This is a genomic window from Bradyrhizobium sp. CCBAU 11386 (assembly GCF_028128955.1).
Lineage (GTDB): Bacteria > Pseudomonadota > Alphaproteobacteria > Rhizobiales > Xanthobacteraceae > Bradyrhizobium.
Map to the genome: position 1 here is coordinate 1 of NZ_LBKA01000218.1, position 55578 is coordinate 55578.

Consider the following 55578-nt stretch of genomic DNA (forward strand, 5'->3'; position numbering starts at 1 on the left):
GACAAGCTCGCAAGAAACTTCCTCGCTGGCGCCTTCATCGCCGCAGCCGTAATCTGGTGGCTCAATTGAGTCCGGACCCTAGCCCTCGCTGACAGGCGCTCTTTCTCGCACGAGCTCTGAAAGTAGGAGCTTGGCGACCATTTCCGGCGGCAACTTTCCGAGCTGTGTTGCCTTACTTCCGAACGTCGATTGAACATACACGATCGAGTTCTGGACAAAGTATGTCCCGTGGTACACGACACCGTAGATTGTCACGGTCAAGGTTTTAACGACCGCAGGCCTGTCCATGTAGGGCCTCCGCTTGCATTGAATGAGTCATTGAAAAATCAGAACAATTGAACATGATTCTCGTAGGTCTGAATACCCCGGCTCATTCTATTCGTCGGTTTTCCGAGCCCTAATCCGCTGGATGAGGATACCTAGAGCCTATGACCAGTGAGCAGCCCGCGATGATCAGCCAGTGTGGAGGCTGCATCATCTGAAGCTGCGACTGAATCATGTCGAGCATGCTACTTGCCTCTTCGCCTCCACCTGATCCCCCGGCCGATGGCCACCTAGACCGCGCCCATCTTCACACAGATCGCCCAAGCAATCACAAATGCTGGAGAAGGAGGAAAAACCATACGACACCGTTCGGCTCGCGATCCGGCGCAAACTCGCGGTTCGCATCTGTCTCGGTGCCATGAGCCACGATGACCGAATAGGCCCGCCGACGGCTTTTGGCCGCTTGGCTCTGCTCGGTTGGGAGGCCATGAGGTTGACCCATGCCGATCACTGCTTCTCTGTGGGCGGCATGCTAGCGGGAGGTGAGGGTGCTGGCTGTGAGGTTTCTGCTGCGGGCTCTGCAGGCTCACCTTGAGCTCTTCGCCTAGTTAGCCGGACAACTAGCTGCGCGCGGAAATTCGCTACATCTCTTAGGCATCGGCCACCGGGGTTTGGACGACTGGTGGCGGGCCGACCAACGGCTTCGCTGAGCAAAGACCCGCCGGTTCACGCTGACGGGCCTTTGTGGTAGCGCGTTGTGGCGCCGCGGCGATCGTGCGGAACGTCGCGGCATAGGCCGGGGAGGTGCTCTAGGGCGGCTCGGTCGGTAAGATTTAACCGACTGCGCGTTGACTGCGAAAGTACAGCTTGCGCGGCCTCAAGGAGCAGGCTTAGCTCGCATACGGCTTTTGGCGCTCGAGGCTGTACTGATTTAGGCGGCCGAGTAGAGGATATGATTTGCCGTCGCGGCCGATGCGCTCAGGTGGAAAGTTGTTTCGTCGACATCGCGCCGAGCGGACCGCCCACAGTAGGATGAGTTATACCGAGATCGGCGGCGATCGCACCATTTGACTTTTGAGAATTTGCTTGTTGGTCTCCCCGGTGCGCACTTCTTCGGCACGTAGCTGAGGCCGCAGTTGCAGGAAGCATTCGCTTCCACACCGCAGCGGGTGCAGACCATGCGTTGCACGCTGAATTGGACGACCGTATTTTGCGAAGGGTGGGACAGGGGCCTGGCTCCTTTGATGGAGCAGCCGATATGAAAACTTTTTTTGTCATCATCAGCATTTGGCTGCTGATCAACGTTTTGTTTGTGGTTGTGATGACCCCGCCTCGGAAACCGCGGAAGCCAGACGGGTCCAGCTCTGCAGGTCTCACTCCTGTACAAGTTGATCAGAATAGCCATCATTTTTCCGAAGAAGAACGAGTTTCGATCCGTCACACCATCATAGCCGTTGGACTAGGTGCATTCTTCTCATTGACGCCGCCCATAATCCAGGCCGTTGATCAGATCAAGCGACTGATTGAGAAGCGTCGGAAGACGGCTGATTCAATGGACGACGACGGCGAAGACCACACCTAATATCGAGAGCGCGCTCGAGCTACTGCGCGTCGCGCGTCTGGAAAAGCAAGAGCCACGGCCACGTGTCGATCCGCGCTCATTCTGCCGCTCGCCGACCCTGCTCGGTCGGCTCATACAGCTAAGCGCGCATGTGAGCATGCCCGGAACGAATAGACCAGCGACCGTCGACATGCGTGTGGCGTCGGGCAGCCGCTAAGTAAGTAATCTCCCCGATGACAGAGCAAACGGTTTTAGTGTGCTCGGGTCCCATCAGAGCAGCAGTCGTGACCAGTTACTTTCAGATTACTTCCGATAACACCTTAGAGATTACTGTTCGGAGACGACAAGCTGCTCACCAAGCTCGCTCGCACGTACGACCAGGGCTGCCGCATCGCCGTGCACGAGGCGGGCCACATCGTCGCCGCGCGTCTGCTGGGATATCCGCTTGGCGGAGCGACTGTCGATCCTGATCCGAACGGCAAGTATGGCGGTCTGGTTTTGGGAGCCACGCCACAGCGTCGCCTATGGGGGAGATGACGACCTCGACGAGGTGCCAGAGACTTGTGACAATCTCCGGGAGATGATGCCTACAGATGGTGAGCCCCGCGCCGACGCCGCCGACATTGCACGCCCTGAACCGCTGCATCGAACTCGTCGCCGCGTCGGTCGCCGAACGTATGCTTCTTGAAGGCGACCCCGTCCCTTCCGTCAGCGATGTTGAACATGCGATCAAGTATGCGTCGCTGGTTTGTAAATCGCCCAAAGCTGCTGAGAGGTTTCTGCGTCTCTGCGAGGCTATGGCGGATGACTTGCTGCGGCCTTACGGCGATCTCCTGATGGTGCTGTCCACCATCTTGCGCATTAGCGCACGTTGGACGGCGCCGAGATCGACAAGGTCATTTGGGAATTTGAGACGCACAAGGCGCTGGCGATTGAGCACCGGCGGCGCGCAGACTGGCGCAAGGCCCAGGTGGAGGCCGAGCGGTTTCGGGCGCAATGTGTTCCTATCGCTGCCGTGGCCTTGTCACGGTCTGCATCAGATCAGTGCGGTAATCAGTGCCACAACAGATCAGATGGCACGGCGGACGTGCCGTTCGCCTCACAGCGCCGTAGTGGATGGCACTCAGTCTGGCTTTAGCTCTGAGAGCTACTACGACGGAAGATGAACTAAGGCCGCCCCAGCAGTCGGCCTATTTCAGTGCGGCGCCTTTCGCCTTGGGCCTTGCATGGCGCCGCTGAGGAGGTTTCCTTGCTCGGTCCCAGCTAACTGTGCGATGAGCTTGCTTGGACGCTTCGGTAGCATTCGAAACCGACACGAAACACGATACGAACGAAGCTCGCGGTCTACCGAACGCGCCACGGCGGGTCGCTGAGGAGTCGCGCGTCGATGCCGCCGCTCCGGTCAAACAGTCATACTTTTTCGTGCCGCGCGAACCTGATCTCAGCAGAAATTAGTTCTGCCTTGTAATCATGATGACTCTGACTCAAAAACTGAAAATAAGGTGGGGAAAACCATTAGGGAGGAAGGGAATGGAGACTCTCCGCCGCTTGCGCGCGATGGCTTCGTTGTGCCGACAGACTGCTGCCTATCATCCTGATCGAAGCTGGAAGCTACTCGCGGAGGCGGAGTACTGGGAGCACCTCGCCAACGAGCATCTTGTCGAGCACTTCAAAGAATGCATGGGCAGCTCGGTTAGTCCGCAACCGTTAACGGGTGCCAACGCGAACGACGTCCACTCAAACACAGTTGCCGCTGCGTGAAGCCTCGCAAGCAGGCATCCCTAGCGTCTTGAGAACCTTCAGCGGCTCCAGCATCTGATCGCCAAGTCCCCCAAGGGGATGCTGGAGCCGTTTTTCTAGGTCGGTCACAGCTCCCGCTCCATCGCTGGATGACTACGGTTTTTTACCTTCACCCAATGCTTGCTCCGTCCGGCCCGATATGGCCGGTCTCGGCGCTTCGACACTGATCCCTCAAGTCCCATGTTGCAGGCGGCTCGGAAGAGATCAGGCCCAAGTTCGCCCCGCTCAAACGGATTGACGAACACGCCTTCAGGACGCCGTGCCAGCAGCCGCTCCAAGTTCGTCTTCCGCATCGGCAGCGGGAGCATGCGCAGGTCATCACCGCCTTCGGCAAGAATGTCGAAGGCGCAGAACTGAATCTCATCATCATGCTTGCGCGAGTGCAGTGCGTTGAAATCTGAGACGCCATCGACGCCGAGCACGACCGCCTCGCCATCCAACACGAATTACTTCTGGCGGACCTTGCGCGCCGCCTCGACGATCCACGGATAGCGGCTGGCCCAATTGAAGCCGCCGCGCGTGATCAGGCGCACGCGCTCATCGTCGCGCTCCAAACGAAGGCGGTAACCGTCGTATTTCACTTCGTGAAGCCAGTCCGGTCCGCTGGGGACCGTGGTGCCCTTAGTGGGCAGGCAAAAGTCGAATAAAGGCATGCGGGAAAAGTAGGCATTCGCGGCCTGATTAGCGAGATGGAACTTAAGCGGCAGACCGCGGGAGCCGAGGGATTATTTTGAGCATTTCGTTGTGAAAGCACGCCTGCTGCCCCATGCCCGGGAACGGCACGCCAAACAACGTGGCATTGCTTCCGGCAGCCTTTGCAGCCGTTTCAACAATACTCCTGATGCTGACGAGCATAGAAACAATTGCGAGGGGGCGATAGGCGGCAATCCGCTCGCTCAGGCTCTCCTTGGCGGCAAGACATCTCGCTCTTCGTTCAGAGGCGGCTAAATTGTCCACGGGTGTTAGTACGAGATCGTCAAGAAACCAGCCGTATTCCTTGAAGCGATCTAGAAAATCGCCAGCGCTCTGGCCGAGCACGGCCTCCGTGGCGCGTTGCATGTGCCGCAGCATGGCGTTGTTGCCAAAGTAGAAGAAATCGCCGCTGGCAGGTGCGCTCTCGCCGACGAAGAGTGTGGCAATGCGGTCCGGACGATAGCTCGCACGAGTAGTCTCAACATCCATCATGTCAGCGCTTCTCAAAATCGTAATTCTTTCTCGCGATTGGCAGGGAGGGCGCGCTCGGCTGCAGATCCGGTAAGTTCGGACGAGACTGGGATTTGGCAGCCTGCTCATTTTGAGCCTTCAAGCGTTTGCTCGACGTGTCGCGACAGCTTTATGCGCCGCCTCGCTCCGCAACTTCGCTACGGCATTTGCCGCACGTGTAGCCGCCGCCTTCTTTCCAGCGTCTTTCATGAAGGCGTTTGTGCGCTTTCCCTTCAGTTCCTGCCAGTGAGCGCGTTGGAGCTTCAACGCCGTGAGGGAAAAAAGACCAACGTCGTACATCCAGTGATGGTGATTGCACAGCCAAGCCAGATTGTCGGGATCGTTGTTCGAGGCTTCATGATCGAGATGGGCAAGTTCCTCGCCGACCGTTTGGCCGCACAGGCAGCAACCGGGATATGGATATGCGAGCTTAGCAACTCGTCGCGCTTCAGATTGATTGCGTTTCTTCTCGGTCATTCCTCCTGCCCATAGATTTGCGGCGCGCCCTGTGTTCACAACGACAGAAATCGCGGGTCGCCTTCGGCCCATCCAAGATGCAGAGTGCGTCCGTCGGGTAGCACAATTGCAGCGGCCCCCTAGATTGGGAAGGCCGCGAAGGGGGTAATCCAAATTCACCCTAGCCGCGAAAGTGGCAGCTACTTCTTCAACAGTATCCCTATAGTTCGCGCCATTCGCCTCACTGACCCGGCGTGACGGCCCAGCTCGGCTGCTATCTTCGATACGCCAGCGCGTGCACGGGCCAGCCTGACCAAGCGTCGGACTTCCTGCTCGTCCCATTGTTTTGGCTTCGGTGTTTTCATGGCGCGGCGCTCAAGACCTGCCGACCACTTAACCGGTGCGCCTAGTTGCCGACACTTGGGAAATTTACGGGTGGGTGCCTGCCACCACGACGGTCGGCGGTCCGGTATCAAGGGTAGATCGGACCTGCCGTATGCGAGCGCCGGACCGGGGCTTTTGACCCTAAGCCGCCCACCCAAATGTGGAATGAGGCTGACTGCACTATCTTGCCGCGCGGCACTGCTCTGACTAATCTGACTGCTGTTCGACGAGCAGAAGTCTATTCGATTTATCTTTTACCATTCGGAGGAAAATCCAGTGAAGCTAGCTCATATTTTGGCGCCGCTTACGCTAGTCGCGCTAACCGCATTTTGTGCCACGGGGACGATTTCTGGCGCTCAAGAGACCCCAAAGCTGAAAGTCACACCATTGCAGAAGGAGCCTCTGACAGGGCAGCCCGATAAGGAAGTTATCTCGCTGATCGTCGAGTGGCCGCCGGGCGCTGGCACTGGCCTTCACACCCATCCGGGCGACGAGTACACAACCGTGCTCGAAGGAGAGGTCATCGGTCGAAAAGAAGGAAGCGAAGCCAAAACTTATGCGGCGGGACAATCCTACCACAACGAACCTGGCGTAGTTCACGAAGCCAACAACAAGGCAAGCGCTCCAGCAAAAACTTTCAACGTCTTCGTCGTCGAAAAAGGAAAGCCGGTCACGGAGCCAGCGAAGCGGTAGTTACCTCGAAATCCGTTCGTGGCAAATGTCCGCGTCTGGCCCATCGCGTCCGATACTTGCATGTCTCCCCCTTGCGCCGCTCTTCGGGGCTAAGCAGACATTGTGGCGCAAGGTCTAGTAAACGCACTGTCGGACCCAGTAGCCACCGCTCACCCGTATCCACTGGCACGGGCTCGGTGGGGGCTCTTTGATGATCGGCCATCCATGAATGTCGATGTTCGTTGGCGCGGTGATGCCGCGCCAATAGACGGCATTCGCTTCGGAGGAGTGAAAAACCAAGGCTCCGGCGAAGCAGGTAACGGCGATGCAGCACAGCAGGAAACGGCTCATTTGTCTGATCCCGGTGAGACGCCTTTGCCCATGCTAGGCGAGGTCGGCGGTAAAGCCAAGGCACCGAAATTTCGGATGGATGTGTACCTTCGCGCTCGGCGTCATTTCCCAACCGGGTTTTATCCGCACCCACGACGCACAGTATGCCGCTCTCTACAGCATCACCACTAGCCAAGCCGCCATCTTCGCGCTCTTCCGCGTGGTCAATCGCTACGTCGGTAACTCGCAGCCGGTGACCGGCGTCTTTCCCCGACTACCCAGCGCCCGTGATCCGTAACACGGGAAGCCGGGCCCGAAATGACACTCGGTTAAGGGACTGGTTACCAGTCACTGTCACCATCTACATATAGGTCGTCGCCACAAGCGGCAGCGCATTCTAGAACGGTTTGATACTTCGACACGCCCGGTTGGCGGTCTCTTTCAGGAGACGCCCCAAATGTTTAAGGGCTTCACGGTCTTCGTTGTTGCGCTGATCAGTACAGCGCAGGTGGATCAATATCTGACCCACGGTCGGTACACCGACGCGGCCATGGCTATGCTGCGGCAAATTAAGCATGCGTTCGGTTTTTAAGGATTTCCCCATCGGGGACAAATTTGAGGCGCGTGATGGAAGACATTACATGGGCTGATCTCGATGCACATGAGCAACGTGCCATTGCAGTATTGGGAGCCGGACTTTCTACAAAGCTGTGTGACCGCGTCGCTCTCCCGACGTTGAGGCGGCTCGGTCTGGTAGCAGGCTTTCATTTGACAGCTTCCGCACAAAAATTGCGGAGAGACTTTATTAGAGACGAGCTTGGTGGTACGCCTACGAGGAAGGCCGCCTTGTTTGACGGAGGCGAACGCTGCAGGTCCTAGGGGTAATCCTAGGAGAAGCGCTATGACGATTTCGAGGGCGGAGGTGATCACATCGGTCGAGCGGCGGCGCCGGTGGTCGCAGGATGAGAAGGAACGGCTTGTTGCAGCGTCGCTCGAGCCCGGCGCCAATGTTTCCGAGGTGGCTCGCGTGGCCGGGCTTCATGTGAGCCAGCTGTTCAGGTGGCGCAAGGAGCTTTGCAGGCACGGCGAAGCGAGCATAGCGCCGTTTGTTCCGGTCGAGATTGGGCCGTCTGCGCCACCGCGGGAGGTGGCCGAAGCGCCGTTGACGACGACGGCGCGTCGACGGAAGAGCCAGGGCATCATCGAGATTGATCTTGGTAGCGGGCACCGCATCCGGGTCGATGGCGACGTTGATGGAGACGCGCTGCGTCGCGTTCTCGATGCTTTGGTCCGCCGATGATCCCGGTTCCGACGGGCGCGCGAGTGTGGCTCGCGACAGGCTACACGGACATGCGCCGAGGCTTTCCGTCGTTGGCGCTCCAAGTGCAGGAGGTGCTGCACAAAGACCCGCTCAGCGGTCATTTGTTTGTCTTCCGCGGTCGCCGCAGCGATCTTGTGAAGCTAATCTGGCGCGATGGCCAGGGAGCATGCCTTTTTACCAAAAGACTCGAGCGAGGAAGGTTCATCTGGCCATCGGTTGGCGGTGAAACGGTGACGATCTCGCCGGCGCAGTTGAGCTATCTGTTGTCCGGAATCGATTGGCGCACCCCGCAAGAAACCCAGCGTCCGACGCGAGTCGGATAACGGTTTTGGGTTTGAATCTGCTGCTCGATCTGATTCAATGGCTTCATGACCTCGAAGCCGGACGATCTTCCTGCGGATCTTGCGAGCGCCTACATGGCGCTGCTGGCCGAGCGCAAGGCGTTGGAGGTTGAGCGCGATATCGCAGTCGCGGATGCCGCCAGCGCGCGGGCGGAGCTGTCGGACAACGAAGCGCTGATCGCACATCTCGAGCTGCGGATCGAGAAGCTCAAACGCGAACTGTACGGGCCGCGGTCCGAGCGTACGGCGCGGCTGATCGAGCAATTGGAATTGGAGCTCGAAAAACTCATCACCACGGCGAGCGAGGATGAGCTTGCCCTCGTGCCGCGGCTGCAAAGGTACAGAACGTTCGGGCCTTCACGCGCAAGCGGCCGGTGCGCAAGCCTTGGCCCGACGATATCGAACGCGTGCGGGTCGTCATTGAGGCGCCAACGACCTGCGCCTGCTGCGGTGGGGCGCGCCTGGCTAAGCTGGGCGAGGATGTGACCGAGACGTTGGAGGAGATCCCGCGCCGGTTCAAGCTGATAGAGACGGTTCGAGAAAAGTTCACCTGCCGCGATTGCGAGATTCGAACCCATGTTCGACCCGCAGAGGAAGGTGCTACCGATCACGCCGGCATTCTGCTTCGCCCATGCGCGACGGGGCTTCTTCGAGTTGGCTGACATCGAGAAAACCGCCCGGGAAGGCCGCAAGAGCAAACCGGTCTCTCCGATCGCGCTGGAGGCGGTCATCCGCCATTCCGCCATGCGCCGATTGCCCATGGTCGAATTAGAACATATCAGGAACAAAAAGTGGAGCCGCTAGGGCTTGCGCCTTCAAGCATTGACCACACAAAATATTTAGTTCATTTTATTCATGAACAAGATGTAGGAGATGTAGATGTTGAAGATGATTTCCTCGCCCAATGAAGCCATCGCCAATATTTTCAAATTCGAAGCAGAAGTTGAGCGCAGCGTAGATTTGCAAGCACGCCTCGCCTACGCGCGCTCTTGGTATGCCGTCAAATTCGAAGACGGGAAATGGCGGTTCGGTCCGTCGAAATTCGTCGGCTATCAAGACATGGATGCCGAGACCTATTTGGAGGCAGCGGAGAACAATGAGAGCGATGGTCGGAGAACCGAAGCTCAGCTCCAAGCCTATTTCATGGATTGGGGGAGGAGTGACGAACTCAATGCTGCCCTCGTATCGTTCTTAGCCAAGTTCGGTAAGAAGCCGAGTACCAAAGCTCGGATTTTCATTTTGCGAGACAGAAGGCTTCTTACAAAGCAGCCCACAATCGATGACGACGTCGTTACGGCGATGGCAGTAATAGCAAGAGCAAAACTATCTCGCGAGCAGATTAGCGCCTTGGTCGAACAGCTCGAGGATCACTTGGCTTAGATGCTGCGCCAGCGCTTTACAGTGCACAAAACCCCACACGTCAGCTATCGGAAGGCGAGCCGTTGATGGTCGAGGAGACTGATAAAGCCGCGCGGCCGGCGCGAGTTGACCGTCTCCCATTACGGTGACAGTGCACAAAACTCTCGGCGCGGAAAGTGCCCCATCCGCAACGCTGCTCAAAGCCAGTTTTGTCCGCGGTCACCGTAGCTCCTCGGTTCGCAATGCGCTATCGGTAGCGAGCCAAGGACGTTCATGGACAAGCAAGCCGGGCGAAAAAGATCGTGAGTTTCTTCGAGCGTCTCAAGACAGAAGCATCCGTTGAGTGGCGGGCCTACACCGAGCATCCCTTCACGAACGGATTGGCAGACGGCTCGCTCCCCGAAGCGGCGTTTCGTCACTACCTCGTTCAAGACTACCTGTTCCTCATCGAGTTTGCTCGCGCCTACGCGCTCGCGGTCTACAAGTCGCCCAGACTTGCCGACATGCGTGAAGCAGCGGCCGGCCTTTCGGCCATCCTTGATGTCGAGATGAACCTGCATGTGAAGCTCTGCGCCGATTGGGGTCTGTCCCCGACAGACCTTGAACAGACCCCTCCGGCGGCCGAGATGCTGGCCTATACACGCTACGTGCTCGACGCGGGAATGCGCGGCGATCTGCTGGCACTTAAGGTGGCGCTTGCCCCCTGCGTGATCGGGTACGCGGAGATCGCCACACGGCTCGCCTCGCGACCCGATGCGGACGCCGCGACGAACGCCTATCGCGTCTGGATCGCCGAGTACGCCGGCGCGCCGTACCAGGAGGTCGCTGCCAAGGCGCGGGCGCACATGGAGCATCTCGCCGATCTCTACGCCACGCCGGCCCGCGAGGCAGAGCTGATTGCGATCTTCAAGGAAGCCACCCGACTCGAGGCAGACTTCTGGGAGATGGCCTGGCGCGCGGGCCAGCTTGTTCAATAGCCCTTTCGGCAGTGAGGCTCATAACCTGAAGGTTATACAATTACGATGACGATGCTCCTCGATCTGTCGGGTCGAGCTTCCGTCACGATTCCTGAAAGCCTTACAGAAACCACGTCTGTCGGCCGTCCCCGCTAGACCGCATTCATCATTTCGCGTAGTCTTTTCGCACAGCAACATGTCAGCGGAGGTCCTCCGTGGAACATCGCGGCGTCAGCTTCTCGATTGTTGAAATGCGCTATTTGCCCGGCTGGCAGTGGACGGTCGGAAAGGGCCGAACCGTGTCGGTCGGTGTCTGTGCGACGAGGGCGGACGCGATCCGCCAGGCTCAGACTTTCATTGACGCGATTATGGACTGGGCTGCCTAAGCGGCGCTCCTACCTCACCCCCGCCACCACCATCACCACCACCGGCAACGTCACCGCCGCCAGCAGCGTGCCCAGCGCCACGGCGCCCGACACCGGGTTCACCTGCCGAATTACGGTGACAGTGCACGAAACTCCACGAGATCAGGCGACTTCGGTTTAGTGCTGCCGGCGGCCACCGGTCAGTGAGCTTGGCGCCGAGCTCCTTCCTGAGTGAGGTTGACTACGCCTCGATTCTCAGGACGGGGCTCTCCACTGCTACCAATATCCTCTCAACTGGCTACCGACCTCTCGCCTCTGGCTCCCGCGCAGCGGGCTGGAGCGCAGCGACTTAATTGGAAAATCTGCTTTTGCCATTTCATCGAACGGGACAGCAGTGCTGGCTTGAAGAGCATCGCCGCCAGTCACATGTGATAAGGATCGGGGATCGTTGGCCCGACACAGTGGCAACGCACCCACCGGCCTCGTTGAAGGTCGTGTGCGTCCAAATAAGAGCAAGCACGGGCTGCGTTCGAGCACCGCTCGACGCAGTACCTCTACTCAAATGCAACGGCACGAGCCGTCGAGGGAGACCTTGGCGGTTTTTTGCGTGTGGCCAGATATGCGCAAAGAAAAACGGCCCCTTAGGGAAGGTCGGCCAGCCGAGGTTCTTGCACCTGGGTATGGAGATCGGCCGCGCCTTTCATGGGCAGTATGCTGGAAGCGAAATAAAGAGGATCATTTGACCGCGCCCGACGGATTCAGCCGGGCTGACGTGAGAGGGTTTAGCGCGCTTGAGGTGGCGGGCGCCACCGTAGCAGACGATGACGTCGCAATCGGCAGCGCACCTGACCGATGTCTGCTTTCGGGGGTATACAGACATCCCATTTCAAGGGCGTCACGACCGTTTTTGACCCCGGTCGGGGCGGCATAGTTGACGGGGCGGGTCGGTGGTTTTGTCGGGCCGATAGACCCGCCCCTGTACTCGCGCCATCACTTCATTACTTGCAAGTCTTGTCAGCCTTCAAAGCTGTTTCCGCTGATGCCTGCGTCGGATGAGCGGCACCAATAACCTTCATGTTGCCACCAGCGGCAGGCTGGACATTGACAACTTCACATTTCATCGTCGCGGTATCTTGAGCCAGGTAGAACGAGGAAGCACCTGATGGCGGTGCTTGACCGATAGTTTTGTCAGTTTTGTCCTGCGCGAATGCAGGTGCCGCGAATGCGAGGATAGCGGCCGTCGCTAAGAGAACTTTCTTCATAGTGTTTACCTCCAGTATTGAACAGCATGCAAATAAAGACAGCCGATAAAGGTTCCTGGGCGTGACTCCTAATGCGTTTAAATTTTTGAAAGTGAGCAATATTGAACAGCGACTCCGAATTTGCGGGAGCACGCAACTTCTTCGGTTGCGCCGCCAACCTCCGCGCGCAACTTTGCGTTCCAGTCCGCATAGCTACCTGATAGTGTCGGAGAATTCTTTCGCGACGGAATCGGGATTGAAAGGAGGCTTGCTATTGGCGGCACGGTCGGCTGACCACGTTGGGGCTGGATCGCCGATCACGCGACGTGACGCCGTTGTTGCGAGACTATAAATCGCCAATCACCCAGGCACCACGCAAGACCCGGCCGATGAAGATGCCAGTGGCTTGCGAGCACATCACTCTCACGGCGCTACCTCATCCCCGCCGCCACCCACACCACCACCGGCAACGTCACGGCCGCCAGCAGCGTGCCCAGCGCCACCGCGCCCGACACCGGGTTCACCTGCCGCTGATACTGAACCGCGAAGATGTACGCGTTCGCGCCGGTCGGCATCGCCGCGAACAGCACGACCACGCCGGCCGCGGTCGGCGGCAAGCCGAGCAGCTTGGCCAGCACGAACGCCGCCGCCGGCATCGCCATCAGCTTCAGCGCGCACATGACGGCGATACCGAGCTTCTCGCCCTTGACCTCGAAGCGGAACAGGTTGATGCCGAGCGCGATCAGCGCGGCCGGTGATCCCGCCTGCGCGAGCAGTTCGATGGTCTTGTCGACGACGGGATTGAGGCCGAGGCCCGTAAAACGCCAGACCACGCCGAAGCCGATTCCCAGCATCAGCGGGTTGCGCGCGAGATCCGCGAGCACCGGCCAGATGACCGTCAGCGCCGAGCCGGTCTGCTTGCGGCCGACAAGCTCCATTTGCAGCGTGCCGCAGAGCCAGAGCAGCGGCGTGTTCACGGACAGGATCAGCGCCATCGGCCCGGCGGCCTCGTTGCCGAGCGCGGAGAGCGTCAGGGGAATGCCGAGCATCACGATGTTGCCGTAGACCGAGCCGATCGCGAACACGACGCCGTCCTCGCCGGTGTCGCGCCCCTCGCGCAGCAGCGCCGAGAGCGCCAGCGCCGCGATCCAGGTGATGGCGAGGGCGCCGTAATAGGCGCCCCACATCCTGAAGGGGCTGACGTCGGGGAATTCCGACACGACGATGGTGCGGAACAGAAGGGCAGGGATCGCGATGCTGAAGGCGAATTCGGAGATGCCCTTGTGCGCGGTCTCCGAGACGAAGCGAAACAGCACCGCGGCATAGCCTGATGCGATCAGGGCAAACACCGGCGCGACGATCAACACGGTGGCCATGCGCCCCCTCTCCTCACGGGGATATCAGCCGACCACCCCACGCACTCTCGATGATGCCATCATGCCCCTGTTTTGCCCGACGTGTCAAAAGCGCTTCGTAAAATCCGTAGAGGTTATCAAGGGTTGGCTACTGTGCATGGGGTTGTTTTCGCGGTTTTTGTTTTGAGGGTCCCGGGGCCAGCGGTGGAAACCGATCTCGCCAGTCTCGCCAGAGGGTTAGCCGGAGTCCTTCCCCGCTCACAGCTGTCATCCTCCGCGAAAGCGGGGGATCCAGTACGCCGCGGCTCCTCGGGGAACGTCAGGCATCTCTGGAATACTGGGTCACCCGGTCAAGCCGGGTGACGACAGCGGAGGAGAAGCCCCGCCCTGTTGCCGAGAGCGCACACGTTCCGACCTTTCGCCTTCGCCCTCGTTGCCAACGAACGGCGGTTCACCCACACTCCGCCCGACCAGACATTTGGGGGGATCGATGCCGGCGTTTCACTTCAGGAAGTCCGTTCTTGCCGCCGTGTCGGGGCTTGCCCTGGCCGTCCTGGTCCACCCCGGCGCCGGCTTTGCCTACACGCAGGAAGAGCAGCAGGCCTGCACGCCGGATGCGATGCGGCTGTGCGGCGAGTTCGTGCCGAACGTCGATGCCATCACCGCCTGCATGATCCAGAAGAAGGCGCAGCTCTCGCCGCAATGCAAGGTGTTCTTCCGCCAGGGGCCCGAGCCGGGCGAAGCCCGCGCCGGCAAGCCGACCAACATCGCGCCCAAGAGCACGCCCAAGACGGCGAAGAAGAGCACCAAGCCGGCGCCGAAAGTGGCCAGGAAGAAGAAATCCGAAGAAGGCTGAGCGCGGCAGGCGCGTTCCTTCCCTGAAACCCAGGCCCGGGCAAAAGCGCGAAGCGCGGCTTCGCGCTTGACGGCATCGGCTTCACGACAGCTACCGGACTCGTTTTGTTCGCGCGCCTTGCGCGCCTGCTTGCGGCAATTACCGCCACAGGCGATCGAAAAGAGTCGCGGGACGATTTGCGCGGCAAGGTTGCATTCCGGCTTTCCCCTTCTCGCTGCTCAAAAAAACAACGATTGCGCGCAGCGGAGGCGCTTCATTGCTGTTCGTGTCTTGTCGCGCGCAGCAGTGTGACTCAAAAGCCAACACGTCTTGTTATTTCGTGGCGGCGACGCAACTGTCAGTAAATTTTTCTTTCACGAATCAGCGCGCTGATTCATTTTCGTGGCCTGGGGTCAATCTGGAGGCCGAAGGTATGAACGTTATTGTTTTTGCATCGCGTAAAGGCGGCTCGGGCAAGAGTACCCTGGCCGCACATCTCGCCGCGCAGATCAAGGCGAACAAGCAGGTCATGCTCGTGGACGCGGATCCGCAAGGGTCGCTCACGCTGTGGCACAAGCTGCGGGGCACCAACGAACCGCCGATCAAGTCCGCCGTGAACTCCGTCAGCGGCATCGTCTCCGCTGCCAAGCGCGACGGATATGAATGGGTGTTGATCGACACGCCGCCGAACCTGTCGGCCGTCGTCGACGACGCGATCCGCAACGCGACGATGGTGATCATTCCGGCGCGTCCCGGCGTGTTCGACGTCAACGCGGTGCAGGAAACCATCCAGATGTGCCGTGCGGCGCGCAAGCCCTACGCGGTCGTGCTCAACGGTGCGCCGGCGCGCCGTGACGACGCCGAAAGCCCGATCGTCACCATCGCCCGCGAGGCGCTGGCGAAATTCCGTGCTCCGGTGTGGGGCGGTCAGATCACCAATCGTTCGGATTTGTTGATGGCACTCAGCCACGGCGAAGGCGCGCGGGAGTATCAGGCCGAGAGCCGTGCGGCTCAGGAGATTGCAAGGCTGTGGGCGGCGATCGAGCGTTCGGTCAAGGCCATTCGCGGCACGGCGTCGGCGTCCGGCGCAATGCACAAGCAGGCGGCGTAATTTTCATAAATCATTCCCCGGACGAAAAACGCGCGGATGTCCGCGCGTTTTGCGTTTTGGGCCTCACCTTGTCATTCCGGGATGGCGCGCAAGCGCCAGACCCGGAATCTCGAGATTCCGGGTTCGCCCTTCGGGCGCTCCGGAATGACGAGATCAACGTTACGCCACCATCAGCATGTAGAACACGATGACCGGTGACAGCGTCAGGATCACCGACCAGATGCCGACGGCCCAGAGAATGTCCCCGGTGGAAAAGCTCTGCTCGGTGGTAAAGCTCTGCTGTCCGGCGTCGTAATGCGACGCCATTTCATTCTGACTATTCACAAACGCCCCCGCGATTTCTTCGCTTATGGGCGTCACGCTACGCGCGATGTTTTAAAATTCCGGCTTGCAGCGCCGCTCGCATTTTGAGCGCATTTGTGACCTCGGTTTAACCATCCGCGCGGGCTCTCGTCAGCCGACGAGCCAGACCCGAAACAGCAGCACCGGCATCAGGCCGAGCATCACCGCCCAGAACCCGAACGACGAAACCACCAGGATTCCCCGCAAAAGATCGGCGGGAGCGAACTGCTGTGCGGCCGTAGGCCGGGTGCGATGTCCCATGGTCATTCCCCCTTTGGAAGGCTTTGGAGAAAAACGATAGGCGCGAGAGCGTAAACGAGACGTGGATGCGCCATGCGGCGCTTGCGAAGGCGGTTGGGCCGCGGTTAACCATGAGGTGCGCTCTCTCACTCCCTCTCCCCGTTCTTACGGGGCAATCGCATTCCAAAATCCACGAGAGGTCGTCATGCCCGGGCTTGTCCCGCCTGCGCGGCCAAAGCCGCTTCGGCGAGGCGAAGGCCCGGGCATCCACGTTCTTCGTGCCGTGAGGCGAGACGTGGATGGCCGGGACAAGCCCGGCCATGACGCCGTGGAGGTTTATGCGCCCCGCTAAACCCACCCGCTATATTTGCGCCTGATCTCGTCGACCCAATTCCACTCCCGCGTCACGACGTCCTCGCGCACGCCGATGTCGCGGCGCAGCCAGGGCGACGCCGGATATTTGTCGGCCCATTCGTAACCCTCCGCAGATGGCAGGCGTTGCCACAGGGCCTTGAGGGCGTGCAGCCATCGGTGAATTCGCATCGGTTGATGTCCAGAGGAGGCCTTCGTCGGGCAGCACGCGGCCGTTCGAACCGGAGCCAACCGGTTCGTTCGAAAGGCCACATGCGGGTGAGGTGAAGAGGGGGGTGCTACGCCGCGACTTTCATCCGTCGCTCGATCTCGCGATCGATCGTGGCGGCGAGTTCGCTGCTCACTTCCACCATCGGCAGGCGCACTTCGGGGCTGTCGATCAGGCCGCTGCGCCACAGCCAGTGCTTGGCCGGCGCGGGGCTCGGCTCGGTGAACAACAGGCGCGTCAGCTCGGCGACCTCCTGCCAGCGCGCCTGCGCCGCATCGTGGTTGCCGCGCTTCAGCTCGGCATACACGGCGGCGAACGTCGCGGTCTCGACATGCGCCGAGAGGACGATGCCGCCATCGGCGCCGTCGACGAGCGCCTCGAGGTAGTTCGCGTCCTCGCCGGTGAGCACGCGAAAACCGTCCGGCCGGTCGCGCAGCAGCGCGATCGATTGCTCGCGGCTGGCGCCGCAATCCTTCAGGCCGACGATGTTGGGATGCTCGGCGAGCCGCAGCATGGTCTGGTTGGTGATGTTGACCGCGCAGCGATAGGGAATGTTGTAGAGCGCGAGCGGCCAGGCGGCGTGGTCGGCGAGCGCTTCGAAATGAGCCAGGAGCCCGCGTTGCGACGGCCGCACGTAATAGGGGCTCGCGATCAAATAACCGTCGATCGGCCAGTCGGCGGTTTCATCAAGGCGCTCCTTCAGCCGCGAGGTGTCCGCGCCTGACAGTCCGAGGCAGATCGGCAACGTGCGGCGGCCGGCCGCCATCTCGTCGCGGACGATGGCGACGAGGCGTTCGAGCTCGGCGTCCCGCAGCGTCATGCCTTCACCCGAGGTCGCCCCCAGGATGAAGCCGTCGACGGCCTGCTCGCTGTAATGTCGCGTCAGCCGCCGCAGCGACGTCTCGTCGAGCTTGCCGTCGCGAAACGGCGTCACCAGCGGCAGCCAGAGTCCGTGCAGATGCGTTCGCAGATCGGTCATGTCTACTTCTCCTTCTCGGGAAAAAACCTGAGACGGAGGGCACATGAAAAAACCCCGTCCAGGTGGCGGGGTTTTCGGGATTTGCTGCGATGACGAAGCGTTATTTAGCGCGCGCAAAAATCCGAGGTCCCCGAATGGGGCCCTTTTTTCGAGACGATTGCGCACGACTTCGTGATCATTGGCAAATGATGCGGGGTATGCCCAAAACTGTCAATACACGCGGAAAGCGAAGTGGCATTTCGACGAAAAAAAGCCGGGCTCGAACGAGCCCGGCTTAAGGTATTGGCCACGTGAGGCCGACACAATCACCTTCCAAGAGGGATTACTGAACTCCCGCGCCACTGGAGGAGGGGGACAAATGCGCAACGCGAAGGCTCAGCGTGCAAACATTATGAGCTTGCTGAACGCCATGCAGCAACAGCCGAGGCCGCATGTCAGACATGCGGAAATCAGGAAGGCCAGCGCTGCGCCTTGCTCACCACGAAGTCGCGGAACACCTGCACGCGCGCGACCGTCTTCAACTCCTCGGGATAGACGAAATACGTATCAAGCTGGATCGAATCCGATTCGCCGAACAGTTGCACGAGGCGGCTCTGCTCTTCGATCAGATAGTCCGGCAGCGCGGCGATGCCGAGGCCCTGCTGACAGGCGCGCACCAGGCCGAGGATGTTGTTCACCCTGAAATAGGCCTCGCGCGGACCCGAGCCGTTGCGGCCGGCTTCGACCAGCCAGTTGCGGTTCTGAAGATGCGGCGCGAAGTTGCCGTCGGCGAGCGTGATGATGCGGTGGGAGTCGAGCTCCTCCAGCGTGCGCGGCGTGCCGAAGCGCTTGATGTAATCAGGCGAGCAATAGGCGTGGAAGCCCATCGCGAACAGCTTGCGCTGGATGAGATCCGGCTGCGTCGGCTTGCGGGTGCGGATCGCAACGTCCGCCTCGCGCATCGACAGGTCGAGCTCCTCGTCGGTGACGATCAGCGAGATCCGGATCTCCGGATAGAGCGCGGTGAATTCGCCGAGCCGCGGGATCAGCCAGTTGATGCCGACGCCGGGCGTGGTGGTGATCTTGAGATCGCCGCTCGGCCGCTCGCGGCTGTCGGTCAGTTTGGCGCGCGCCGCCTGGAGCTGCATGAACACGTCATGCGCGGTGCGGAACAAGAGGTCGCCCTGCTCGGTGAGGATCAGGCCGCGGGCGTGGCGGTGGAACAGCGAGACCGAAAGCTCCTGCTCCAGCGCCGAGACCTGGCGCGAGACCGCCGATTGCGACAGGCCGAGCTGCTCGCCCGCATGCGTGAAGCTGCCCGCTTCAGCCGCCGCGTGAAACACCTTTAGCTTGTCCCAGTCCATATCCGTAAATCCGTCGCGTGTTCGAGGCATGATCTTTATTCCGCTGCTGCACGCTCGCTGGCGCGCAAGGCCAAGAAACGTTCGGCTTCGAGTGCTGCCATGCAGCCGAGGCCTGCGGCCGTCACGGCCTGGCGATAAGTCTCGTCGGCGACGTCGCCGGCGGCGAACAGGCCGGGCACCGAGGTGGCGGTCGAGTTCGGGGCGACCTCGACATAGCCCGACCGTTTGAGCTTGACCTGGTCCTTCACCAGCTCGGTCGCCGGGGCGTGGCCGATGGCGATGAAGACGCCGTCGGCCTTCAGCTCGGTGAGCGTGCCGGTCCTGACGTTCTTGAGGCGGACATGGGTGACCTTGTTCGGGTTCTCGGTGCCGCAGATCTCGTCGACGGCTGAGTCCCAGACCACCTTGATCTTCGGGTGCTTGAACAGACGTTCCTGCAGGATGCGTTCGGCGCGGAAGTGATCGCGACGATGCACGATGGTGACCTGCGAGGCATGGTTGGTGAGGTACAGCGCTTCCTCGACCGCGGAATTGCCGCCGCCGACCACGATCACTTCCTTGCCGCGGTAGAAGAAGCCGTCGCAGGTGGCGCAGGCCGACACGCCGCCGCCCTGGAATTTCCCTTCGGACGGCAGTCCGAGCCAGCGCGCTTGCGCGCCCGTGGCGAGGATCACGGTTTCGGCGAGATAGACGTCGCCGCTGTCGCAGGTGAGGCGGAACGGCCGCGGCCCGGTCTCCAGCTTGGTCACCAGGTCGGTGACGATCCTGGTGCCGACATGGACCGCCTGCTTCTCCATCTGCTCCATCAGCCAGGGGCCCTGGATCACGTCGGCGAAGCCCGGATAGTTCTCGACGTCGGTGGTGATGGTGAGCTGGCCGCCCGGCTGGATGCCCTGGATCAGGATCGGCTCGAGCATCGCACGCGCGGCGTAGATCGCCGCCGTGTAGCCGGCGGGGCCAGACCCAATAATCACGACCTTTGCATGAACAGGAGCGGACATTTCGATGGACGCCTTTCACGGGGGATTTGCAGCGCGGGCGCGGAAGGAGCCAGGAGGCCTCGCGGAAGCGCTGAAATATCAGAGCTAATCTAAGCGTTCTGGTGAGCTATGCAAGAATTGCATTCCCTGCCGGCGGATTTTTCCAACAGGGAACAAAAGTCGATTGCGCTGCACGCGCAATAAAATTGCGCAATGGGTGCGGACTGGGCTATGAGGATTGCGACAGACCCACCCGATACCGCCGCAAAGGCCAGGAGTTCCAATCACGTGTCGCGGAACCTAGACGAGATCGACCTGAAAATTCTCACCGAGATTCAGGCCGACGGTCGAATCACGAATGTTGAGCTCGCCAAGCGGGTTGGCATTTCGCCACCGCCCTGCCTGCGCCGGGTCCGGGCGCTGGAGGAGGAGGGCTATATCCACGGCTACCGCGGGCTGCTGGATGCGCGGAAGCTCGGTTTCGACGTCACGGTGTTTGCCGCCGTGCACCTGTCCAGCCAGGCCGAGGCGGATTTGCGCGCCTTCGAGGAGTTCGTCCGCGCCGAGCCGCTGGTGCGGGAATGCTGGATGCTGTCCGGCGAGGTCGATTTCATCCTGAAATGCGTCGCGCCAGACATGGCGACCTTCCAGGATTTCGTCACCCACCTCACCGCCGCGCCCCATGTCCGCAACGTGCGGACGTCGCTGGTGCTGCACAATTCGAAGTACGAGGCGGCCGTGCCGCTGGACGTGAAGGGAAGACGGTAGCTTTCCAAGACGGCGCATCAGTTCCGTCATCCTGAGGTGCGAGGCATGGGACGCGACGCGTCCCATGGGGAGCCTCGAAGGATGAACGGCCCGGGTGCAGCAGCAGTGGGGCCGTCGCCCTTCGAGGGCCGCTGAAGAAGCGGCCACCTCAGGGTAACGGTGGGAGAGTTGTGCGCGTCGTCTCTCCTCGTCATTGCGAGCGCAGCGAAGCAATCCAGGCTGTCTCCGCGGAAAGATTCCGGATTGCTTCGCTGCGCTCGCAATGACGAGTGGTGAGGGCGTGCCCACCCCACAGCAACGCGCCGAAACAAAAAGGCCGCGCGGTTGCGCGGCCTTTTCGAAACGTCGCGCGGGGCGGCAAATCCTTACCGCCACTCCACCTTGGTGATCTCGTACGCCTTGGCGCCGCCAGGTGCGTTGACCTCGACGGTCGAACCCTTCTTCTTGCCGATCAGCGCGCGTGCGAGCGGCGAGGTGATGGAGATGCGGCCCTTCTTGGCGTCGGCCTCGACCTCGCCGACGATCTGCCACACCGTTTTCTTCTCGGTGTCCTCGTCGACCAGCGTCACGGTGGCGCCGAACTTGATGGTGTCGCCGGACAGTTTCGAGATGTCGATGATGTCGGCGCGCGCGAGCTTGTCCTCGAGCTCGGCGATGCGGCCCTCATTGTGGGACTGCTCTTCCTTCGCGGCGTGATATTCCGCGTTTTCCGACAGGTCTCCGTGCGAGCGTGCCTCCGCAATATGCTCGATGATGCGCGGACGGTCCTCGGACTGGCGCTTCTTCAATTCTTCCCCGAGCGCGGCAAACCCGGCCGAAGTCATCGGAACCTTTTCCATCTTCTCTCTCGTCCTTCGATCGTGCGCCCCAGAACGCGAATGGGCGCCCAACCTTGATTCGTCGGTCTTTCCGAGGCCCGATACACGAGCCGCCGGACGTCGACAGATATGGGCTTAGCGCCGGAACAGAACAACCATATGGCCGGACAGTTCCTGCGGCCATTGTGGCTTGACTGCCAATCACTTAGCGGAAAGCTTAACCTCTCAAGGCCGAGCCTTCCACGCGCGATCAGGTTTCCGAAAAGTAGCTCTGCAGGGTACGAACCTCAAGGTCCCCACCCAGATAGGCGCGGATGCCCTGCGCGGCCGCCACGGCCCCGGAAAGAGTGGTGTAATACGGCACTTTATGCAAGAGGGCCGCGCGCCGCAGTGAACGGCTGTCGGCAAGCGCCTGCGGGCCTTCGGTGGTGTTGAAGACGAGCTGGACGTCGCCATTGGTGATGGCGTCGACGATATGCGGCCGCCCTTCCAGCACCTTGTTCACCTTCTCGGTCGGGATGCCCTGGTCGGTCAGGAAGCGCTGCGTGCCCGACGTCGCCAGAACCTTGAAGCCGAGCGAATGCAATTCGCGAACGGCCTCCGCGATGCGCGTCTTGTCGCTCTCGCGCACCGAGACGAACACCGTGCCCTTGCGCGGCACCCGCGTGCCGCCGCCGAGCTGGCTCTTGGCGAAGGCCACCGCAAACGAGCTGTCGATGCCCATGACCTCGCCGGTCGAGCGCATCTCGGGGCCGAGCACCGTGTCGACGCCGGGGAAGCGCGCGAACGGGAAGACCGATTCCTTGACGCCGACATGCTTGAGCTGCGCCTTCTTCAGCTTGAAATCGGCGAGCTTCTCGCCGGCCATGATGCGCGCGGCGATCTTGGCGACCGGCGTGCCGACCACCTTGGCGACGAAGGGTACCGTGCGCGAGGCGCGCGGATTGACTTCGAGCACGTAGATCTCGCCGTCCTTGATGGCGTATTGCACGTTCATCAGGCCGACGACGTCGAGGCCGAGCGCGAGCTCGCGCGTCTGCCGCTCCAGTTCCTCGATCATCTTCGCATCGAGCGAGTGCGGCGGCAGCGAGCAGGCGCTATCGCCGGAATGGATGCCGGCTTCCTCGATGTGCTCCATGATGCCGACGATGAAAGTGTCCTTGCCGTCGCAGAGGCAGTCGACGTCGATTTCGGTCGCGTCCGACAGGTAGCGGTCGAACAGCAGCGGGTTCTTGCCGAGCACGGTGTTGATCTGCCCGGTCTTGTCGTTCGGATAGCGCGCCTTGACGTCGGCCGGCACCAGCTCCGGCAGCGTGCCGAGCAGATAGTCGTTGAGCTGGTTCTCCTCGCGGATGATCTGCATGGCGCGGCCGCCGAGCACGTAGGACGGGCGCACCACCAAGGGCAGGCCGAGATCGGCGGAGACGAGCCTCGCCTGCTCGACCGAATAGGCGATACCGTTCTTCGGCTGCTTCAGCCGCAGCTTGTCGAGCACGCGCTTGAAGCGGTCGCGGTCCTCGGCAAGGTCGATGGCATCGGGCGAGGTGCCCAGGATCGGCACTTCAGCGGCCTCCAGCGCGCGCGCCAGCTTCAGCGGCGTCTGGCCGCCGAACTGCACGATCACGCCATGCAGCGTGCCGTTGGTGCGCTCCTTCGCGATGATCTCCAGCACGTCCTCGGCGGTGAGCGGCTCGAAATAGAGCCGGTCCGCGGTGTCGTAGTCGGTCGACACCGTCTCCGGGTTGCAGTTGACCATGATGGATTCGTAGCCGGCGTCATGCAGCGCGAAGCAGGCATGACAGCAGCAATAGTCGAACTCGATGCCCTGGCCGATGCGGTTGGGCCCGCCGCCGAGAATGATGACCTTCTTCTTGTCCGACGGCGTGCTCTCGTCCGCCAGGGCGCCCGCAAACGGCGCCTCATAGGTCGAGTACATGTAGGCGGTTGGCGAGGCGAATTCGGCCGCGCAGGTGTCGATGCGCTTGTAGACCGGGCGAACGCCGAGCGCGTGGCGCTTCGCCGTCACCGCGGCTTCCGTCGTGTCGGCGAGCACCGCGAGCCGCGCGTCGGAGAAGCCCATGGCCTTGAGCGTGCGCATGCCGAAGGCATTGCCCGGCAGGCCGTTCTTCCTGACCTTCTCCTCCATGTCGACGATGCCGCGCATCTCGCCGAGGAACCACGGATCGATCTTGCAGGAGTTGAAGATGTCCTCGTTCGACCAGCCGAGCCGCATCGCCTGCGCGACCTGGAGCAGCCGGTTCGGCGTCGGCGTGCCGAGCGCGGCACGGATCGCGTTCTTGTCGTCGTCGCGGCCGAGGCCTTCGATCTCGATCTCGTCGAGGCCGGTCAATCCGGTCTCGAGCCCGCGCAATGCCTTCTGAAGACTTTCCTGGAAGGTGCGGCCGATCGCCATGACTTCGCCGACCGACTTCATCGACGTCGTGAGCGTCGTGGAGGCGCCGGGGAATTTCTCGAAGGCGAAGCGCGGCACTTTCGTGACCACGTAGTCGATGGTCGGCTCGAACGAGGCCGGCGTGGCGCCGCCGGTGATGTCGTTGGCGATCTCGTCCAGGGTGTAGCCGACTGCGAGCTTGGCGGCGACCTTTGCGATCGGAAAACCGGTGGCCTTCGAGGCCAGTGCGGAGGAGCGCGACACGCGCGGATTCATCTCGATGACGACCATGCGGCCGTCGTCGGGATTGACGCCGAACTGGACGTTGGAGCCGCCGGTCTCCACCCCGATCTCGCGCAGCACCGCCAGCGAGGCGTCGCGCATGATCTGGTATTCCTTGTCGGTCAGCGTCAGCGCCGGCGCCACCGTGATGGAATCGCCGGTGTGCACGCCCATCGGATCGAGGTTCTCGATCGAGCAGACGATGATGCAATTGTCCTTCTTGTCGCGCACCACCTCCATCTCGTACTCCTTCCAGCCGAGCACGGATTCTTCGATCAGCACTTCGTTGGTGGGAGACGCGTCCAGGCCGCGCTCGATGATGTCGAGGAACTCTTCCTTGTTGTAGGCGATGCCGCCGCCGGTGCCGCCCATGGTGAAGGAGGGACGGATGATCGCGGGCAGGCCGATCTCGGACAGCGCCATCATGGCCTGGCCGAACGCGTATTCCTGGTAGCGCTTGCGGCGATCGCTCTCGCCCAGCGTCCACTGCCGCTCGAGTTCTTCGAGGGCGGCGCCGGAGAGCTTTTCGCGCTCAGCGAGATATTTGTCGCGGAATGACTTTTTCAGCGCCGACGCGTTGGCAAGCCGGGACTTCGGCGTCTCGAGCCCGATCTTGGTCATGGCCTCGCGGAAGAGCTGGCGGTCCTCCGCCTTGTCGATCGCATCGGCCGTGGCGCCGATCATCTCGACGTCGAACTTCTCCAGCGAGCCCTGCCGGCGCAGCGACAGCGCGCAGTTCAGCGCAGTCTGGCCGCCCATGGTCGGCAGCAGCGCGAAGCCGCCGGGAACGACGTGACGTTCCTTCGCGATGATCTTGGCGACGATCTCGGGCGTGATCGGCTCGATATAGGTCGCATCAGCCAATTCCGGATCGGTCATGATCGTGGCCGGGTTGGAATTGACGAGGACGATGCGATAGCCCTCTTCCTTCAGCGTCTTCACCGCCTGCGTGCCCGAATAGTCGAACTCGCAGGCCTGGCCGATCACGATGGGACCGGCGCCGATGATCAGGATGGTGGAGATGTCTGTACGTTTGGGCATCAACTCTCGCCGAAGTCGGATTTGGGCACAAAAAAAGGGCGCGCGGCTGCGCGTCCCTGTGGCCGAGAGCGCGGTGGTCTCCCTCGCGCGCGGGTGGGTCTTAGACCAGTTTTCGGGGCGGCGAAACCCCGAAAAACACCCATCAACCGGCAATTTTGACCGGTTTTGGCCGTGCCTGCCAGCCACGGGCGAGGTGCACCAGAAGCGAGGCCGCAACGCTCGTTCCGCCGATCCAGCCGAGGTCGTTTGGCGAGAGGGTGGCCAGCACCGCGCCTCCCAAGGCGCCGCCGATGGCGAAGCCCAGATACATCGAAGAGGCGTTGAGCGAGAGCGCGATCATCGAGGCCTGCGGCTCGATCCGGATGATGCTGGCGATCTGGGCCGGATAGAACGCCCAGCCCGAGATGCCCCAGAGGAAGATCGTGCCCAGCACGGCATAATGCGCCTGTCCGGGCATCAATTTGAGGACCAGCGAATGCAGGATCAGCGCGGTCGCCATGCCGGCGAGCCCGAGCGCTGCGGTGGCGAGCGTGCCGAGCCGGTCGGCCAGGACGCCGCCGAGCATGTTCCCGATCGCGGCCGCACCGCCGAACACGAGCAGCGCAAGGCTGATCTGCGAGGCATCGAAGCCGAGGCCGCGCAACGGCACCGCGAAATAGGTGAACACGGTGAAGCCGCCGAGCCCCCATAGAATCGTGATCAGAAGCGCGACCAGGACACTGCCGTGACGCGCCACCGCCAGCCGTTCGCCGAGCGAAGCCGTGTTGCGCGGCAGGCCGCGGGGCAGGCCCAGCAAGAGACCGGCGAGGGCAACGGCACCGATCAGGGCGACCATGGCAAAGGTCGCGCGCCAGCCGAGCAGGCTCCCGACGAGATTGCCGAGCGGGACGCCGATCACGGTCGCAACCGTCAGTCCCGAGGTGACCAGCGCCACCGCGCGGCCACGCCGTTCGGGCGAGGCAACGGCGACCGACACCGCGAGCGCCGTCGGCATGCACAGCCCGGAGCCCAGGGCCATCAGCATCCGGGAAGCCAGCAGCAGGGCGTAGCTCGAAGCCACCATCGCCGCGAGATTTCCGGCGATGAAGGTCGTCAGCGCCAGAGCCAGCACGGTACGGCGGTCGATATTGTTGAGCGCCACCGCCAGGATCGGCGAGCCCACGGCATAGGTGAGGGCATAGGCGGTGACCAATTGGCCGGCGGCCGAGACCGAAATCGACAGGTCGGTGGCGATCGCCGGTAAAAGCCCTGCGATAACAAAGCCTTCTGTGCCGATCGCGAAGGCCGCCAGGGCCAGCCAGAATACGCTCATTGGAAGATTCCTATGTTCAATGTTTATTGAACTATCGAACGCGCCGGTTTCAGTGTCAATCAGTTCAAGAACTATTGAACATTGCGGGCGCATCGCTATGATTCGGACTATGAGCCGCACGCCCCTCCATCCCACCCGCGAGCAGATCGAGCTGCCGATGGTCCTGGATTGCCTGAGCGATCCGATCCGATTGGCGATCGTCTACCAGCTCGCCCAGCAGGAACGTGTCAGCAGCGAGCTGTGCTGTGGCGACTTCAGTGGTCTCGCCGGTAAATCCAACCTTGCTTATCACTTCGCCAAGCTGCGCGAATGCGGCCTGATGCTGACGCGCGTGGCGGGCACCAACCGCTTCGTGCGGCTGCGCCGCGAGGATCTGGAGGCGCGCTTCCCCGGCCTGCTCGATGCCGTGCTCAGCTCCGCAGCCAAGGATGCGGACCGGCTTCAGCTGCTGTCGGAGTGTGAAGTGGTCGAGGCAGATTGAGCCGCGGATACAGTCCGTCTACGTTTTCGCTTCGCTCAAGCTACGCCGGACACGCTTCGCCTCTGCCGGTCAAGCATGGCTGCGCCACACGTAGCCCCGCAGGGGCGAAGCGTGGAGACCCGGCCTGGATTTGAACCAGGATGAAGAGCGATGCACCGCCCTCGCGTAGACACTTCCGCCACCGGGCCGTACCGATCATGTCCGAACGTGGTGCGACAAGCCACCTCAGCCAATTGTTATGCTTAACGGACCATTGGCGGCCGCGCGATGAAGGTCATGCGCCAGCGATTGTGGCCGATATTGGTGTGGGCGCGCTGGACCGCGAACCCGGCCGCCTTCAGCCTGGCCGTGATCTCGTCCTCGCTGTAGCGCTGCAGCCCGATGCGCGAGCGCAGCTGACGGTAATCGGACAGCGCGGTGCTGATCAGCCCGATCAGCGCGTCCTTCAGGAAGCCGTGACGCAGGCCGAAGCCGAGCAGCGCCGTCACGTCCCTGAACATGCCGACACTGGGCTGGAGGATGTCGCCGAGCACCAGCTTGCCGGACGGGGTCAATAACCGCCGGATGTTGAGCAGCGCGGCATCGAGCTCCTCCGGCGTCATGTATTGCGCGACCGAGTTCATCACCACGAGGTCGATGGACTGGTCCTGCATCTTGCGGACGTCGTCGAGCGAGCGGACGCGGATTTTCGTGTTCGGGGCAAACCGCGCGATCAGCCGGCCGCGCACGCCCGGCGCAGGCTCGGCCAGGATCAGCTTGCCGCAGGCGGCCGCGACCTGGCTTGCCGACAGCGCCTCGCCGCAGGCATAGTCCAGCACCGTCGCCTCGGGCGAGGAGATGTAGCCGATGATGTCCCGCGCGATGATCTGGAAGTGCAAATCGCGATGCAGCTTGCTGACATAGATCGTGTGCGTGGAGTCGTAATAATCGATCCAATCGTCCATGGTATTCGAGGGCCCCGACCAGACAGTTCCTGCGCAGGAACCGGTGCTGCCGCCTTGCGTTAGGGGTGCGACGGCGCGCCGTCAATGTCCGCGTCCTAACAGGAAGGTTTCCCGTGAGCAAAGCCCCCAGCAAGGTCTCGCCCGACCTCGACACCCCCACCGATCTGTCGCCTCAGGCCGTCAACAAGGTTTCGGAGGCGCTCAACGTGCTTCTGGCCGACGCGTTCGCGCTGTATCTGAAGACCAAGAATTTCCACTGGCACATCAGCGGCCGGCATTTCCGCGACTACCATCTGCTGCTCGACGAGCACTCGGACCAGATCTTCGCCACCACCGACCAGCTCGCCGAGCGCGTCCGCAAGATCGGCGGCGCGACTCTGAAGTCGATCGGCCAGGTCGCAAAACTCCAGACCATCAAGGACAACAACGAGGATTACGTCCCGCCGCGCGAGATGCTGCGCGAGCTGATGCAGGACAACAAGCAGGTCGCGAGCGCGATGCGCAAGGCCCACGACGTCTGCGACGACGCCGGCGATGTCGCCAGTGCCAGCATCCTCGAGGTCTTCATCGACGAGACCGAGCGGCGCACCTGGTTCCTGTTCGAAGCCACCCGCCAGGAAGGCGCGAACGAGGCTTAGGGGGCGCAACTGTCGCGATCTATCCACGATGTCGTCCCGGCCTAGGCGCAATTGCGCACGGGGGGCCGGGACCCATAACCACGAAAGCTGGTTTGGCGAAGATTCGCCCACGCGCATCTCGCGCCACAACTTCTCCCTGGGGGTATGGGTCCCGGCCTGCGCCGGGACGACGGCGGAGATTGTCGCGCGACCACCGCTAGCTCCGCCACAACCGCATCAACGCCCCATGCTTGCCCGTCACAGGATCGGCCGGCGGCAGCGCGACCTTCGGAATCGTCTTCAGTGCCTTGGCATGGTTCTCCGGCGTCGCCCGCGTGATCTCCATCTTCGCGCCCGGCGGATAGGCGCCGATCACGCAGAAGTCGCGGCTGGCGTTGATGCACTGATGCCCGGTGCCGGCGGGCAGGATCGCGACGTCGCCGGCGTTGATCTGAAGCTCCTGGCCATGGTCGCCGCCGAAGCAAACTCGTGCGCTCCCACGCGCGACGCCAAGCACTTCATGCACCGTCGCGTGGTAGTGCAGATAGTCGTAGACGCCGTTGCGCCACGTGCCGCCCCAGCCGTTCTCCTCGAACAGGTTTTCGATCGTCTCCTCCGGATGCTCGGGGTCGAGCTTCACCGCCCCCTGGTAGACCAGGAAGGGGAGAATGTTGTTCGGTACGAGCCCGTCATCCTCAAACACGATGGCGAGCGGCTCGGCATTGTCGCGGACGACGGACATGGCGGGGCTCCGGTGGCAACAGACCAGGAATCAAGACGGTGCAGGCGTCCTTGTTCCTGACACAAGTCCACACGCCGGCTTGACGGAGATCAAGGCGCAGTCGGCCATTCAGGGGCACGCAAATCAACGCGAAAGAGAGGGGACGCCATGTACGCATCCGACGTTGCGCAGCGCCATTTTTCGGCGGCCATGGACGAGGCGGAGACGGCCGGTCTCGGGCACGAAGCCGTCTGCCGCGCCTTGCTCAGCCTGGTGATCTCAAAATATCTTGAGACGAGATCCGTCGCCGACATCCAGGCGGAGCTGCGCTTCATCGCCGAGAACTGCGATCCCGACACGGACTTCATGTTCATGCGCCCGTGACGGCGGGCCCCGGCGGATTCATCCGCCGGGTGATCTTGCAGCCTACGCGCTCTTCTTCTGCCGCATCAGATCGGCAAAGCGCTGGAACAGGTAGTGCGAGTCGCGCGGGCCCGGCGAAGCCTCGGGATGGTACTGCACCGAGAACACCGGCCTGCCGTCGAGCTGGATGCCGCAATTGGAGCCGTCGAACAGCGAGATGTGGGTCTGCGTCGCGCCCTTCGGCAGCGTCGTCTCGTCCACGGCGAAGCCGTGATTCATCGAGGTGATCTCGACCTTGCCGGTGGTCTCGTCCTTCACGGGATGATTGGCACCGTGATGGCCCTGATGCATCTTCTTGGTCTTGGCGCCGACGGCAAGGCCGAGCATCTGGTGGCCAAGACAAATCCCGAAGGTCGGCGTGCCCGACTTGATGACGTCCCGGATGACAGGCACGGCATATTTGCCGGTCGCGGCCGGATCGCCCGGGCCGTTGGACAGGAACACGCCGTCCGGCTTCATCGCCAGGATGTCTTCGGACGAGGTCGTTGCCGGCACCACCGTCACCTTGCAGCCGACGCCGGCGAGCAGGCGCAAAATGTTGCGCTTGATGCCGTAGTCGATGGCGACGACGTTGAACTCGGTCTTGTCCTGGCGGCCAAAGCCCTTGTCCCAGAGCCACGGCGTCTCGTCCCAGGTGAAGCGCTGGCCGGAGGTGACCATCGGCACGAGGTCCATGCCCTCGAGCCCCGGCCATTCGCGCGCTTCTTCCTTCAGGCCGTGCAGGTCGAACTCGCCGTCCTTAGCGTGCGCGATCACGGCGTTGGGCATGCCCTTGCTGCGGATCAGCGCGGTCAGCGCGCGGGTGTCGATACCGGAAAGGCCGATGATGCCGCGCGCCTTGAGCCAGGCGTCGAGGTGCTTGGTGGCGCGGTAGTTCGAGGGATCGGTGATCGCGGTGCGCAGGATCACGCCGCGCGCGCCGGGCGTCGCGGCCATGTTCACCGTCTCGATGTCTTCCTCGTTGGTACCGACATTGCCGATATGCGGGAAGGTGAAGGTGATGAGCTGCCCGGCATAGGAGGGATCGGTGAGGATCTCCTCATAGCCGGTCATCGCGGTGTTGAAGCAGACTTCACCGACGGCTTGGCCTTCGGCGCCGAGACCGAAGCCTTCGAGCACCGTGCCATCGGCGAGCACGAGGAGCGCGGTCGGTTTGTGGTCCGGCCAGGCGGGATCGTTGTCATGTTGTGTCATGAGCGCGTTTCATAGTCTGCCCACGCGCCTCCGTCAAAGCGGGAGAGGCCCGATTCACATGCGTTTTTGCATATTTGACAGCCCGTCCCGGGTACTTAAGCTTGGCCGCACAATTTCCGGCAAATCCAGGGGCTTTCGGGGCAATAATGGACCAGACCACCCCGCTTCTGCTGGTTCCGGGGCTGGCCTCCTCGGCCCGGATCTATGCCCCCGTGATCCCGGCACTGTGGCGGTTCGGCCCGGTGATGGTCGCCAACCATATCCGCGATGACAGCATGGCGGCGATCGCCCGCCGCGTGTTGAGCGAGGCGCCGCCGCGCTTTGCGCTCGCCGGCCATTCCATGGGCGGCTACATCGCGCTGGAGATCATGCGCCAGGCGCCCGAGCGGGTCCTGAGGCTTGCGTTGATCAACACCCAGGCGCGGCCCGATACGCCGGAGGCGACCCAGCGCCGCCGCGGCCTGATGGAACGGGCGAAGCGCGGGGAGTTGCGTGCCGCACGCGAGGAGATGTTTCCGGAGCTCGTGCATCCCTCGCGCCGCGACGACGCCGACATTCGCCGGCTCGTGCACGAGCAGGGCGACGACGTTGGCGTCGAAGGCTATCTGCGGCAGCAGACCGCGATCATTGCGCGGGTCGACTCGCGGCCGACGCTGGCGACGATCAAATGCCCGACGCTGGTGCTGACCGGCGATCAGGACAACACCATTCCCAACGTCTTCTCGAAGGAGATGGCCGACGGCATTGCCGGTGCGAAGCTCGTCGTTCTGGCCAATTGCGGGCATCTGCCGCAGCCGGAACAGCCTGAAGCTACGGCGCAGGCACTGACCGAATGGCTGCAAAGCCAGGTTGTCTCGGGGGCGCGAACAGCCTAGATCAGGCGTCGGTTATTCGAAGGGATCACGATCATGCTGCGCGACGATATCAACAATGCGGTCAAGGAGGCCATGAAGGCCAAGGACGAGCGCAAGCTGTCCACGCTGCGCATGGTCAACTCGACCATCAAGAACGCCGACATCGACGCCCGCGGCAACGGCAAGCCGCCGCTGTCGGACGCCGACCTGCTCGCCGTGCTCCAGAAGATGATCAAGCAGCGCCAGGAGGCGGTCGAGCTCTACGACAAGGGCGGCCGCGCCGAGCTCGCCCAGCAGGAGCGCGAGGAGATCGCGGTGATCTCGGCCTATCTGCCGAAGCAGATGGCGGAAGACGACGTGAAGAAGGCGATCGCGGATGCGATCGCCGAAACCGGCGCCGCCGGCATGAAGGACATGGGCAAGGTGATCGCGATCCTGCGGGCGAAGTACGCCGGCCAGATGGATTTCGGCAAGGCCAGTGGCCTCGTGAAAGCCGCGCTGTCGGGCTAGGTCGTCATTCCGGGGCGCGCGAAGCGCGAACCCGGAATCCATCGCGCTGCTGAATCCGTTGCTCAATGGATTCCGGGCTCGTGCTCCGCACGCCCCGGAATGACAAGAAAACCGGGGAGGCACGATGACCGGCGCCATCAAACCGTTCCGCATCGCCATCAGCGACGACATCCTCACCGATCTCAAATCGCGCCTTGCCCGCACACGCTGGCCGGAGGCTGAACTCGTCGACGACTGGAGCCAGGGCGCGCCGCTGAAATGGATCCGGGAGATCTGCACCTATTGGGCTGATGGCTACGACTGGCGCGCCCGCGAAGCCAAGCTCAACCGCTTCGATCAATACACGACCGAGATCGACGGGCTCGATATCCACTTCCTGCATGCGCGATCGAAGGAGCCCTCCGCGCTGCCGCTGATCATCACCCATGGCTGGCCCGGCTCGATCGTGGAATTCCAGAAGGTGATCGCGTCGCTGGTCGATCCCGCCGCACATGGCGGCAATCCCGCGGATGCGTTTCACGTGATCTGCCCCTCGCTGCCGGGCTTCGGCTTCTCCGCCAAGCCGAAGACCGCCGGCCGGGGCGTCGACCGCATCGCCGCGACCTGGGCCAAGCTGATGGACCGGCTCGGCTATGCGCGCTACGGCGCGCAAGGCGGCGACTGGGGCTCGGCGGTGACGACCTCGCTCGGCGCGCAGGACGCCGAGCATTGCGCCGGCATCCACATCACGCTCGCCTTCAACGCGGCGCCGAAGGTCCAGGGCGAGCCGACGGCGGAGGAGAAGCGCGCGCTCGCCGGCCTCAAGCATTATGTCGATCTGGACTCCGGTTATTCCAAGCAGCAGTCGACGCGGCCGCAGACGCTCGGCTACGGCTTGACGGATTCGCCGAGCGGGCAGGCGGCCTGGATCTTGGAAAAGTTCTGGGCCTGGACCGATTGCGACGGCCATCCCGAGAACATCTTCACCAGGGACGAACTGCTCGACAACGTCATGCTGTATTGGGTGACGGAGACGGCGACCTCGTCGGCGCGGCTCTATTGGGAAAGCTTTGGCAGGCGACGCACGACGCCGGAGGTCGGCGTGCCGACCGGGGTTGCCGTGTTCCCGAAGGAGATCATCACGCCGGTGCGGCGCTGGATGGAGCCCAATTTTTACAACATCACGCATTGGAGCGAGATGGAGAAGGGCGGCCATTTCGCCGCCTTCGAGCAGCCGGAGCTCTATGTCGGCGAGGTCAGGAAGTTCTTCCGAACGGTGCGCTAGCCACGCACTCGGCGTCATGCCCGGGCTTGTCCCGGGCATCCACGAGCTTAGACTAGGCTCAAGAAGCAAGGGCGTGGATGGCCGGAACAAGTCCGGCCACGACGCCGAGACCGTGGAAACGCCGAGCCATGCTCACCGAAGCAAAAACCTACGACGAGCTCTATCGCAACTTCCGCTGGGACATCCCGGCGCGTTTCAACATGGCTGAGGCGTGCTGCGATCGCCATGCCGACGGCACCGGCCGCCTCGCGCTGATCTATGTCGACGAGAACGGCGCCACCACGCGCACCTCCTTCGACGAGGTCGCGGAGATGTCGCGCCGCTTCGCCAACGTGCTGAAGGCGGATGGTCTTGCGCGCGGCGACCGCGTCGCTGTGTTCCTGTCGCAGTCGCTGGAGCTGCCGATTGCACATATGGCAGCGTTCCGCTCCGGGCTGATCTCGATCCCGCTGTTCGCGCTGTTCGGCGAGGACGCGCTGGAATTTCGTCTGTCGAATTCGCAAGCGAAGGCGATCATCACTGATGAAGCGGGCTGGGAGAAGCTCACGAAGATCCGCGATCGGCTGCCCTATTTGCAGGACATCTATATCACGAGCAGCGCCGTCCACGCCGGCGCAAAACCGTTCTGGTCGGCGATCGAAACCGCGTCCGAGGACTTTGCGACCGTCGACACCTCGGCCGACGATCCCGCGCTGATCATCTACACCTCGGGCACGACGGGCAATCCCAAGGGCGCGCTGCATGCGCATCGCGTCGTGCTCGGTCATCTGCCGAACGTCGAGATGTGCCACAACTTCCTGCCGCGCCCCGGCGATCTCATGTGGACTCCGGCGGACTGGGCCTGGATCGGCGGCCTCGTCAACGGCCTGCTCGCGTTCTGGTACCACGGCATCCCGCTGGTCGGCCATCGCGCGCGAAAATTCGAGCCGCAGGCGGCGATGCAGATGATGGCCGATCTGTCCGTGCGGAACGTTTTCCTGCCGCCGACCGCGTTGAAGCTGATGCGGCAGGCCGGCGTGAAACATTCCGGCGTCAAGCTGCGCAGCATTTTCACCGGTGGTGAATCGCTCGGCGGCGAGCTGCTCGGCTGGGTGCGCGAGACCTTCGGCATCGACGCGCATGAAGTGTTCGGCCAGACTGAGTGCAATCTCGTGATCGGCAGCAACTCCAACCTGTTTCCGATCCGGCCGGGCGCGATGGGCAAGGCGACGCCGGGCTTCGACGTCCGCATCGTCAACGACAAGGGCGAGGAGCAGCCGCGCGGGCAGCGCGGCATCATCGGCGTGCGCCAGCCATGCCCCGTCACCATGCTCGAATACTGGCGCAATCCGGAGGCGACCGCGAAGAAATATGCCGGCGAATTCCTGCTCACCGGCGATCTCGGCGTGCAGGATGAGGACGGCTATTTCTGGTACGTCAGCCGCGAGGACGACGTCATCACCACCGCCGGCTATCGCGTCGGCCCGTCCGAGATCGAGCACACGCTGATGAAGCATCCGTCGGTGGCGATGGCGGCGGTCGTCGGCATTCCCGATCCGATCCGCACCGAGTCGATCAAGGCCTGGATCGTGCTGCGTCCGGGCTTTGCCGGCAGCGACGCGCTCGCGCGCGAGATCCAGGAGTTCGTGAAGGTGCAGCTTGCCGCGCACGAATATCCGCGCTTTGTGGAGTTCGCCGAGACGCTGCCGATGACGGCGACCGGCAAGGTGCTGCGGCGCGAGCTGCGGGCGAAGGGTTAGATTCTTACAATGCCAAAGACGTCTCAAGCCGCGGGGCTTCACCGCGCCTCACTTGCGAAGCTGCACGATCTGGATACGGCGCTGGAGCTCATGTATTACGGCTGGCGCGGGATGACGCTGGAGGCCGACGACTATCTTGCAAAGCAGGGCCTGTCGCGCCCGCACCATCGAATCCTCTACGTGGTGGCGCGCCGGCCCGACATCGCGATCGGCGCGCTGATCGAGATCCTCGGCATTTCCAAGCAGGCGTTGAACCGGCCGCTCAACCTGCTGCTGGAGCGCAAGCTCCTGACGTCGAAGCGCTCGCCCGAGCAGCATCGCTCCAAGCTGCTGCGCCTGACGGATGCCGGGAAACGTATCGAGCAAAGGGCATCGGACCACGAGCGCAAGGTCCTGCGCGCGGCGTTCGATCGCGTCGGGACGCCGGGGGCGGCGGCATGGATGGCCGTCATGGGGGCGATCGCCGACAACAATTGACGCCTCTCAAGTCAACGTAGTTGACATGAGAGGCGAGCTTTGCCACTTTCCCGGCAACGAGCCAGGGGAGGGCCGCGTCATGAGCGGACGGAAGCCATGAGCGCTCAAGAGATGAGCGCTCATGACACGAGTGCACAGAAGATGGATCGCGCGGCCGCCGAACGCTTCGTCGCGGCATGGTGCGCGAACTGGTGCAGGGTCGATATCGACGCGGTCGTCGCGCATTTTGCCGACCACGCGCAGATGCGCAGTCCCCTGGCGCTGACGCTGACCGATTCCCCCGTCGTCACCGGGGCCGAGAACATCCGCGCCTATTGGCGGAAAGCCTATGGCCACATCGAAAGCGCCGACCTGAAGATCCTGAACTGGAGCTGGGACGACACGATCGCGCGGCTGACGGTGTGGTGGCAACTCGGCGACACGCGCGCCAGCGAGTTCATGGATTTCGACGCTGCCGGCCGCGTGGTGCGCAGCGAAGCCTTTTACGGAAAATAGACATGCGCCTTTCGGATTTCGTTCTGCTTCTCAACGCGCTCTGGTTCGTCGGCGCATTCATCCAGTTCAGCGTCGCCCAGCGCAACACGCTGAAGATATTGCTGCCGCGGGAAGAGCGCGGCAATCCAATCGCGCCGACCCTGGCGGCCAGCGTGGCGTTCCTGGGCGGGATCAATCTGCCGATCGGGCTGTTGTCGTTCTATCTTCTGGTGGCGCGTCCGTTCTTCTTCCAGCCGGTCGAGGCGCAGCTTGCGCTGTTCCTGTTCTTTGCCGGCTGCCACTTCAGCCAGTTCGCCTATAACCTGCCGGTCCTGATGCGCGGCGGACGCGTCGGGGTCGCCTACTGGCCCGTGTTGAAGGGCCCGATGCTCAGGATCTTCGTCATCGACGCGGCCCTGTTCGCGGCCAATCTTGGCGTGGCGGTTCTGCTCGCGTCGTCGTCCTGACATCATCGCGGCGGCGCCGACAGCGCGGATCGCAGCATCGCGGCGAGGTCGTGCCGCCGGAACGGTTTTGTCAGAATGCGGGCGTCGCCGAGCCCGTCGGGCGTCTTGACGGGATTTTGGGTGTAGCCGGAGGTGAAGAGCACCTTGAGCTCGGGCCGCAGCTGGGTGGCCTGTCTGGCAAGCTCGGGCCCGAACATGCCGCCGGGCATCACGACGTCGGTGAACAGCAGGTGGATGTCCCCCGGCTGGCGCAACAGGTCGAGCGCCGTGGGACCGTTCGGTGCTTCGATGACGCGGTAGCCGAGCGCCTTCAGCTCGTTCACGACATAGGTCCGCACCATGTCGTCGTCCTCGACGACGAGAATGGTCTCGCTGCCGTCGGGTGCGACGGTCCGCTCCCGGGATGATGGATTCTCGGTCGGCGGCGTTGCGAGGCGGGGAAAGAACAGCCTGACGACGCTGCCGTGTCCCGGTTCGGACTGCATCTGCACCAGGCCGCCGGACTGCCGCACAAACCCGTAGACCATGCTGAGGCCAAGCCCGGTCCCCTTGCCGACCTCCTTGGTGGTGAAGAATGGCTCGAACGCGCGGCTCGCCACCTCGGCGGTCATGCCGCTGCCGGTGTCCGTCACCGCGACCATGACGTAGTCGCCGGGCCGCGGCTCGCCGTTGACGTCGACGTCGGTTTCTTCGAGCGAAGCGTTGCGCACCTCGACCGTCAGCTTGCCGCCGTCAGGCAAGGCGTCGCGCGCGTTGAGCACGAGGTTGAGCAGCGCAGTCGTCAGCTGGCCGGGATCGACGCTGGTCAACCACACGTTCGCCTCGAGCGCGAAAGCGCACTCGATGTGCCCGCCCAGGGTCCGACGCAGCAACGGCTCCATGTCGCGAACCTTGCCGGCGATGTCGATCTCTCGCGGCCTCAAGGGCTGCTTGCGCGCGAAGGCGAGCAGGCTCCGCGTCAGGTCGGAGCCGCGCTCGGCGGCGGTCGCGATGTCGCCGGCGATCCGGTGCAATTCCTTGTTTCCCGCCAGACTGTCGGCAAGATGCTCCGCATTGCCGAGAATGACGGTCAGCAGATTGTTGAAATCGTGCGCCACGCCGCCGGTGAGCTGGCCCATGGCCTCCATCTTCTGGGATTGGCTGAGCTTCTGGTTGAGGTCCGCGATGGCGGCGCGTTGCTGCTGGAGCGACTCGGCGGTGTCGTTCAGCAGGCTCATCAGTCCGCCGAGCTCGCCGCGCGGATGGGGCGGCGGAATTCGTGCGCCGAGATCACCGCGCCCGAGCTTCTTCGCCATCGTGGCGAGTCGCCCGACCTGGCGCCCGACGCTCACGGTCGCGAGGATCCAGACCGCCGCCAGCAGCAGCAGCGAGGCCACCGCCAGGATCGCCATGTCCTCGTAGAGTCGTCGGTTTGCTGCCGCGACCAGCCCGTCCTTGGACCGTCCGACCAGGATGTAGAGACCGGCATCCCGGGTCGACGGCGAGCGGGCGGCGACACTCCAGACATGGGTGCGGCCCTCGCGATCAGTGACCTCGTGGAAGGACTCCCGGTCGGGCGTTGCCGCGAAGCGGAACAGTTCGGATCCCGCGATCGACCCGCCGACGGGCTCGGTCCAGCCTCCGCCGGAGGGAGCGACCAGAACCGTGCCCTTGGCGTCGACGAGCAGGATATCCTTCTCGGCGAGCAGCCGCTTGTGGTGAAACTCCGTGAATTTGCGCAGGTTGAACGAAGCGAGCAGGATCAGCTTCAGCGCGCCCGCTTCCGATCGCACCGGATATGCGATCTGGAGCACCGACAGTCCGGTCAGCCGGCCGAAGACGGGTTCGAGCACGACGCCGCGCGAGACCAGGGCCTGCTTGAAATAGGCGCGATCCCGGAGGTCGAGGGCGCGGTTGGTCCGCAGCGAGTCGCAGAACAGGATGCCGTCCGGATCGATGGTCAATATCCCGGTGAACTGTGGGTATTCCTCGCGCACTTCCGACAGAAACGCCGAGCACGCCGCCTTGTCGCGCGTGTCGAGGTCGCGCGCACGGGCGAGACCATAGTGAAGCTGGGCGGTGCCCTGAATCTTCTCGTCCAGATCGCTTGCAATCTCGTCGGCCGTCGCAGCCAGATTGGCCAGGGCCGCGTTGATGTCGCTGCTTCGATTCTGCATGAAACGCAGCCCGACGAGGATCGCCGGCACCAGCATGGCCGCGATGACGAGTATCAGTAGCCGGGTACGCAAGCTCATCGGTCGGGTGGTCCGCTCTGGTCATCGCGTGTGCTGGTTCGCAGGTGCAATTTGCGGCACCACCGTCCGTTCCGTCCATAGGCATCGTGCCCAAAAGCCTTCGATGGGGGAAAGATTCTGAAGTCACGCGCAGCACGGGTGAGCCCCCGACGGGGTTCGCCGGCGAGGCTATGCCGGGCTCCCGGGATACCGTCATCCTGAACCAACTTGCGCGCGCGCGCGGCGCCGGAGGGCGCTAATATCGAGATCGATCCGCGTGCGACGAAGATCGCACTGGCAAATGGAGGAAGCTGATGTCCATCTCGGGCAAGGTCGATCCGGTGGTGCGTCCCGTTGCGGCGACCGACATCGCCGAGGCGCTGGTCGAGGGTCTGCGCGATTTCCAGGCGCTGCCCCTCTATGGGCTTTGCTTCGGCGCGCTCTACGCCGCCGGCGGCATCGTCATCATGCTCTGCCTCACCGCCTTCGGCATGGTCTATCTGGTCTATCCCCTGGCCGCCGGTTTCGCGCTGATCGGCCCGTTCGTCGCGATCGGTCTCTACGAGGTCAGCCGCCGCCGCGAGCGCGGCGAGCCCGTCTCCTTCGGCGCGATCTGGTCGGCGATACGCTCGCGCAGCGAGATCGGCTGGATGGCGTTCGTCACGCTGTTCATGTTCGTGATCTGGATGTACCAGGTGCGGCTCCTGATCGCGCTGCTGCTGGGCCTGCACGTCTCGTTCTCGAGCCTTCAGGAGTTCATGACGGTGGTGCTGACGACCAATGAGGGTCTGCTGTTCCTCGCCATCGGCAACGCGGTCGGCGCCGTGCTGTCGCTGATCCTGTTCTCGCTCACCGTGGTGTCGTTTCCGCTGCTGCTCGATCGCGAGGTCGATTTCGTCACGGCCATGGTGACGAGCGTGCGTGCGGTGGTGACCAGCCCGCTGCCGATGATCGGCTGGGCGGCCGTGATCGTGATGCTGCTGATCGTCTCGGCGCTGCCTTACTTCCTCGGGCTGATCGTGACGCTGCCGGTGCTCGGCCATGCGACATGGCACCTCTATCGGCGACTGGTGGCGCCCACACCGTAAGTCGTGGTGTCGTCCCGGCGCAGGCCGGGACGACAGCGGTGACCTACGGCGTCTTGATCCCCATCGCCTTCAGCGCATCCAGCATCCGCTGCGGCGGGCCCATCTTCACCACCAGCGGCTTGCCGGTCTCGAGCACGCTCTTGAGGCCGGAGAGGATCGCGGGCCAGCCCTGCCGTCCGCCGGAAAGGATGTCGTCGCTGAGCGGCCGGTCATGGCCTTCGCTCATGGTGAGACGGACCGCGTCGCCGACCTCTTCGATCTCGTAGGTGACGAGGGTCGGGCCGAGCTTCTCGATCAGATCGGGCCAGTTGACGTTGAAGGTGACCGAGAGCTTGCGCGGCGGATCGTAAGCGAGGACCTCGCCGCTGATGTGCAGGGCGCCGTCGGGCGTGCGCACGACGAAGGCGCCGCCGAGCCGCGGCTCGACCTCCACGGCATTGCCGAAGAAATACTGCCGGCTGAACTCGGCCGAGGTCAGCGCCTCCCACACCTTCTCCGGTGTGGAGGCGATGTAGATGGTGTAGACGGTGAGCGGCTTGAATTGATCGAGGTTCATTTTGCGTCGAATCCCTTGTTGAGGGCTGCGCGGGGAATGGCGAGCACCTTGCCTCTCTCCAGCAGGCTCTTGAGCCCGGACAGGATCGCTGGCCAGCCATTGGAGACGGCGCCGAGATATTTGCCGCCCTCGACGAAACCGTCATGCAGCACGGTCAAACGCACGAGCGAGCCGAACGGTTCGATGGTGAAGACGACGCGCGAGATAGGCTCGCCGCGGAGCTCTTCGTATTTCTGGTGCTTGAAGCTGTAGGACAGGCGCCGCGGCGGATCGGCCTCGAGGATCTCGCCGGAATCGGTGATTTCGCCGTCCAGCAGAAGCGCGAAGGGCGAGCCGACCTTCCAGTCGGAACGGATCTCGGCGCCGAACCAGTATTGCCTGGTGAACTCGCTCGACGTCAGCGCCTCCCACAGCTTTTCCGGCGAGGTCTCGATATAGCTCACATAAACGAATTGCGGCTTACTCATCGCGCTTCTCCAACTGGCGTTTCAACTCGCCAAGCGCGGCGAGCTTGCCGCGCTCGAACTTCCTGATCCAGCGTTCGCCGATCTGATGGATCGGCACCGGATTGAGGTAATGCAGCTTCTCGCGGCCATGCCTGATGGTCGTCACCAGGTTGGCCTCTTCCAGAATCACAAGGTGCTTGGTCACGGCCTGCCGCGTCATCGAAAGGCCTTCGCAGAGTTCGTTCAGCGTCTGGCCGTTCCTGGCGTGAAGCCTGTCGAGCAGCGATCGTCGTGACGCGTCGGCGAGCGCTTTGAAGACCTCATCCATGGTCACGATGATAGGCAACTCAATGGTTGCATGTCAAGATGGTGTCTTTGGCGCCCCGCGCTCATGTCTCTGGAAACACAGGAGATGAAGGAATGGATGGATGCTGCGCTGGATGGGCGGTGAGGTGGGCCGCGAACCGCGCCACGTTCTCCGCTGTCATCACCCGCGGAAGCGGGTGATCCAGTATTCCGGGGCGCTCGTGGGATACGGAGAAGCCGCGGCGTACTGGATACCCCGCATCCGCGGGGTATGACACCGGCGGTTGGGCGGGCACACTGCGCTCATCTGTCTTCCGTTCCCGGCTCCGCCATGCATTAATGTCCCAACCGCCCTCAGCGAGTTCCTCCCATGATGTCCATGCAAGCCTATCTCGCCTTCGTCGCCGCCTGCATTGCGCTGGCGCTGCTGCCGGGTCCGATCGTCACCCTCGTCATCGCCAACGGCCTGCGCCACGGCACGCGTGCGGCGCTCACCAATGTCCTTGGCGCGCAGGCCGGCCTTGCCATCGTCATCGGCATCGTTGCGATCGGCCTGACCTCGCTGATGGCGACCATGGGCTATTGGTTCGACTGGGTGCGCTTTGCCGGCGCCGCCTATCTGGTCTGGCTCGGCATCAAGCTGATCTGGGCACCGGTCGAAGGCGTCAATGTCGACCAGCCGCCTCCGCCGCCGCGCGGCGGCTTCTTCCTGCAAGGTTTCCTGGTGCTGCTGTCGAACCCGAAGGTGCTGGTGTTCTTCGGCGCCTTCATCCCGCAGTTCATGGACATGAACCGCGACCACTTCCCGCAAGTCGCGCTGCTGGGCGCAACTTTCATGGTCACCGCGGCGATGACGGACGCGCTCTATGCGATTGCAGCCGGGCGCGCCCGAAAATTCTTCTCGGCCCGCCGCACGCGAATGATGTCGCGTATCTCCGGCGGCTTCATGATCGGCGGCGGTATCTGGCTGGCGCTGACACGGGCGAAATAACCTCCTGGCGGCCGGTTTGGTTTGAACCCTTCGCGGCGGCAATGCGTCCAATCGGGCATTGCCGCTGACGAAGGATTTTGCCGTGCCTGATCTGCCCCCGCTCGTTTACGCGATGCTGCTTGCGCCGCTCGCGCTGATCCTGATTGCCGCCGTTGTGAAGACCTGGCAGGCGCGCGAGGCGCGGAGCTGGCCGCAGGCTCCCGGCAAGGTGGTCACATCGGTTGCCGAGGTGCGCGAGGTCAGGGTGTCCGACGACGAGCGCGAGGACGGCTATCGGATGGAGAACCGCAACTTCGCCAACGTGACCTACGAATATTCGGTCGGCGGCCGCAAGCTGCGCAACAACCGCATCTCGATCGGCGAAGACCTCGGCAATTTCCAGGTCGCCGAAAAGCTCGCGAAATATCCCGCCGGCAGCATCGTCACCGTCTACTACAATCCGCGCCATCCCGATCAGGCCGTGCTGGAGCGCGATCTGCCCAAGGGCCTGTGGGGCTGTCTCGGCATCGGCACGGTGATCGTGCTTGCCATCGTGTTCGGCTCGGCCTTCGGCCTCAACCAGAGTTACCAATATCTCGCCCATCACGTCGCGCGGCCCGATCTCGCGGGCCTGGTCGTTGCCTTCGGCGCGTTCGGCCTCGTCATCGCGATGATGGCGTGGGCCGTGCAGCGGCAGGCGTCGATGGCGACGCGGTGGCCGACTGTGCCGGGCACGATCAAGCTGTCGGGAATCGAGGAATATCACCAGGCCAGCGAGCCGGGCGAGCGCCGCGGCACCGAGATGTTCGGCAAGCGTGTGACCTACACCTACCTCTATCAGAATGTCAGCTACACCAATGAATGCGCGCGCGTCGCGGCAGGAACGCCGTCGGCTTCCGACGAGATGCTGCGAAAGCTCATGTCGCGCTATCAGGACGGCGCGACCGTCGAGGTCCGCGTCAACCCCGACAACCCGGCCGAGGCGACGCTCGACGCGCGCGGCGACGGCCGCATCGCCTACGTGCTGTGGGGCATCGCCGCGATCTTTGCCGCGCTCGCGGTGTTCGTGGCAACGCGTGGCGGCTAATCGACCAATCTCTCCGCTCGCAGCTCCATCTCGATCTCCGCAAAGATCCTTGCCAGCCGTTCGGCCCATTGCTGCTGGCCGGACTGGTCCGCGATCAGATCCTGGCGGATCTCGATGCCGGTGTTGACGAGGCCGCGGGCTTCGCCGTGCACGGGGATGGTGTAGTCGGTGAGGTCGTTGACCGCATAGGGCTCGTTGTCGCCGACGACGAGGTCGCTCTCGGCGTGGAGATGTTTCAGCAGGAGCTGCGGCAGCACGGTGTCGCGGTTGTAGAGTGCGCCGATGTGCCAGGGCCGCTCGACACCGGCATAGACCGGCGTGAAGCTGTGCAGCGACACCAGCACCGTCGGTCGCTTGTCGTGCAGGCGGCGGCCGATCGTGGCATCGATGCGATGATGGTAGGGCTCGAAAATCTCGCGCCGCCTTGCCGCGCGCTCGCCCGCGGAGATTCCCTCATTGCCCGGGATGGCCGTTGCCTCGGACATCACGGGAATCGAGCTCACGGCGCCCGGCGGGCGGTTGCAGTCGATCACGAGCCGCGAATAACGCTGCGCGATCAGGTGGGCGTCGAGCATTTCTGCCAGCCGCTCGGCGACGCCGGCAATGCCGATGTCCCAGGCGATGTGCCGCGTCAGCTCGTTCTCGGCGACGCCGAGATCGCCGAGCGCGCGCGGCAGCACCCGCCCGTGATGATCCGAGGTGAGCAGGAAGGGCGATGCCCCTGCCGCATTCACCTCATGCACTGGCGGAATGTCGCCCTCGCCGAGCAGTTGATCGGCCGCGTCGGCTGTGTCTAAAGCCATCCTGATTGCCTATGGAAAATGCAGTCACCCCAAGAATCGGGCAGAATCGCTATAGATTGATCCGCCCAAAGTCACCATGATCGCCTCACGATGCCGCTGCTCACGATTCATCACAAGACCGAATATCGCTATAACCGCCCCGTGGCGTTCGGCGAACACCGGATCATGCTCCGTCCGCGCGACGGGCACGATCTGCGCGTGCTCGATTCCAGGCTCGAAATCTCGCCGGAGCCGATGTCGCTGCACTGGATCCACGACGTGTTCGGCAATTCGGTCGCGATCGCCAATTTCGACGAGCGCGCGGACACGCTGATCTTCGACTGGCGTGTCACCGTCGAGCACAATCCGGTGGAGGAGTTCGCGCTGACGCCGGACGATCCGGCCTATTTCTATCCCTTCGTCTACGACGACGAGGAATTCCCCGATCTCGTCCAGTACATCACGCCGCAATACACCGATCCCGACGGCGAGATCGCGGAGTGGGCGCGCGGCTTCCTCGACGAGGACGCGCCGACGCCGACCTTCAAGATCCTGAGCGGCATGACGCACGGCATCCGCAAGCAGTTCAAATACCGCAGGCGCCACGAGCTGGGCACGCAGCATCCGCTCGATACTTTGCAGTCGGGCACGGGAACTTGTCGGGACTATGCGCTGTTCATGATCGAGGCGCTGCGCCAGCTCGGCATCGCCGCGCGGTTCGTCTCCGGCTACATCTTCGTGCCGGAGGATATCGAGCAGCGGCACGTCGGCGGCGGTTCGACCCACGCGTGGGTGCAGGTCTATTTGCCGAGCGCGGGCTGGATCGAGTTCGATCCGACCAACGGCATCGTCGGCACCCGTGACCTGATCCGGGTCGCGGTTGCCCGCGATCCGCGCCAGGCGATCCCGCTGCACGGCGTCTATATCGGCTCCGGGGATGCCTTCGACGCCATGGACGTGAACATCAAGGTGGTCTCGGACGACCAGGACAACGATCACGAGATGGAGGCAGAGGTCTTGTAGATGGACATCAGGGTCGGCTTCGAGATCGCCTACGCGGCTGCACAGCCGACACCGATGGTGATCATGCTCAACATCCACCCCTCGCGGCAGGCCGACATCATCGGCACGGAGACGGTGGTTGCGGAGCCCGACGTCTCGATCCGCTTCTATCACGACAGTTTTGGCAATGTGTGCGGCCGCCTCGTGGCGCCCGCCGGCGGCGTGACGCTGAAAGGCCGCGCGCTGGTGCGCGACACCGGCCTGCCCGACGAGGTGATGCCGGACGCGCAGCAGATCCCGATCGAGCAACTGCCGAACGAGCTGATGCTCTACCTGATGCCGAGCCGCTATTGCGAGACCGACAAGCTCACCGACATCGCCTGGTCGCTATTCGCCAAGACGAAACCTGGTTGGGATCGCGTCGCTGCCATCACCGAATTCGTGCACAAGCACGTCACGTTCGGCTACGAGCACGCCCATCACATGAAGTCGGCGCACGACGTCTTCGAGCAGAAGACCGGCGTCTGCCGCGACTTCGCGCATCTGGCCGTCGCGCTCTGCCGCTGCATGGGCATCCCGGCGCGCTACTGCACCGGCTATATGGGCGACATCGGCATTCCGCCGGATCCGTCCCCGATGGATTTTTCCGGCTGGTTTCAGGTGTGGCTCTCCGGCAAATGGTTCACCTTCGACGCCCGCCACAACGTCCCCCGCATCGGCCGCATCCTGATGGCGACAGGCCGCGACGCCGCCGACGTCGCGCTCTCGACGAGTTTTGGACGGATGGAATTGAAGAAGTTCGAGGTGGTGAGCGACGAGGTGGTGAAGGCGAGGTGAGGTGTCGCGCGCAATGCTCCTCCGATGTCGTCCTGGCGAAAGCCAGGACCCATTACCCCGACTGTTCGTGTGGCGTTGCGCTGTGGCCGTCAGGTTGCCCATTCCAGCATTCGGTGGTTATGGGTCCTGGCTTTCGCCAGGACGACATCGGACGACATCGAATGTGCAGCGCTGTCGTTCCGCAAAATTCGCAGCTATAGAGCCCCCATGACCTCCGATCGTCTCTTCGTCTACGGCACCCTGATGCGTGGCTTCGACCATCCGATGGCGCGGCTGCTTGCCGGCCATGCGGAATTTCTGGGTGAAGCGACCTGCCGCGGCCGGCTCTTTCTCATCAAGCATTATCCGGGATTGCTGCTGTCGGATGCGCCGTCCGACCTCGTCCATGGCGAGCTCTTCCACATGCACGTGCCCGACGAGCTGCTGCGCGAGCTCGACATGTACGAGGCCTGCGGCGAGGGCTTTCCGGAGCCGACCGAATATCTGCGCAAGCTGATCGACGTGACCCTGCCGGACGGCACCGCCGGCAAGGCGTGGACCTATGTCTACAATTGGCCCGTCGCCGATCTGCCCCGCATCGAGTCGGGGCGATTCCTGGATCACTAGAGCATGATCCGGAAAAGTGCGTAGCGGTTTTCCGACAAGATCATGCTCAAGAAAATAACCTAAAGCGCGATCTCCTCGCGCTTTAGGCCGACAGCACTTCCTTCACCACGCGAACGTCGACTTCGCGCTCGACGTAAGTCCATTCCTCGGTGCGCCTGAGCAGCGCCACCAGCTCCTCGAACAGCGAGGCGTGCGTGGGTGCGAACTCGAACCAGGTCAGGAAGTCGAAGGGACCGCCGAGGTCGCGGCAGTGATAGAGCTGCCGCGCGATGGCGGGCAGGAAGCGCAGGCTGCTGGCGATGTGGTGCGACTTGTCCTCGAAAATCTTGCGGCGCTCTTCCTGCGTCAGCTCCCACCAGGCTTGCGACTTGCGGATCGGGATCAGCGCCGCGCTGGTTGCCTCGAGCCGGCCGAGCCCGGCCTGCACGGCCACGAGCTGCTGCTTCTCGGCGCGCTCGGTGTAGCGCAACGTGCTGGGGACGCCGACCAGCCGCCACGCATTGCGCGAGGGCACCAGCGGCAACGAGACGGCCTCGCTGTCGGTGACCGACAGCGCCGGCATGAAGGGCAGGGGCTCGCCCGTCACGGGCGAAATCGAGGTCACGCGCCAGCCCCCGCTGTGGCCGCCTCGAAAGGTCCTGAACATGGCCTATGGAAGCGTGGAACCGGGCCGGGTTCAAGGCCTCTCTGTTGTCATTCCGGGGCGCGCCTCTTGGCGCGAGCCCGGAATCCATCGCGCCGCCGGAATGCCGGGAGAAATGGATTCCGGGCTCGATGCTCCGGGCCGCGCTTTGCGCAGTCCCGTCGCATCGCCCCGGAATGACCGATGAATGACGGAAAGGCCTGTGCATAGGTCGAATAACCCGGATAAGCCTGACAAACCTGACTTTTGGGCACCCCGCACCTATATCCCTGATCCTTCGCCCGACTCACACGGTTTCGCGCTAGACACACCCCATGCGCTTCACGCCCCAATTCCTCGACGAGCTTCGTGCCCGGCTCTCGGTTTCCGAAGTCGTGGGCAAGCGCGTGAAGCTGAAGAAGGCCGGGCGGGAGTGGAAGGGGCTGTCGCCGTTCCAGCAGGAGAAGACGCCGTCCTTCTACGTCAACGACCAGAAGGGTTTTTACCACGACTTCTCCTCCGGCAAGCATGGCGACATCATCAGCTTCGTGATGGAGACCGACGGCCTGCCGTTCGCCGAGGCCGTCGAGCGGCTCGCGAGCATGGCGGGCCTGCCGCTGCCGGCGGTGACGCCCGACGCGGCACGCCAGGAGCAGCGCCGCCGTTCGCTGCATGACGTCATGGACCTCGCCGCCAAGTTTTTCGCCGAGACGCTGGCCTCGCGCGTCGGCGCCAAGGCGCGCGGCTATCTCGCCGACCGCGCGATCTCGCCGGCGACGCAATTGCAGTTCCGCCTCGGCTACGCCTCGCCCGATCGCTTCGCGCTGAAGGAGCATCTCGGCAAGCTCGGCGTCTCCGTCGACGACATGGTCGAGACCGGCCTGCTCGTCGGCGGCAACGACATCCCCGTGCCCTATGACCGCTTCCGCGATCGCGTGATGTTTCCGATCACGGATTTGCGCGGCCGGGTCATCGCCTTCGGCGGGCGCGCGCTGGAGAAGGACGTTCCGGCCAAATATCTGAACTCGCCGGAGACGCCGCTCTTCCACAAGGGCGACAATCTCTACAACCACCAGACCGCGCGCGCCGCCGCGCATAATGGCAGCGCCCTGATCGTGGTCGAAGGCTATGTCGACGTCATCGCCATGGTCACCGCGGGCTTTGCAGGCAGCGTCGCGCCGCTCGGCACCGCGCTCACCGAAAACCAGCTCGCGCTGCTCTGGAAGATGGCGGACGAGCCGATCCTCTGCTTCGACGGCGACCGCGCCGGGCAGAAGGCGGCGTATCGTGCGGCCGATCTCGCGCTGCCGTTCCTTGCGCCTGGAAAAAGTCTGCGCTTTGCGCTGCTGCCGGAAGGGCAGGACCCCGACGATCTCGTGCGTTCGGGCGGCCGCGGCGCGATGGAAGAGGTGATCGCGGCGGCGCGCCCGCTCGCCGACATGCTCTGGTCGCGCGAGCTCGAAGGCGGCAACTTCGCCACGCCCGAGCGCCGCGCCGCACTGGAAGCACGCATCAAGGAACTCTCCAATGGCATCCGCGACGAGGTGGTGCGGCGCTATTATCGCCAGGACCTCGCCGAGCGGCTTCAGCGCACGTTTGCACCCGAGACCGGGCGCGGCGGCTATGCCGGCCGCGGCAATTTCCGCCCCGGTCAGGGCGGCCGGCCGTTCCAGCCGCGGGGCGGCGGGCAGGCGAATCGATTCGGCGGTCAGGGGTTCCGCGGCGGGGCCGGCCCCACCCCGCTACCCTCCGGCCCCTATCAGGCGGCGAGCCCCCAGCTCGCGACAAGCCCGATCATGAAGGGACAGCGCAGCGCCATCTCCCGCCGGGAGGCGCTGATCCTGCAATGCCTGATCAACCACCCCTGGCTGCTGCATGAGCACCTCGAGGAGGTCGCCGCCCTGGAGCTGGCCCATCCGGAGGCCCACAAGCTGCGGGCCGGCATCATCGCCGCCTTCGCCAACGACCATCACCACTCACCGGACCCCGGCGAGCAGGCCGAGAAGATGCGGGCCGACATCGAAAAGGGCGGATTTTCTCAGCTTCTTCAACGGGTTGAGAATGGCATCACGACCCAGGCGGTATGGGGCGCGCGCGAAGGCGCGGCGAGGGACGACGTTCTCTCCACCTGGCACCAGCTGGTTGCCTTGCATCGGCAATGGCATTCACTACTTAGGGAGTTGAAGGACGCCGAGCTGGCCTTGGGGGAGGACCCCAGCGAGGCCAATTTGGCGTGGCTGCGTGACGTCAAGGCTCGGATAGGCGAAGTCGACGGCACCGAGGCCCTGATCGAGGGTTTTGGCGAGCTGTCCGGCCGGCTCCAGAAGAGCGTGTGATGAAAGAATCATGCGGACGGCCGGAGCCGGAACCGCTAAAAGACTCGCCAAATCCATGGTTTGGCGGCAAAAACAGGGTTAATCGAGGCTTAACGGTCTTGTAGCACTTTGGCCCAGAGGCGGCCGCAGGCAGAACAGACGCGTCAGGAATGAATCCGCGCGAGCACTGTTGGCACTACACCTGCATCCGCTGCGACAAAGAGGCTCACGAAGCGTTAGGCAAATCCGGCGAGAGAAAGTTGGGGGTGGCGAGAGATGTACGCGCCGCCCTTTCCGTGTCGAGAGCTGACGAAGCGAGAGCGTCGAGCAACAGGTTCAAGTGATTTCAGGCAGGCGCGGCGAACGTCTGTGTGAAACGCGTTTAGGAGCAATGGATGGCCACCAAGGCAAAGACGCTGCAGGCGAAGGACAAGGAAAAAGACGACAAGGCAGCGGATGCTCCCGAGAAGGATTCCCAGGACGCGCCCTCGCCGTTGCTCGATCTGTCCGACGCGGCCGTGAAGAAGATGATCAAGCAGGCCAAGAAGCGCGGCTTCGTGACCTTCGATCAGCTCAACGAAGTCCTGCCGTCCGACCAGACCTCGCCCGAGCAGATCGAGGACATCATGTCTATGCTCTCGGACATGGGCATCAATGTCACCGAAGCCGATGATAGCGAAGGTGAGGAAGACAAGGACGAGGGCGGCGAGGACGAGACCGACAACGAGCTCGTCGAGGTCACCCAGAAGGCCGTCACCGAGGTCAAGAAGAGCGAGCCGGGCGAGCGTACCGACGATCCGGTACGCATGTATCTGCGCGAGATGGGCACCGTCGAGCTGCTCTCCCGCGAAGGCGAAATCGCGATCGCCAAGCGCATCGAGGCCGGCCGCGAGGCGATGATCGCGGGGCTGTGCGAAAGCCCGCTGACCTTCCAGGCCATCATCATCTGGCGCGACGAGCTCAACGAAGGCAAGATCTTCCTCCGCGACATCATCGATCTCGAAGCGACCTATGCCGGCCCCGAAGCCAAGGGCGGCATGAACACCGCGATGATCGGCGGTCCCGCTGGAGAGAACGGCGAAGCCACGGCCGAGGGCGGCGAAGCGGCGGTAGTGACCGGCGGCGCCCCCGCGCATGTCGCCCCGCCCGCGGCACCGCCGGCGCCGACCCCGTTCCGCGCTGCGCCTGCCCCCGGCAACGGCGCTGAAGCCGAGAAGGATCCGGGCGAGGCCGCCGCCGAAGCCGACATGGACGAGGACGACGAGTTCGAGAACCAGATGTCGCTTGCGGCGATCGAGGCCGAGCTCAAGCCCAAGGTCGTCGAGATCTTCGACAAGATCGCCGAGAGCTACAAGAAGCTGCGCAAGCTTCAGGAGCAGGACATCCAGAACCAGCTCGAGAGCACCTCGCACGGGCCCTCGCTCTCGCCGCACCAGGAGCGCAAGTACCGCAAGCTCAAGGACGAGATCATCGTCGAGGTGAAGTCGCTGCGCCTCAACCAGGCGCGTATCGACTCGCTCGTCGAGCAGCTCTACGACATCAACAAGCGCCTCGTCTCGCATGAGGGCCGCCTGATGCGCCTTGCCGACAGCCACGGCGTTGCGCGCGAAGACTTCCTGCGCAACTACACCGGCTCGGAGCTCGATCCGCGCTGGCTCAACCGCGTCTCGAAGCTGTCGGCCAAGGGCTGGAAGAACTTCGTCCATCACGAGAAGGACCGCATCAAGGACCTCCGTCACGAGGTGCATCAGCTCGCCGCGCTGACCGGCCTCGAGATCGTCGAGTTCCGCAAGATTGTGCACTCCGTGCAGAAGGGCGAGCGCGAAGCCCGTCAGGCCAAGAAGGAGATGGTGGAAGCCAACCTCCGTCTCGTGATCTCGATCGCCAAGAAGTACACCAACCGCGGCCTGCAGTTCCTCGACCTGATCCAGGAAGGCAACATCGGCCTGATGAAGGCCGTCGACAAGTTCGAGTACCGCCGCGGCTACAAGTTCTCGACCTACGCCACGTGGTGGATCCGGCAGGCAATCACCCGCTCGATCGCCGACCAGGCCCGCACCATCCGCATCCCCGTGCACATGATCGAGACGATCAACAAGATCGTGCGCACGAGCCGCCAGATGCTCAACGAGATCGGCCGCGAGCCGACCCCGGAGGAGCTCGCCGAGAAGCTCGGCATGCCCTTGGAGAAGGTGCGCAAGGTCCTCAAGATCGCCAAGGAGCCGTTGTCGCTCGAGACGCCCGTCGGTGACGAAGAGGATTCACATCTCGGCGATTTCATCGAGGACAAGAACGCGATCCTCCCGATCGACGCCGCGATCCAGTCGAACCTGCGCGAGACCACCACGCGCGTGCTCGCCTCGCTCACCCCGCGCGAAGAACGCGTGCTGCGCATGCGCTTCGGCATCGGCATGAACACCGACCACACGCTGGAAGAAGTCGGCCAGCAGTTCTCGGTGACGCGCGAACGCATCCGTCAGATCGAGGCGAAGGCGCTGCGAAAGCTGAAGCATCCGTCGCGGAGCCGGAAGCTGCGGAGCTTCCTGGACAATTAATTCGGATCGTCATGCCCGGGCCTGACCCGGGCATCCATCCAACGAAAACGGCGGGCCGAAAGCCCGCCGTTTTTCTGTTCTGCTGACGCTTGCCGTGTCCCGCGGACGCCGCCTACTTCTTCTTCACCCCGACCCGGTCGAGGTTCTTGATCGCCAGCGGCGGGCGGCCGGACTTTTCGGCGATCTCGCGGTCCTGCTCCATGATGAAGCCGCGGGCGGGCTCGTCGCCCTCGAGGCCTCCGAGCAATTCCGCAGGGACGCGCCGGTTGGAGCGTTGGGAGCCGTCCTCATAGACGACGTTGAAAAAGGCGAATTCGCCTTTGGGATTGGTTCCGGGTTTCTTGGCCATGGCCGCTTGTCGTCGATAAGGGCGCAGCAGTCAAATGGCTTTGGCGGTTGTCGACATCCACGTCGAGCCGGCGCTGCGAGCTTGCTGCTGCACCAATCGGTGAAATCTGCTTGTCGGGGCAAGGGCGGCACGCGCTCGCCGGCGATCTGCTGCGACCCTTCCCTCAATAAACGGCGGGCTGAAAAGCCCGCCGCTTATTTTGGGTCTTCAGCGTCGCCCGGGGCTGGCGGGGCGACAACCTAGAATAGAAGATTATAATCTGCGCCATGCCGTGGCAAGATAAATCGCGGCCGCGTTGGTGTCGCGACGAGCGCAGCAGATATGCTTCGATCGCGGCCTCCGGTTTCGATGTACGTCGAAGCAATTGTTTGGACCGTCAAAGCATTTTGTTCATCTTTCCTGCTCTCGCGATGCAGCGCGAGAGTTGCGCACTTGTAGGGGAGTGCGCCGGGCTGCACGTCTTCCCGTTTGCGTGCGGACGATGTGATCCGGTGGATGCGGACGAGTTCCATCTTCGCGGTGCACATCTCAATGCGTGCGCGTGCGCTGCGCCAGTTCCTGGACGGCGAGCCGCGATTGGTGTCCGCCGCCGCGCCCGCCATCATCCTCTTTACGTCCCTGCGCCATGATCGCGCTGCCCATCGCCGCGGAACCGAAGGTGATGAGGAACGAGACGAGGAGCAGAGCAAGCGCGATACCGCCTGCGCGGTCGGCGAGGATCAGCTCGCGCAGATGCCCGGGGTTGAGCCAGAGCAGGCCGCCGACGAGAAGCGCCGCGGCGCAGGCGCCGATCGCAAGGTTGATGGCGAGCAGGCGGAACAGGGGGATGCGGAGGAGGGCGGGGCGGATTGGTCGAGGCTGCTGATGTTCTGGCATGGCTGGTTGCCTTATGATCACATCGGCTGCATCAACCGACGGCGCTGTGCAAGCACCAACATCATAGCGGCAACTCTCTCATCCGTCATTCCGGGGCGCGACGACGTCGCGAACTATGATGCGCGATTGCGCATCTGAGAATCCATCGCGCTATCGACTCTGCCGTTCGATGGATTCCGGGTTCGCCCTTTGGGCGCCCCGGAATGACGAGTAAGCCCTCACGGCGCCACCAGCTCCACCCGCCGGTTCAGCGCGCGGCCGCCGTCCGTTGCGTTCGGGCCGACCGGGGCCAGCAGGCCGACGCCGGCGGTACGCAAGCGTGTCTGCGCGATGCGAAAGCTCTTCACGAGCTCGGCGGCGACTGCTTCGGCGCGGCGCTTCGACAGGTCGAGATTGTACTCATAGGCGCCCTGGCTGTCGGTGTGGCCGACGATGAAGACGTTGAGCTGCGGCTGGCTCGTCAGGAGCTTTGCGATCTGCTCCAGCGTCGGGCGGCTCTCGGGTTTCAGCACGGCCTTGTCGGTGTCGAAATAGATGCCGTAGAGCGCGATGTGGCCGGTCTCGCCAAGGCCCTTGGCCATCGCGGCGGCATCGACCATCTTGTTCGCGATGGCGCCGAGCTCGGCGACGGTGACCTGCGCATAGATCTCCTGGTTGTTCTGGCTGACGATGACGCTGGCATAGGTCTCGCGTCCGCCTTCGCTCTTGCGGCCGGCAAAGTAGCGGTAGTTGAAGCCGTCGACCCACATCTGCGGGATCGGCAGCGTGTCGACGCTTTCCGTGAAGGGAATAGCGCCGCAGGCCTCGGTGTCGCAGGCGAGCAGGGTCTCGAAGCCGGCCTTGGCGAGCTGCGTCTCGAAATTGCGCGACACTTCCAGGATCGAGGGGCCCGGATTGGTGCGATAGGCGATGCGGAAGATGCGCCCCTCGAGCCGCCGCGCATCGGTCGGCTGGCCATCCCTGAAGGCGGCCGCCTGCATCCGCGCCGCGTCAAAATCCTTCACCACATAGCCGGTGATGACGCTGCCGGCGAACCGGCCGATGCCGGGATAGTCGCGGCCGCCGGCGACGTCGCGCGTCTGCGCGGCAGCGGCGGTGACGGCGAGAAGGGAGAGCAGGGCGGCAAGGACGAGCGATCCGGGGATGTTTCGCGGCGCGGGCATCGGCACTCTCTGTCGGTTGAGGAAGGGGGCGCAGACGTTAGTCGCCTGCACTCTACCGCCGGTTCTTACCGGCGGCCCATTCCCTTGCCGATTGTCCGGAAAGCCGCCGCCGCCCGTTTCAAGCCGCCGGTGCAATCCGGCTGCCGGCCTCGTGCTCCCGCGCCGCCTGCTGGCGTTCCATCATGGTCTGCCACAGCGTCGCGATGCTGGCCTGGGTCTGCGGCGCGATCAGGCAATGGCCCTCATTGTCGAAGCCGCAGAACCGCACCGACGGGTCTTTCCTCACCTCGGTCAATGCCTGGTTGAGCATCTCCAGGCAGGTCATGACCTGGCCGACGTCCTGCAGGCGGGTGTGATGCAGGATGTCCATCAGGCGGAACGTCATCACCGCGGGCTGGCCGAAGCTGATGCCGGGACGGCCGAGCTCGAACAGCACGTTCACGGCGGGAAACACGCCGCGGACGTGCTCGAGCACGCCGGCCATGTCTTCCACGCTACAGGCGACGAGATGAGCAGCCTGCGGCGGCGCGGCCGCGGGCGTCCGCGGTGCAAGGCCGAGCGAGGCGGTCACCTCCTGCTCGATCCATTGCCGCACCAAGGCGGGTGCGTTGCGGATCTGCTCGGCGGTCAAGGTAATTCCGGTCATCAGCTATTCTCCTGGGCGGCTCTCCTGGTTCGCTCAATCTAGAAAGCGGGGCGTGAGACACGTTGATGCGGATCAAGCGCGCCGCTTTGACGGTCAAAGCGGGGCGTGAGACACGTTGATGCGGATCAAGCGCGCCGCTTTGACGGTCGCCGCTTTCCCGGGCATGATCGCGCGCTGCTTCGCGCAAGGGTTTTTGGGGGATCGCTCGACATGCTGAGATACGCTCTGGCCGCCGTTTGCTTCGTTGGTCTGGCCGGCGGCCCAGCCGAGGCCGCGCGCTGCGGCGGCGACTTCAACGGCTTCGTCGCCAGCATGACCGCGGAAGCGCAAGGAGCCGGCGTCTCGGCGAACGTGACCAGTGCG

General features: G+C 63.2%; 58 protein-coding genes and 3 pseudogenes (1 of these 61 only partly in view). 33 read left to right on the forward strand and 28 right to left on the reverse strand.

Annotated features, from left to right (window positions below):
- Window positions 1–1522 precede the first annotated feature (1522 nt).
- A complete protein-coding gene (locus XI09_RS18310; RefSeq protein WP_271568073.1) occupies window positions 1523–1846 on the forward strand; it encodes a hypothetical protein in 324 nt (107 codons plus the stop codon).
- Between the two features lie 1844 nt (window positions 1847–3690).
- On the opposite strand, the pseudogene XI09_RS18315 reads toward XI09_RS18310, so the two are convergent.
- From XI09_RS18315 to XI09_RS18325, 3 genes and pseudogenes are all read right to left on the reverse strand, one after another.
- Window positions 3691–4278, reverse strand: a pseudogene (locus XI09_RS18315) (ATP-dependent DNA ligase).
- Between the two features lie 43 nt (window positions 4279–4321).
- Window positions 4322–4810 carry a hypothetical protein gene (locus tag XI09_RS18320; protein WP_271568074.1) on the reverse strand — a complete coding sequence of 163 codons (489 nt, stop codon included), beginning with the start codon at window positions 4808–4810 and terminating at the stop codon, window positions 4322–4324.
- A gap of 117 nt (window positions 4811–4927) precedes the next feature.
- A complete protein-coding gene (locus XI09_RS18325) occupies window positions 4928–5305 on the reverse strand; it encodes an HNH endonuclease (RefSeq protein WP_271568075.1) in 378 nt (125 codons plus the stop codon).
- Between the two features lie 639 nt (window positions 5306–5944).
- On the opposite strand from XI09_RS18325, the gene XI09_RS18330 reads away from it, so the two are divergent.
- Window positions 5945–6361, forward strand: a complete 417-nt coding sequence (locus XI09_RS18330) for a cupin domain-containing protein (protein WP_271568076.1) — start codon at window positions 5945–5947, stop codon at window positions 6359–6361.
- Between the two features lie 114 nt (window positions 6362–6475).
- Here the strand turns inward: XI09_RS18330 and XI09_RS18335 are convergent, their stop codons facing one another.
- The gene (locus XI09_RS18335) at window positions 6476–6691 is read right to left on the reverse strand and encodes a hypothetical protein (RefSeq protein WP_271568077.1); all 216 of its coding nucleotides are present in this window, start codon (window positions 6689–6691) and stop codon (window positions 6476–6478) included.
- A gap of 121 nt (window positions 6692–6812) precedes the next feature.
- Here XI09_RS18335 and XI09_RS18340 point away from each other — a divergent pair.
- The 9 genes and pseudogenes from XI09_RS18340 to XI09_RS18375 form a co-directional block, all read left to right on the forward strand.
- Window positions 6813–7017, forward strand: a pseudogene (locus tag XI09_RS18340) (hypothetical protein); the annotation flags it as partial.
- A gap of 110 nt (window positions 7018–7127) precedes the next feature.
- Window positions 7128–7262: a hypothetical protein gene (locus XI09_RS18345; protein ID WP_271568078.1), complete on the forward strand. Its 135-nt coding sequence runs from the start codon at window positions 7128–7130 to the stop codon at window positions 7260–7262.
- Window positions 7263–7571: 309 nt separating this feature from the next.
- Entirely contained in the window at window positions 7572–7970 is a 399-nt protein-coding gene (gene tnpA, locus XI09_RS18350) for an IS66-like element accessory protein TnpA (RefSeq protein WP_271568079.1), read from the forward strand.
- Window positions 7967–8314, forward strand: a complete 348-nt coding sequence (tnpB, locus tag XI09_RS18355; RefSeq protein ID WP_271568080.1) for an IS66 family insertion sequence element accessory protein TnpB — start codon at window positions 7967–7969, stop codon at window positions 8312–8314. The genes tnpA and tnpB overlap by 4 nt, the downstream gene beginning before the upstream one ends.
- A gap of 45 nt (window positions 8315–8359) precedes the next feature.
- Window positions 8360–8898 (forward strand): annotated as a pseudogene (locus XI09_RS18360) (IS66 family transposase zinc-finger binding domain-containing protein); the annotation flags it as partial.
- Window positions 8899–8908: 10 nt separating this feature from the next.
- Window positions 8909–9136, forward strand: a complete 228-nt coding sequence (locus XI09_RS46220; protein ID WP_442869606.1) for a hypothetical protein — start codon at window positions 8909–8911, stop codon at window positions 9134–9136.
- Between the two features lie 75 nt (window positions 9137–9211).
- Window positions 9212–9712, forward strand: a complete 501-nt coding sequence (locus tag XI09_RS18365; RefSeq protein ID WP_271568081.1) for a hypothetical protein — start codon at window positions 9212–9214, stop codon at window positions 9710–9712.
- A 281-nt stretch (window positions 9713–9993) separates the two neighbouring features.
- Window positions 9994–10668: a thiaminase II gene (gene tenA / locus XI09_RS18370; RefSeq protein WP_271568082.1), complete on the forward strand. Its 675-nt coding sequence runs from the start codon at window positions 9994–9996 to the stop codon at window positions 10666–10668.
- A gap of 194 nt (window positions 10669–10862) precedes the next feature.
- The gene (locus XI09_RS18375; protein ID WP_271568083.1) at window positions 10863–11033 is read left to right on the forward strand and encodes a hypothetical protein; all 171 of its coding nucleotides are present in this window, start codon (window positions 10863–10865) and stop codon (window positions 11031–11033) included.
- 977 nt (window positions 11034–12010) lie between these two features.
- Here the strand turns inward: XI09_RS18375 and XI09_RS18380 are convergent.
- Together XI09_RS18380 and XI09_RS18385 are read right to left on the reverse strand one after the other, a co-directional pair.
- Window positions 12011–12274, reverse strand: coding sequence for a hypothetical protein (locus XI09_RS18380; RefSeq protein ID WP_271568084.1), 264 nt, complete (start codon window positions 12272–12274; stop codon window positions 12011–12013).
- Between the two features lie 410 nt (window positions 12275–12684).
- The gene (locus tag XI09_RS18385; RefSeq protein ID WP_271568085.1) at window positions 12685–13629 is read right to left on the reverse strand and encodes an AEC family transporter; all 945 of its coding nucleotides are present in this window, start codon (window positions 13627–13629) and stop codon (window positions 12685–12687) included.
- Window positions 13630–14098: 469 nt separating this feature from the next.
- Here XI09_RS18385 and XI09_RS18390 point away from each other — a divergent pair, with 469 nt between their 5' ends.
- Window positions 14099–14464, forward strand: coding sequence for a hypothetical protein (locus XI09_RS18390; RefSeq protein ID WP_271568086.1), 366 nt, complete (start codon window positions 14099–14101; stop codon window positions 14462–14464).
- Window positions 14465–14876: 412 nt separating this feature from the next.
- Window positions 14877–15554 carry a ParA family protein gene (locus tag XI09_RS18395; RefSeq protein ID WP_271568121.1) on the forward strand — a complete coding sequence of 226 codons (678 nt, stop codon included), beginning with the start codon at window positions 14877–14879 and terminating at the stop codon, window positions 15552–15554.
- Between the two features lie 159 nt (window positions 15555–15713).
- On the opposite strand, the gene XI09_RS18400 is transcribed toward XI09_RS18395, so the two are convergent.
- From XI09_RS18400 to trxB, 6 genes are all read right to left on the reverse strand, one after another.
- Complete coding sequence (locus XI09_RS18400; RefSeq protein ID WP_271568087.1) at window positions 15714–15878, reverse strand: hypothetical protein; 165 nt, start codon at window positions 15876–15878, stop codon at window positions 15714–15716.
- A gap of 129 nt (window positions 15879–16007) precedes the next feature.
- Window positions 16008–16157 carry a hypothetical protein gene (locus XI09_RS18405; protein WP_177234813.1) on the reverse strand — a complete coding sequence of 50 codons (150 nt, stop codon included), beginning with the start codon at window positions 16155–16157 and terminating at the stop codon, window positions 16008–16010.
- A gap of 327 nt (window positions 16158–16484) precedes the next feature.
- Window positions 16485–16679 (reverse strand): hypothetical protein, encoded by a 195-nt coding sequence (locus XI09_RS18410; RefSeq protein ID WP_271568088.1) that lies wholly within the window; start codon window positions 16677–16679, stop codon window positions 16485–16487.
- 107 nt (window positions 16680–16786) lie between these two features.
- Window positions 16787–17695, reverse strand: a complete 909-nt coding sequence (locus XI09_RS18415) for a 4-hydroxy-tetrahydrodipicolinate synthase family protein (RefSeq protein ID WP_271568089.1) — start codon at window positions 17693–17695, stop codon at window positions 16787–16789.
- A 449-nt stretch (window positions 17696–18144) separates the two neighbouring features.
- Window positions 18145–19068, reverse strand: coding sequence for a LysR family transcriptional regulator (locus XI09_RS18420; RefSeq protein WP_177234815.1), 924 nt, complete (start codon window positions 19066–19068; stop codon window positions 18145–18147).
- A gap of 5 nt (window positions 19069–19073) precedes the next feature.
- Window positions 19074–20039: a thioredoxin-disulfide reductase gene (gene trxB / locus XI09_RS18425; protein ID WP_271568090.1), complete on the reverse strand. Its 966-nt coding sequence runs from the start codon at window positions 20037–20039 to the stop codon at window positions 19074–19076.
- Window positions 20040–20306: 267 nt separating this feature from the next.
- Here trxB and XI09_RS18430 point away from each other — a divergent pair, with 267 nt between their 5' ends.
- Window positions 20307–20786, forward strand: coding sequence for an Lrp/AsnC family transcriptional regulator (locus XI09_RS18430; RefSeq protein WP_027547667.1), 480 nt, complete (start codon window positions 20307–20309; stop codon window positions 20784–20786).
- A gap of 365 nt (window positions 20787–21151) precedes the next feature.
- Here XI09_RS18430 and greA read toward each other — a convergent pair whose 3' ends face one another.
- The 3 genes from greA to XI09_RS18445 form a co-directional block, all read right to left on the reverse strand.
- Window positions 21152–21625: a transcription elongation factor GreA gene (greA, locus tag XI09_RS18435; protein ID WP_027547666.1), complete on the reverse strand. Its 474-nt coding sequence runs from the start codon at window positions 21623–21625 to the stop codon at window positions 21152–21154.
- A gap of 229 nt (window positions 21626–21854) precedes the next feature.
- Entirely contained in the window at window positions 21855–25319 is a 3465-nt protein-coding gene (carB, locus tag XI09_RS18440) for a carbamoyl-phosphate synthase large subunit (RefSeq protein ID WP_271568091.1), read from the reverse strand.
- Window positions 25320–25461: 142 nt separating this feature from the next.
- Complete coding sequence (locus XI09_RS18445) at window positions 25462–26631, reverse strand: MFS transporter (protein ID WP_271568092.1); 1170 nt, start codon at window positions 26629–26631, stop codon at window positions 25462–25464.
- A 109-nt stretch (window positions 26632–26740) separates the two neighbouring features.
- Here XI09_RS18445 and XI09_RS18450 point away from each other — a divergent pair, with 109 nt between their 5' ends.
- Window positions 26741–27112, forward strand: coding sequence for an ArsR/SmtB family transcription factor (locus XI09_RS18450; protein WP_271568093.1), 372 nt, complete (start codon window positions 26741–26743; stop codon window positions 27110–27112).
- 242 nt (window positions 27113–27354) lie between these two features.
- Here the strand turns inward: XI09_RS18450 and XI09_RS18455 are convergent, their stop codons facing one another.
- Complete coding sequence (locus XI09_RS18455; protein WP_271568094.1) at window positions 27355–28056, reverse strand: class I SAM-dependent methyltransferase; 702 nt, start codon at window positions 28054–28056, stop codon at window positions 27355–27357.
- A 113-nt stretch (window positions 28057–28169) separates the two neighbouring features.
- Here XI09_RS18455 and XI09_RS18460 point away from each other — a divergent pair, with 113 nt between their 5' ends.
- Window positions 28170–28694 carry a Dps family protein gene (locus XI09_RS18460; protein ID WP_271568095.1) on the forward strand — a complete coding sequence of 175 codons (525 nt, stop codon included), beginning with the start codon at window positions 28170–28172 and terminating at the stop codon, window positions 28692–28694.
- Between the two features lie 196 nt (window positions 28695–28890).
- On the opposite strand, the gene XI09_RS18465 is transcribed toward XI09_RS18460, so the two are convergent.
- On the reverse strand, window positions 28891–29415 hold the full coding sequence (locus XI09_RS18465) for a cupin domain-containing protein (protein WP_271568096.1): 525 nt from the start codon (window positions 29413–29415) through the stop codon (window positions 28891–28893).
- A gap of 147 nt (window positions 29416–29562) precedes the next feature.
- Between XI09_RS18465 and XI09_RS18470 the strand changes: the two genes are divergently transcribed.
- The gene (locus XI09_RS18470) at window positions 29563–29778 is read left to right on the forward strand and encodes a hypothetical protein (RefSeq protein ID WP_271568097.1); all 216 of its coding nucleotides are present in this window, start codon (window positions 29563–29565) and stop codon (window positions 29776–29778) included.
- A gap of 42 nt (window positions 29779–29820) precedes the next feature.
- Here the strand turns inward: XI09_RS18470 and carA are convergent, their stop codons facing one another.
- On the reverse strand, window positions 29821–31011 hold the full coding sequence (gene carA / locus XI09_RS18475) for a glutamine-hydrolyzing carbamoyl-phosphate synthase small subunit (RefSeq protein ID WP_271568098.1): 1191 nt from the start codon (window positions 31009–31011) through the stop codon (window positions 29821–29823).
- Window positions 31012–31157: 146 nt separating this feature from the next.
- Here carA and XI09_RS18480 point away from each other — a divergent pair, with 146 nt between their 5' ends.
- The 7 genes from XI09_RS18480 to XI09_RS18510 all read left to right on the forward strand — a co-directional run bounded on the left by XI09_RS18480 (window position 31158) and on the right by XI09_RS18510 (window position 36796).
- Entirely contained in the window at window positions 31158–31886 is a 729-nt protein-coding gene (locus XI09_RS18480; RefSeq protein ID WP_271568099.1) for an alpha/beta fold hydrolase, read from the forward strand.
- A 33-nt stretch (window positions 31887–31919) separates the two neighbouring features.
- Window positions 31920–32375, forward strand: coding sequence for a GatB/YqeY domain-containing protein (locus tag XI09_RS18485; protein WP_271568100.1), 456 nt, complete (start codon window positions 31920–31922; stop codon window positions 32373–32375).
- A gap of 124 nt (window positions 32376–32499) precedes the next feature.
- Window positions 32500–33639 (forward strand): epoxide hydrolase family protein, encoded by a 1140-nt coding sequence (locus XI09_RS18490; protein ID WP_271568101.1) that lies wholly within the window; start codon window positions 32500–32502, stop codon window positions 33637–33639.
- Window positions 33640–33767: 128 nt separating this feature from the next.
- Entirely contained in the window at window positions 33768–35378 is a 1611-nt protein-coding gene (locus tag XI09_RS18495; protein WP_271568102.1) for an acyl-CoA synthetase, read from the forward strand.
- A gap of 9 nt (window positions 35379–35387) precedes the next feature.
- Window positions 35388–35855, forward strand: a complete 468-nt coding sequence (locus tag XI09_RS18500) for a MarR family winged helix-turn-helix transcriptional regulator (RefSeq protein WP_271568103.1) — start codon at window positions 35388–35390, stop codon at window positions 35853–35855.
- A 96-nt stretch (window positions 35856–35951) separates the two neighbouring features.
- Window positions 35952–36350, forward strand: a complete 399-nt coding sequence (locus XI09_RS18505) for a nuclear transport factor 2 family protein (RefSeq protein ID WP_271568104.1) — start codon at window positions 35952–35954, stop codon at window positions 36348–36350.
- Between the two features lie 2 nt (window positions 36351–36352).
- Entirely contained in the window at window positions 36353–36796 is a 444-nt protein-coding gene (locus tag XI09_RS18510; protein ID WP_271568105.1) for a hypothetical protein, read from the forward strand.
- 2 nt (window positions 36797–36798) lie between these two features.
- On the opposite strand, the gene XI09_RS18515 is transcribed toward XI09_RS18510, so the two are convergent.
- The gene (locus tag XI09_RS18515; RefSeq protein WP_271568106.1) at window positions 36799–39030 is read right to left on the reverse strand and encodes an ATP-binding protein; all 2232 of its coding nucleotides are present in this window, start codon (window positions 39028–39030) and stop codon (window positions 36799–36801) included.
- A gap of 293 nt (window positions 39031–39323) precedes the next feature.
- Between XI09_RS18515 and XI09_RS18520 the strand changes: the two genes are divergently transcribed.
- Window positions 39324–40097, forward strand: a complete 774-nt coding sequence (locus tag XI09_RS18520) for a DUF2189 domain-containing protein (protein WP_271568107.1) — start codon at window positions 39324–39326, stop codon at window positions 40095–40097.
- Between the two features lie 43 nt (window positions 40098–40140).
- Here the strand turns inward: XI09_RS18520 and XI09_RS18525 are convergent, their stop codons facing one another.
- Genes XI09_RS18525 through XI09_RS18535 form a run of 3 tightly spaced genes read right to left on the reverse strand, consistent with a single transcriptional unit; the run spans window position 40141 to window position 41427 of the window.
- Window positions 40141–40653 (reverse strand): SRPBCC family protein, encoded by a 513-nt coding sequence (locus XI09_RS18525; protein WP_271568108.1) that lies wholly within the window; start codon window positions 40651–40653, stop codon window positions 40141–40143.
- Window positions 40650–41120 (reverse strand): SRPBCC family protein, encoded by a 471-nt coding sequence (locus tag XI09_RS18530; protein WP_011090095.1) that lies wholly within the window; start codon window positions 41118–41120, stop codon window positions 40650–40652. The genes XI09_RS18525 and XI09_RS18530 overlap by 4 nt, the downstream gene beginning before the upstream one ends.
- Window positions 41113–41427, reverse strand: a complete 315-nt coding sequence (locus tag XI09_RS18535; RefSeq protein ID WP_092189981.1) for an ArsR/SmtB family transcription factor — start codon at window positions 41425–41427, stop codon at window positions 41113–41115. The genes XI09_RS18530 and XI09_RS18535 overlap by 8 nt, the downstream gene beginning before the upstream one ends.
- Window positions 41428–41775: 348 nt before the next feature.
- Here XI09_RS18535 and XI09_RS18540 point away from each other — a divergent pair, with 348 nt between their 5' ends.
- Window positions 41776–42396, forward strand: a complete 621-nt coding sequence (locus XI09_RS18540) for a LysE family translocator (RefSeq protein ID WP_171901227.1) — start codon at window positions 41776–41778, stop codon at window positions 42394–42396.
- A gap of 82 nt (window positions 42397–42478) precedes the next feature.
- Window positions 42479–43462, forward strand: coding sequence for a DUF3592 domain-containing protein (locus tag XI09_RS18545; protein WP_271568109.1), 984 nt, complete (start codon window positions 42479–42481; stop codon window positions 43460–43462).
- Here XI09_RS18545 and XI09_RS18550 read toward each other — a convergent pair.
- Window positions 43459–44265: an N-formylglutamate amidohydrolase gene (locus XI09_RS18550; protein ID WP_271568110.1), complete on the reverse strand. Its 807-nt coding sequence runs from the start codon at window positions 44263–44265 to the stop codon at window positions 43459–43461. The genes XI09_RS18545 and XI09_RS18550 overlap by 4 nt on opposite strands.
- A 90-nt stretch (window positions 44266–44355) precedes the next feature.
- Here XI09_RS18550 and XI09_RS18555 point away from each other — a divergent pair, with 90 nt between their 5' ends.
- The 3 genes from XI09_RS18555 to XI09_RS18565 all read left to right on the forward strand — a co-directional run bounded on the left by XI09_RS18555 (window position 44356) and on the right by XI09_RS18565 (window position 46689).
- Window positions 44356–45267, forward strand: a complete 912-nt coding sequence (locus XI09_RS18555; protein WP_271568111.1) for a transglutaminase family protein — start codon at window positions 44356–44358, stop codon at window positions 45265–45267.
- Window positions 45268–46083, forward strand: a complete 816-nt coding sequence (locus XI09_RS18560; protein WP_271568112.1) for a transglutaminase-like domain-containing protein — start codon at window positions 45268–45270, stop codon at window positions 46081–46083.
- Window positions 46084–46290: 207 nt separating this feature from the next.
- Entirely contained in the window at window positions 46291–46689 is a 399-nt protein-coding gene (locus XI09_RS18565; protein WP_271568113.1) for a gamma-glutamylcyclotransferase family protein, read from the forward strand.
- 82 nt (window positions 46690–46771) lie between these two features.
- Here the strand turns inward: XI09_RS18565 and XI09_RS18570 are convergent, their stop codons facing one another.
- Window positions 46772–47335 carry a chlorite dismutase family protein gene (locus tag XI09_RS18570; RefSeq protein WP_271568114.1) on the reverse strand — a complete coding sequence of 188 codons (564 nt, stop codon included), beginning with the start codon at window positions 47333–47335 and terminating at the stop codon, window positions 46772–46774.
- A 311-nt stretch (window positions 47336–47646) separates the two neighbouring features.
- Here XI09_RS18570 and dnaG point away from each other — a divergent pair, with 311 nt between their 5' ends.
- On the forward strand, window positions 47647–49647 hold the full coding sequence (gene dnaG, locus XI09_RS18575; RefSeq protein WP_271568115.1) for a DNA primase: 2001 nt from the start codon (window positions 47647–47649) through the stop codon (window positions 49645–49647).
- A 374-nt stretch (window positions 49648–50021) separates the two neighbouring features.
- The gene (gene rpoD / locus XI09_RS18580; protein ID WP_271568116.1) at window positions 50022–52181 is read left to right on the forward strand and encodes an RNA polymerase sigma factor RpoD; all 2160 of its coding nucleotides are present in this window, start codon (window positions 50022–50024) and stop codon (window positions 52179–52181) included.
- 112 nt (window positions 52182–52293) lie between these two features.
- Here the strand turns inward: rpoD and XI09_RS18585 are convergent, their stop codons facing one another.
- From XI09_RS18585 to XI09_RS18600, 4 genes are all read right to left on the reverse strand, one after another.
- Window positions 52294–52530, reverse strand: coding sequence for a hypothetical protein (locus tag XI09_RS18585; RefSeq protein ID WP_027548366.1), 237 nt, complete (start codon window positions 52528–52530; stop codon window positions 52294–52296).
- Between the two features lie 528 nt (window positions 52531–53058).
- Entirely contained in the window at window positions 53059–53406 is a 348-nt protein-coding gene (locus tag XI09_RS18590) for a hypothetical protein (protein ID WP_271568117.1), read from the reverse strand.
- Window positions 53407–53624: 218 nt separating this feature from the next.
- Window positions 53625–54569 (reverse strand): OmpA family protein, encoded by a 945-nt coding sequence (locus tag XI09_RS18595; RefSeq protein ID WP_271568118.1) that lies wholly within the window; start codon window positions 54567–54569, stop codon window positions 53625–53627.
- A 118-nt stretch (window positions 54570–54687) separates the two neighbouring features.
- On the reverse strand, window positions 54688–55215 hold the full coding sequence (locus tag XI09_RS18600) for a hypothetical protein (RefSeq protein ID WP_271568119.1): 528 nt from the start codon (window positions 55213–55215) through the stop codon (window positions 54688–54690).
- Between the two features lie 210 nt (window positions 55216–55425).
- On the opposite strand from XI09_RS18600, the gene XI09_RS18605 reads away from it, so the two are divergent.
- On the forward strand, window positions 55426–55578 hold the 5' end (the start) of the coding sequence (locus XI09_RS18605; RefSeq protein WP_271568120.1) for a lytic murein transglycosylase. 654 nt of this gene lie beyond the right edge of the window; the window shows 153 of its 807 coding nt (coding positions 1–153); its start codon is at window positions 55426–55428; its stop codon lies off the right edge, out of view.

Bases quoted from the DNA above. Each gene is read 5' to 3' on its own strand.
- XI09_RS18310 (WP_271568073.1), top strand. From the start codon at position 1,523: ATGAAAACTTTTTTTGTCATCATCAGCATTTGGCTGCTGATCAACGTT.
- XI09_RS18320 (WP_271568074.1), bottom strand. From the start codon at position 4,810: ATGATGGATGTTGAGACTACTCGTGCGAGCTATCGTCCGGACCGCATT.
- XI09_RS18325 (WP_271568075.1), bottom strand. From the start codon at position 5,305: ATGACCGAGAAGAAACGCAATCAATCTGAAGCGCGACGAGTTGCTAAG.
- XI09_RS18335 (WP_271568077.1), bottom strand. From the start codon at position 6,691: ATGAGCCGTTTCCTGCTGTGCTGCATCGCCGTTACCTGCTTCGCCGGA.
- XI09_RS18345 (WP_271568078.1), top strand. From the start codon at position 7,128: ATGTTTAAGGGCTTCACGGTCTTCGTTGTTGCGCTGATCAGTACAGCG.
- tnpA (WP_271568079.1), top strand. From the start codon at position 7,572: ATGACGATTTCGAGGGCGGAGGTGATCACATCGGTCGAGCGGCGGCGC.
- tnpB (WP_271568080.1), top strand. From the start codon at position 7,967: ATGATCCCGGTTCCGACGGGCGCGCGAGTGTGGCTCGCGACAGGCTAC.
- XI09_RS46220 (WP_442869606.1), top strand. From the start codon at position 8,909: ATGTTCGACCCGCAGAGGAAGGTGCTACCGATCACGCCGGCATTCTGC.
- XI09_RS18365 (WP_271568081.1), top strand. From the start codon at position 9,212: ATGTTGAAGATGATTTCCTCGCCCAATGAAGCCATCGCCAATATTTTC.
- XI09_RS18380 (WP_271568084.1), bottom strand. From the start codon at position 12,274: ATGAAGAAAGTTCTCTTAGCGACGGCCGCTATCCTCGCATTCGCGGCA.
- XI09_RS18385 (WP_271568085.1), bottom strand. From the start codon at position 13,629: ATGGCCACCGTGTTGATCGTCGCGCCGGTGTTTGCCCTGATCGCATCA.
- XI09_RS18390 (WP_271568086.1), top strand. From the start codon at position 14,099: ATGCCGGCGTTTCACTTCAGGAAGTCCGTTCTTGCCGCCGTGTCGGGG.
- XI09_RS18395 (WP_271568121.1), top strand. From the start codon at position 14,877: ATGAACGTTATTGTTTTTGCATCGCGTAAAGGCGGCTCGGGCAAGAGT.
- XI09_RS18405 (WP_177234813.1), bottom strand. From the start codon at position 16,157: ATGGGACATCGCACCCGGCCTACGGCCGCACAGCAGTTCGCTCCCGCC.
- XI09_RS18410 (WP_271568088.1), bottom strand. From the start codon at position 16,679: ATGCGAATTCACCGATGGCTGCACGCCCTCAAGGCCCTGTGGCAACGC.
- XI09_RS18415 (WP_271568089.1), bottom strand. From the start codon at position 17,695: ATGACCGATCTGCGAACGCATCTGCACGGACTCTGGCTGCCGCTGGTG.
- XI09_RS18420 (WP_177234815.1), bottom strand. From the start codon at position 19,068: ATGCCTCGAACACGCGACGGATTTACGGATATGGACTGGGACAAGCTA.
- trxB (WP_271568090.1), bottom strand. From the start codon at position 20,039: ATGTCCGCTCCTGTTCATGCAAAGGTCGTGATTATTGGGTCTGGCCCC.
- greA (WP_027547666.1), bottom strand. From the start codon at position 21,625: ATGGAAAAGGTTCCGATGACTTCGGCCGGGTTTGCCGCGCTCGGGGAA.
- carB (WP_271568091.1), bottom strand. From the start codon at position 25,319: ATGCCCAAACGTACAGACATCTCCACCATCCTGATCATCGGCGCCGGT.
- XI09_RS18445 (WP_271568092.1), bottom strand. From the start codon at position 26,631: ATGAGCGTATTCTGGCTGGCCCTGGCGGCCTTCGCGATCGGCACAGAA.
- XI09_RS18450 (WP_271568093.1), top strand. From the start codon at position 26,741: ATGAGCCGCACGCCCCTCCATCCCACCCGCGAGCAGATCGAGCTGCCG.
- XI09_RS18455 (WP_271568094.1), bottom strand. From the start codon at position 28,056: ATGGACGATTGGATCGATTATTACGACTCCACGCACACGATCTATGTC.
- XI09_RS18465 (WP_271568096.1), bottom strand. From the start codon at position 29,415: ATGTCCGTCGTCCGCGACAATGCCGAGCCGCTCGCCATCGTGTTTGAG.
- XI09_RS18470 (WP_271568097.1), top strand. From the start codon at position 29,563: ATGTACGCATCCGACGTTGCGCAGCGCCATTTTTCGGCGGCCATGGAC.
- carA (WP_271568098.1), bottom strand. From the start codon at position 31,011: ATGACACAACATGACAACGATCCCGCCTGGCCGGACCACAAACCGACC.
- XI09_RS18480 (WP_271568099.1), top strand. From the start codon at position 31,158: ATGGACCAGACCACCCCGCTTCTGCTGGTTCCGGGGCTGGCCTCCTCG.
- XI09_RS18485 (WP_271568100.1), top strand. From the start codon at position 31,920: ATGCTGCGCGACGATATCAACAATGCGGTCAAGGAGGCCATGAAGGCC.
- XI09_RS18490 (WP_271568101.1), top strand. From the start codon at position 32,500: ATGACCGGCGCCATCAAACCGTTCCGCATCGCCATCAGCGACGACATC.
- XI09_RS18495 (WP_271568102.1), top strand. From the start codon at position 33,768: ATGCTCACCGAAGCAAAAACCTACGACGAGCTCTATCGCAACTTCCGC.
- XI09_RS18500 (WP_271568103.1), top strand. From the start codon at position 35,388: ATGCCAAAGACGTCTCAAGCCGCGGGGCTTCACCGCGCCTCACTTGCG.
- XI09_RS18505 (WP_271568104.1), top strand. From the start codon at position 35,952: ATGAGCGCTCAAGAGATGAGCGCTCATGACACGAGTGCACAGAAGATG.
- XI09_RS18510 (WP_271568105.1), top strand. From the start codon at position 36,353: ATGCGCCTTTCGGATTTCGTTCTGCTTCTCAACGCGCTCTGGTTCGTC.
- XI09_RS18515 (WP_271568106.1), bottom strand. From the start codon at position 39,030: ATGAGCTTGCGTACCCGGCTACTGATACTCGTCATCGCGGCCATGCTG.
- XI09_RS18520 (WP_271568107.1), top strand. From the start codon at position 39,324: ATGTCCATCTCGGGCAAGGTCGATCCGGTGGTGCGTCCCGTTGCGGCG.
- XI09_RS18525 (WP_271568108.1), bottom strand. From the start codon at position 40,653: ATGAACCTCGATCAATTCAAGCCGCTCACCGTCTACACCATCTACATC.
- XI09_RS18530 (WP_011090095.1), bottom strand. From the start codon at position 41,120: ATGAGTAAGCCGCAATTCGTTTATGTGAGCTATATCGAGACCTCGCCG.
- XI09_RS18535 (WP_092189981.1), bottom strand. From the start codon at position 41,427: ATGGATGAGGTCTTCAAAGCGCTCGCCGACGCGTCACGACGATCGCTG.
- XI09_RS18540 (WP_171901227.1), top strand. From the start codon at position 41,776: ATGATGTCCATGCAAGCCTATCTCGCCTTCGTCGCCGCCTGCATTGCG.
- XI09_RS18550 (WP_271568110.1), bottom strand. From the start codon at position 44,265: ATGGCTTTAGACACAGCCGACGCGGCCGATCAACTGCTCGGCGAGGGC.
- XI09_RS18555 (WP_271568111.1), top strand. From the start codon at position 44,356: ATGCCGCTGCTCACGATTCATCACAAGACCGAATATCGCTATAACCGC.
- XI09_RS18560 (WP_271568112.1), top strand. From the start codon at position 45,268: ATGGACATCAGGGTCGGCTTCGAGATCGCCTACGCGGCTGCACAGCCG.
- XI09_RS18565 (WP_271568113.1), top strand. From the start codon at position 46,291: ATGACCTCCGATCGTCTCTTCGTCTACGGCACCCTGATGCGTGGCTTC.
- XI09_RS18570 (WP_271568114.1), bottom strand. From the start codon at position 47,335: ATGTTCAGGACCTTTCGAGGCGGCCACAGCGGGGGCTGGCGCGTGACC.
- dnaG (WP_271568115.1), top strand. From the start codon at position 47,647: ATGCGCTTCACGCCCCAATTCCTCGACGAGCTTCGTGCCCGGCTCTCG.
- rpoD (WP_271568116.1), top strand. From the start codon at position 50,022: ATGGCCACCAAGGCAAAGACGCTGCAGGCGAAGGACAAGGAAAAAGAC.
- XI09_RS18585 (WP_027548366.1), bottom strand. From the start codon at position 52,530: ATGGCCAAGAAACCCGGAACCAATCCCAAAGGCGAATTCGCCTTTTTC.
- XI09_RS18590 (WP_271568117.1), bottom strand. From the start codon at position 53,406: ATGCCAGAACATCAGCAGCCTCGACCAATCCGCCCCGCCCTCCTCCGC.
- XI09_RS18595 (WP_271568118.1), bottom strand. From the start codon at position 54,569: ATGCCCGCGCCGCGAAACATCCCCGGATCGCTCGTCCTTGCCGCCCTG.
- XI09_RS18600 (WP_271568119.1), bottom strand. From the start codon at position 55,215: ATGACCGGAATTACCTTGACCGCCGAGCAGATCCGCAACGCACCCGCC.